Genomic DNA, 57,671 nt, shown 5'->3' with positions numbered 1-57,671 from the left:
GAAGAGACTCGAGGGTTGGCCGAGGCGCTCACGGCGAAGCATCCCGATCTCGGACTCATCGTCGTTCGCGAGCAGCGCTCAGACCTCGAAGACTGGGTCGATGAGCTCGAGCTCCACGCGGTACTGAGCCCCGATGCGAGCGACGATACGACTGTGGCCTTGCTCGATCGACTCGCGTCGTGGATGATCGCGAATGGTCGGGCGTCCCTACACGACTTCGATGCACCACTCGCGCTCGAGATCGACGATCTTCCGTTCGTCGACCTGACCGGATCGACCGTCGACGAACCTGAAGCTGCAGAGGTCGAGCCTTCCGCGCCCGATTGGGAGTTCCCTCCGATCGAAGCGGGCATGCCGACCGAGGCGATCGCCGTTGTCGCCCCGAAGGGCGGTCAGGGCAAGACCACCCTCGCCGTCAACCTTGCCGCCGGGCTCGCGGAGATCGCTCCGAACTCCGTTGTGCTGATCGACGCGGACCTCCAATTCGGCGACGTCACGACGGCACTCGCGCTCGAACCGGAGCGGACGATTGTCGATGCTGTCGCGGACGCGGCGGCGGACGAGATCGTGCTGAAGACCGCGCTCACGCATCACTCGGGCAGCTTCTTCGTGGTGGCGGGCGCGCCGTCGCCTGAACTCGGTGACAGCATTCCGACAGATGCGCTCGGCCGTCTGATCGAGCGGCTTCGCGCATCATTCCGTTACGTCGTCGTCGACACGACCCCCGGCCTTGGAGAGCATGCGCTGGCGGTTCTCGAACACATCACGGACGCGGTCTTCGTTACGAGCATGAGCGTGCCGAGCCTCCGAGCGATGCGCACCGAGTTCGACCTGCTGACCCGCATCGGTCTGATGCCCGGCAATCGGCATGTCGTCTTGAACCAAACCGATCGACTGAGCGGTCTGACCGTCCGAGACGCCGAGAACATCATCGGGGCTCCGATCGACGTGGAGGTCCCTCGGTCGTCAGCGGTCCTGCTCGCGAGCAACCGCGGGGTCCCGCTCATTCACGACGACGCTCGTGATCCGGCGGCGAAGGCGATTCGCTCCCTACTGTCGCGGATCGCACCGGAAGTCGACCAGAAGCGTCGGCGGGCTCAGAGAAGGTGAGAGACCGATGAAGCTCAACGATCGACTGAATGCGGTTCGCGGCCACGATTTCGAACCCGATTCGAATGTCCCCGAGGCTGGACCGTCTAGCGCGATTCCTGACCCCACACCTCGTCCAGCAGCGCCGGCTTCGACGACGCAGGTGTTTCAGAGCTCCGTTACTGCACAATCTCGGCCGACCGTCGACCCACTTGCGGGTGTCAAGGAGAAGGCCGCCGATGAGCTCTTCGCTCGCATCGGTACCCGGCTCAACGACTCATCACTGACGGAGGATCAACTTCATCAGCTCGCGCGGGCTGAGTTGGCGGAGATCGTGGCAGGCGAACAGCTCGCGCTCTCGACGGCGGAGCGCAATCGGCTCATCGACGACATCGGTGCTGATGTGCTCGGATACGGCCCGCTGGAGCCGCTGCTGGAGGACCCCACCGTCAGCGAGATCATGGTCAACCGCTTCGATCAGCTGTACGTCGAGCGCAATGGTCGACTCGCGGAGACGTCGTATCGCTTCACCGGCGAAGCACAGCTTCGACGGGTGATCGAGCGGATCGTCGCCCGCGTAGGCCGACGGATCGACGAATCTTCGCCGCTGGTCGATGCGCGCCTCGAAGACGGGTCGCGCGTCAACGCGATCATTCCGCCGCTCGCGGTCAACGGCTCCTCGCTCACGATTCGCAAGTTCGCGGGAACGCCGTACACCGCCGAGGATCTGGTCAGATTCGGAACGCTCACTCCCGAGATCGCGACCGTACTTGACGCGGCCGTGCGCGCACGCCTGAACATCCTCGTATCGGGCGGCACCGGCACCGGTAAGACGACGCTCCTGAACGTGCTCTCCGCCTTCATCCCCAGCGGCGAACGCATCATCACGATCGAGGATGCCGTTGAGCTTCAGTTGCAGCAGCATCACGTCGTTCGCCTCGAAGCACGCCCGTCGAACATTGAGGGACGTGGTGAAATCACAATCCGCGATCTCGTTCGCAACTCACTCCGCATGCGCCCCGACCGCATCGTCGTCGGTGAGGTGCGCGGTGCGGAGAGCCTCGACATGCTGCAGGCCATGAACACCGGCCACGAGGGTTCGATCTCAACGCTTCACGCCAACTCGCCGAGAGACGCTGTCTCCCGAATGGAGACCATGGTGTTGATGGCGGGGATGGAGCTTCCACTTCGAGCGATCCGCGAGCAGATCTCCTCGGCGATCGACCTCATCGTGCAGATTGCCCGGCACAAGGACGGGGTGCGTCGGGTGACGCACATCACCGAGGTCCATGGCATGGAGGGTGACATCGTGACGCTGCAGGACGCGTTCACGTTCGACCACAAGGCGGGCTTCGATCCCGAAGGGCGAGTGCTCGGTCGTATCGAGCCGACGGGCGTGCGTCCGCGCTTCGCCGAACGCATCGCCGAGCAGGGCATCCCGCTGTCATCGTCATTGTTCGTTCCTGAGTTCCGCGAGATGTTGGGGGAGATCCGGTGAACCCCATAGTCCTCATCGTGGGTTTGGCGATCTGCCTCCTTGCTGCGCTGGTGATCGTCTTCTTCACCGTCGCTCCATCGCCGCCTCGAGTCTCTCGCGAGCGCCGTGTTGCTCCCGGCACCGAACATGTCTCGCTGGTCGCGCGTGTCACCGAGCGGACGACGAACGCGATCGAGTCAGCGGCCTCGAAGCGTCGAGCGCGCCTCTTCGGGGCGGAGGAGCTCGAACTCGCGGGCGTCCAATCGACGCCGTCGCAGTTCGTGGTTCTCGTCGCATCGTCGGCGAGCGTACTGGCGCTCCTCGGTGTCATCCTGGGGCTCTCGAACGGGACGTCTATCTTCTGGGGACTTGCCTTCGCCATTCTGACGCCACTCTTCGCGAAGCTCCTGCTGAGTGTGCGCACGTCGAGGAGGCGCGCGAGGTTCGCCGATCAGATCGACGACACGGTTCAGCTCGTGGCAGGCAGCCTGCGCGCAGGACACGGACTGAGCACCTCGCTGGGTGCCGTGGCTACGGACTCTCCGGCGCCGATGGGTGAGGAACTCGCTCGGGCGGTGAACGAGTCCCGACTCGGTCGGCCGTTGCCGGAGGCCCTGACCACGACGGCGCAACGAATGCAGAGCAAGGATTTCGACTGGGTCGCCCAAGCGATCGGAATCAACGCCGAGACCGGCGGCAACCTCGCCGAGGTTCTCGATCAGGTGGGCAAAACCATCCGAGAACGCAACCAGGTCCGGCGCCAGGTGGCCGCATTGAGTGCCGAAGGCCGGCTCTCGGGGCTCATCCTGGTCGTCCTGCCGATCGCTCTGTTCCTCTTCTTCGCAGCGATCAGACCTGACTACATCTCGGTGTTCTTCTCGAACATCATCGGGATCGCAGCGCTCGTGCTGGCGGCATTGCTGCTGATCGGTGGATCGGTCTGGATCGCCTTCACCGTGAGAGTGAAGTTCTGACATGGATGCGGGATCGATCATCGCGTACATATCGGCGATCGTCGTCGCCGCTGCGCTCGGCGTTCTTGTGTTCCTCTTGTTTCCCGCTCGCAAGGTCGAGACGGAACCAGCGAACGTTGATGAAGCGCCAGCGGTCGATGTCTCGCGAGAGCGCACCTCGTTCGCCGAATCGCTGGCTGCTGCCGCTCCGAAGGGTTACGTCGGATGGCTCGAGCGCCAAATCGTCTTCGCTGGGCGACCCGCCGGTTGGTCCGCGAGGGGCTTGCTGACCTGGAAGCTGATCCTCGGGATCGGCGCAGTCGTCTTCGGATTTCTCTTCGTTTATAGCGGCGGGCCTCAGCCGTTCAAGGTGCTGCTCGCTATCGCGGCGATCATCCTGCTGTTCTTCGCGCCCGATATCCTCGCTAACAGCCGAGCCCACGACCGACAGCAGGCCATCGTCTACGCCCTGCCTGACACGCTCGATCAAATGACGATCGCGGTAGAGGCTGGGCTGGGATTCGACTCCGCCATGGCGAAAGCAGCTCGTGGTGGCGATGGTCCGCTCGCCGAGGAACTGATCCGCGTACTGCAGGACATGAGCATTGGGCGGACTAGGCGCGAGGCTTTCGAAGAACTCGGCCGACGCACCAACTCCGACGATCTCCGGCGATTCATCCGCGCGATCGTGCAGGCCGATGCTTACGGTCTTGCGATCGGCGAGGTCCTGCGGGTTCAAGCAGGCGAGATGCGAACGAAGCGGCGACAGCGAGCGGAGGAACAGGCGCAGAAGGTGACCGTGAAGATCATCTTCCCCCTAATCTTCTGCCTATTGCCTGCGATGTTCATCGTCATCCTGACGCCCGCCGTACTCGGGATCATGAACCAGTTCGCTCGCTGAATCGCCGCTGTCGGCCGCACGGCCAGAACCGCGAGTACTCACCATTTCCACGCCAGGGCGGAAGAGGAAAAGCGGGTAAAGCGTGATGCAGGAGATCGCGAACGCGATGAGCGGCAGCGTCTCGCCGGTCATGAGCACGATGATCGAGAGATGCAGACCGAGACCGAATAGCACGGCCACACGACGACTGGCCCGGAACCAGAGACCGATCCCGATGATGAGCTCGACGACGATCGTCAGAATCGATGCCACGAAGAAGAGCTGCCACGGTGCGTCGAACCAGACCCAGCCCGAGAGCGGGACACCGGAGAGGAAGACGAGATTCATCTTGCTCAGTGCGGAGAACACGTAGAGCACTGACAGTTGGCTCATCATGAGCAACTGCGGCCACCAGCGCACGGTGCTGCGATGCCCGAAGGGCTTCACGGACCACGCCGTGCCCGCCTGCGCGAATACCAGATACGCAAGCAACAGCGTCCCGAACCAGCGATGGTTGCTGTAGAGCTGCTGATCCCAAAGCAGCATCGTTGCGCTGAGGAGCACGGACACAACAGCCGCCGGCGCGGTCATCCAGCCAATCGTGACGGCGATTCCGGCGATGACTGCGACGATGAGCCCCACCACTAGCAGCGGAGCTGACGGAAGTGGCGCTCCCGCGATCCAAGGCACCGCGAGCCGGCCGTCTGAGATCCGCTGGAGAATCTCGAACCCCTCGAAGGCGTTGAAGACGGTCGCGACACCGATGCCCATCCGAGCGACCGCGACCGGTCGCGGGTCCGTGCGAATCTCGGTCAGCCGCATTCGATGCTCCGAACCCGACCTGACTGTTCGACCGTCACACTCGCAGCGTCCGGCACGGCAGCGCAGATCGCCTCGGGTAGACGCGGCAGCCAGTCGGTGTCCGGTCGATACTTCCCAACCAGATCATCGATACCTTCGAACGAATGCTCGTGCCCATCCGAACCCGTCACTGTCGCGGTTACGGCACCGAGGCCCGAGTACATCTGGAACCCGAACTTCTGCGGCGGCGGCTGCAGCAGTGCGACGAGCGGAATCGCCACCTGCAGGAAGATCACGGCAATGACCGCAATAGTCCCGATCGTGGCATGCCGTCGGCGACCGGGCGGCAGCGTCGATCCGCCGACGACAAGGTCGTCAGGAGAGGGGTCGTCATTCGGGTCGCCCACACTCACACGCTAGGGCGTCGCCGCGTGCTCGCCAACGCCCGCGTTGGTGGGCCACCTCGATAGGCTGACCCCGACACCGCCCAGGGGAGGGGGAGCCGTGGCCGAGCCGACATCCGCCGACACGACGCTCGCCGCGACGCCGGCCACCGAGCCCGCCTGGCGCCCCGACATCCTCGGCCCCGGCTTCGAACAATTGACCCTCCCGCTCGGCGACGACGCCGAAGGCGAGGTGGTCGCGACCCTGGTCAGGCACCGGCCGGCATGGCGGTGGCGGTGGCGCCGGGCCGCGGCATCCGGTATCGACGTGCTCTACGTGCACGGCTGGAGCGACTACTTCTTCAACCCCGAGCTCGCCGCGTACTGGGCCGGGCTCGGCGCGCGCTTCTTCGCGCTCGACCTGCGCAAGTACGGGCGCAGCCTGCGCCCCGGCCAGACGCCCGGACTCATCACGAGCCTCTCCGACTACGACGCCGACATCGCGGCCGCGCTCGCGGCCATGGGGCACGGCGGGGATGCCTCCGGCCGGCGCCTGCTCGTCATGGGGCACTCGACCGGGGGATTGACGCTGTCGCTGTGGGCCGCGCGGCACCCGGGCGTCGCGTCGGCGATCGTGCTCAACAGCCCGTGGCTCGAGTTCCAGCTGTCGCGCATCGGGCGCGAGGCGATCGCACCCATGATGCAGTTCGGTGCCCGGGTGCATCCGCTCGCGCCGCTGCCGAACGTCGACCTCGGGTTCTACACGCGCGCCGTCGCCCGCGAGCAGGGCGGCGAGTGGGAGTACGACCACGACTGGCGCCCCGACCGCGGGTTCGCGACGAACTCGGTGTGGCTCTCGGCCGTGCTCACCGGGCACGCGACCGTCGCCGCCGGCATCGACGTCGGCGCGCCCGTGCTCACCTTGCTGTCGGCACGATCGACCATCCTCACCCGGTGGGACGAGGCGATGCGGTCGACCGACAGCGTGCTCGTCGTCGACGAGATCGCCGAGCGGGCGACGAAGCTCGGGCCCACCGTCGCGATCGAGCGCATCGACGGCGCGCTGCACGACGTCATGCTCTCGGCCGAGCCCGCCCGGGCGGCCGCGTACGCCGCGATCACCCGGTGGCTCGGCGGCTACGCGCGGGCGTGAAGCGGGTTCGGCGCGCTGAGCGGTGCTCGAAACATGCTCAGCGGGTCGAACCCGACTCAGGTGAGCGGCGACTCGTCCTGCACAGGGGGAGCGCGGCGGCTGGTGTCAACGTGGCGGCGGGATGCGGCATCCGTGGGCCACGGGTCGGCGGAAGCTGGGGCGATGGATCTTCCCCGACTGCCCTCCGGGCTCATCAGGTTCGCCGACGTGCGCGATGCCGGGCTGCAACGGCGCCTCGCGGCCGAGGTGTCGGCCGGCCGCCTCGAACGGGTGCGACGCGGGTTCTACGCCGAAGCGCCCGCCGCGACGACGCCCGCCTGGCGGCGCGACGAGCTGCGCCACCTGCACCTCGTGCACGGCGCCGCCGAGGCGATGCATGCTCCGGTGTTCACCGGGCTCTCGGCACTCGCGCTGTTCGGGCTCCCGACCTACGGTCGCTGGCCGCACGAGGTCTCGGTGCTCTCGCCGGGTCCGACCGGATTCCGCCGTGGCGGGGTCGTCGGCGTGGGGGTGAGCCGGGCGCCGTCACTCGTTCGGGTCGGCGACCGGGTCGTCACCTCGGTCGAGTACACGCTGATCCAGGTGTGCCGCGTCGCGACGGTCGCGGCTGCGCTCGCCGCGGTGGATGCCGCGCTGTGGGTGCCGCGTCGGTCGTCGGGCGGTCCGCGCACGACCCTCGAGCGACTGCGGGCCGAGCATGAGCGCCTGCTGCCGTATCCGGGCAGCCGTCGCACCGAGGCCGTGCTCGAACGCGCGACCGCACGGGCCGAGACGGTCTTCGAGACGGCCAGCCGTCTCGTCATCGAGGAGTTCGGCTTCGAACCGCCCGTGCTGCAGCAGCGGTTCTGGCTCGGCGAACTCGGCACGACGGCCGACGTCGACTTCTGGTGGCCGTCGGTGCGCGCGATCGGCGAGGCCGACGGACGCGGCAAGTACCTGACCGTCGACGATCGGCGGGAGTCGGTCGGCCCCGGCGCCGCTGCCCAGCGCGTCATCCGGGAGAAGGACCGCGAGAACGCCCTGCGCCGACGGGCCGACGCCTTCGAACGGTGGGACTGGGGCGAGATGGTGCGCAAGCGCCCGCTCGAACAACGGCTGGCGGCGATGGGCGTGCCGCGGACGCGGCGCCGTCGTGCGCTGATCGGTCGCCCCGACGAGCCGGCCCTGCGCTCCACGCGCAGCCGCGCCCGCTGAGTCGGGTTCGGCACGCGGAACGAGGTTCGAACCCGACTCAGCGCGCCGAACCCGACTCAGCGCGGCGCGGGCACCCGACTCAGCGGAAGTTGGTGAACTGCAGCGCGACGTCGAGGTCCTTGCCCTTGAGCAGCGCCATCGTCGCCTGCAGGTCGTCGCGGCTCTTCGACGAGACGCGCAGCTCGTCGCCCTGGATCTGGCTCTTCACGCTCTTCGGCGCCTCGTCGCGGATGATCTTCGAGATCTTCTTCGCGTTCTCGCTGTCGATGCCGTTCTTGAGCGCGATCTCGATGCGGAACTCCTTGCCCGACGGGTAGGGCTCGCCCGTGTCGAGCGCACGCAGGGTGATGCCGCGCTTGATGAACTTCGACTCGACGACCTCGAGCACGGCCTTGACGCGCTCTTCGGTCTGGGCCTTCAGCAGCACCTTCTCGCCGCTCCACTCGACCGAGGCGCCGACGTTCTTGAAGTCGTAGCGCTGCTCGACCTCTTTTCGCGCCTGGTTGACGGCGTTCTCGGCCTCCATCTTGTCGACCTTGCTCACGATGTCGAACGTTGCATCTGCCATGCGCGCCAGTTTACCGAGGGGGCGGGCGGATGCCACGGGGTCGCCGCCGACGCTGACCCCCGAAAGCGGGGCCCGCCGACGGCTGTGGAAGCTGAGGAACTCCCATATTCTGGCGCTACCGATGTGGACCGGCGACGCCGCCTCCTCCGACCCGAACGAATGACCGACGCACAGGTTGCCACGACGGCGAAGGCCGGGGTGCGCCGACGTGCCCCGAGCGGTGGACGGCTTCGGGGGGAGCGTCGTGGCATCGAGGGCGTGCGCCGATGGATCGCGCGGCGGATGACGACGCGGTCTTCGCCAGATCGCTCCTCGATCTGTACGCCGACGCGCTGATCGAAGCCGGCGGCGGCGCCGATCCGCGCCCGCGACTGGCGGCGCGCATCGGCGTCGCGTTCGACGCCCGCGCGGTCGGGCACGTCCGCGTGCGCTACGCCCGCGACGGCGGCCGGGCGGTCGAGCCCGACCGCTCGGAGCTCTGCCTCTGGCGGCGCGAGACGTCGAAGCTCGCGTCGACGATCGAGATCGCCTTCCCCGAGCGGTTCCGCGGCGCCCGCATCGACGACGCCTGGTACGCCTCGACCGCGCGCCGCTTCATGCTCGACTGGCTCGCCACCCCGCACCTCGCCGAGCTGCCCGTGCTCGCCGATGCCGAGGGATTCGTCGTGGTGGTCGTCGCGACCGCGGGGCGACCCGACGAGCGCGAGGCGACCCGGCTCGGCGAACTGCGCCGCCACCTCGAGGTGTTCGAACGCACGTCGGCCGCGCTCGCCGTGGCGTCCGGCCACGGGCTCGGCGCCGCCGGGTCGTCGCCGGGGCCGCAGCCGCCGCGGCCCGCCGTCGACCCCATCGACCCCGTCGACCCTGTCGAAACGGGCGCCCGCCGGCTGACCGCCCGCGAGCTCGAGGTGCTGCAGATGCTCGGCGACGGGCTGCTCGCCCGCACGATCGCGGCGCGCATGGGCGTCTCCGAGCGCACCGTGCACAAGCACCTCGGCAACGTCTACGAGAAGCTCGGCGTGCACGACCGGCTGCTGGCCGTGCGGCGAGCCGAGTCGCTCGGACTGCTCGGAGCGGGCGCCGTCGGGCGCGCGCCCATCGCGGGGGCGGAAGGGCGACGGCCCGCGCTACCACCGCCGGCCGCATCGGCATAGTGTCACAACTGCGTATTGTCGGGCGGTCGGCGCCGTCGTTCAATCGTGAACGTGAGGCATCACCTGATCCTGAAGATGCGCGAGCGGCTGCCCGAGCCGCCCGTCATTCCCGACTGGATCACGTTCATCGGCGACAAGACGCACGTCGTCACCTCGGTCGTCGCCGAGGTCGACGCCGTCCTCCACGAGGTGCGCCGCGAGTACTGGGTGACGCACGAGTACGTGCCCGCGATGGATGTCTGGACTCCCGCCGAGACGATGCACGGGCTCGATCGCACGTACCGGATCATCTTCGACGACCTCGCCCCGCTGTCGGCCGACGTGCTCGCGCGCCTCTCCGCGCTGCGCTCGGTCGAACGCTGCAGCCAGCTCGTCGTCGCCGGCACCGACCTTCCGGTGCCCCAGCCCGCGACCGCGCTCGGCACGACCTCGTCGGCGGGCGATCAGATCGGCGTGCCGTTCGCCAACGCGATCACCCGCGGGCGACCCGACGTGCTCGTCGCGGTGCTCGACACCGGCGTCGACCTCGACCACCCCGAACTGCGCGGCACGATCGTCGCCGCAGCCGACTTCGTGAACCTCGAGGGGCTCGACACGAGCGGATTCGTCGGCGACGTGCTCGACGCCGACGCCGACCCCGAAGACGAGGTGGGCCACGGCACCCACGTCGCGGGCATCATCGCCGGGGCCGGTCGGGCGATGGAGCCCGGCGTCGCCCCCGACTGCCGGCTCATGGCCGTGCGAGTGCTCGCGACCATGCGCACCGCGACGGGGTTCCAGGGCGCCGGGATCGTCGACAACATCAACCCGGCGCTCAAGTGGTGCGTCGACCGGGGCGCCGACGTCGTCAACATGAGCGTCGGCATCCGGCACACCGGTGGCGGCCTCCCGCACGCCGACGTCGTGCGCTACGCGCAGAGCCGCGGGGTGACCGTCGTCGCAGCGAGCGGCAACGACGGGGCTCCGACCAAGTACTACCCGGGAGCGCTGCCGGGCGTGATCGCCGTCGCCGCGTGCGACGACGCGGGGGCGGTCGCCGGCTTCAGCTCCTACGGCGCCGACATCACCGTCACGGCCCCGGGCGTGCGGATCCTCAGCTCGTTCGCGAGCGGCCGCTACGCCGTCGCCTCCGGCACCTCGCAGGCCGCACCTCACGTGGCCGGCGCCGTCGCGCTCATGAAGTCGTATGCGCGCGACCACGGGTTCGACCTCGACGCCGACACCGTGCTGCGCGTGCTCCGCGAGACATCCGACCGCATCGACGCCCGCCCGCGCAACCCGCACGCGGGCTACGGGCGCATCAACCTGACCGACGCATTCAAGTGGCTGGGGCGCGCCCGGCGGTGAACGCCGCCCGCGCCAGGTCGCACGCACCGAGGAGACCGCAATGCCGTACACGCTCAGCTCCCTGAACGCCGACGGGAAGTCCGCGCCGAGCGGGTTCCGCATCAAGCGCACGCTCGCGACCGTGCAGGGGTACCAGGCCGCAGTCGACCAGAAGGTCGCCGCGCAGCTCGCCGAACTCGACGGGTTCCTCCAGAAGGCGATCGTCGAACCCGGCGACGAGGCGCTCGACACGGTGCGCGAGTGGGTCGAGCGCCCGCTCACCCCGCGCCGGTCGGCGGCGATCGGCGTCGGCCGGTGGGCCGAGGACAGCCTCGTCAGCGCACTGCGGGCGAACAAGCCGGGCGCGGGCGAACGCACGATCGGCGAGGTGCTCGACGGCGAGACCGACCTCACCGACCTGCGCTACGAGCTCGACGACGAGCTCGACGCCCGGTGGTCGACGCTCGACTTCGACGTGCGCACCGTGCTCGCGTACGAGGGGATCCGCGACCTGGTCTTCGCCCGCGCCTACCTCGTCTACGGCATCCGGCAGCGCACGAGCCTCATCAACTTCGTCGTCTCGCACCGCGACGGCGCGCGCGACGTCGTCGCGTACGCCACCGTCGGAGCCGCGCGCGACCTCGTGCAGGAAGCTCAGCTTCGCGTGCCGAAGCTCGACGACGACGACAGCACGGTCGTCACCGCCATCCTGGCGCGGGCGCCGAAGCTCTCGGTCGACTCGTTCAAGGCCATCGTGCTCGACGTGGTCGGCGACCACCTCGAGCACGACAAGTACGCGGGGCTCATCGCCGCCTCGGGCGTGAAGGACGTGCCGCCCGAGCTCGTGCCGACGCTCGTCGAGTACCTCAAGACCTCGCACATCGCGGTGACGAAGGAGAACGCGCCGTACATGGTGCCCATGTACCTCGCGAAGGCGGCGACGAGCGGCGCGATGCCGAGTGCCGGCCCCGACGACCCGTTCGCCGTGACGTTCTACGGCGACGACGCCGCAGCCCGGTCGGTGAACTCGGCGGCCGTGCGCTGCGCGGCGCAGCTCTTCTACGTCATGACGCTCGGTGACGAGCTCGGCGTGTTCGACGCGGTGCGGTACTTCACCTCGACGTACCTCTTCCACGACGGGTTCGCCGTCGAGGACCCGGTGCTCCGCAAGGACCTCGAGGACTACGTCTTCTCGAACCGGTTCCCGGTGCTCGACCCGCGCAGCGGCACGACCGACAAGGTCGACGCGACCCGCGAGCCGATGCGGCGGGCGTACTACCGCCAGGTCTTCGACCTCGGCAAGGCGCCGACGCCGGCCGACGCCCCCGCGAACGAGGAGTTCGGCCGGCTCTGGAAGATCCTCATCCTCGAGTCGGCCCGCTACCTCGAGCGCGCCCAGGTGAGCCCGCACCCCGACAACTTCGTGTCGAGGCAGAACGTCATGCAGGCCGTCGAGGACCTGCAGTACAACCTCTCGACGAGCTGCGTCGGCCTCGCGACGGTGATGACCCCGATGATGAACGCCGAGCTCGACTTCGTCATCACCCGCATCCTGGGCCACGAGGAGATCCGCTCGCACCTCGTGCCGGCCGGAGGCTCCTGGCTCAAGGTCATCGAGAAGCTCGCGGCGACCCGCGGCCAGCGGGCGCGGGCCAGCGTGCTCAACAACAAAGCGCGGCTGGGGCACGCACTGCTCACCTCGATCGCCGAGTACACGCCGTCGGCCTTCGAGCAGGACGAGGCGTTCTCGCGATTCATCTCGAACGTCGACGCGTTCATCACGACGCAGAGCATCCTGCAAGAGGATGCCTCGGAGCACGGCGACGACGAGGCCGAGGCCGGCGGCGGGTCGGGCCCGCTGCCCGGGATGCCGTCGATTCCCGACCTTCCCGGCATGCCGGACCTCGGCGGAATGCCCGGCATGCCGTCGTTCGGTTCGCCGCCGACCGGCGCACCGGGCACCGGGGCGGGCGCACCGGCCTCCGGCGACGACTGGGACTTCTGAGCTCCGGGTGAGCCGGCACGGAAACGGAGCAGAGCATGAACGAGAGCACGCGGCCCTCCGATGCGGAGATCCTGCAGCTGGCCCGAGCCACCGCCGTCGAGGTGCTCGCGCCGAGCGGGCCCTTCCAGGCGATGTCGCTGGCCGACCAGCAGAGCGTCTACCTCTCCCTCGTCGAGGAGGAGATCGATCGCGAACGCGCCCGCCGGGGTCTCGCCCCGCGCGACGTCGCCAAGGCGATGGCGACCGACTCGGGCGAGGAGATGGGCTTCGAGGGGTACCGCCCGGGATTCGAGGGCTCGACCGAGGCGTTCAACGAACTCGTCGACAGCGTCGACTTCCCGCAGTTCGTCGCCGACCTGATGAAGGCGGTGTTCAACGCGAACCTGAAGGTCATGAAGGAGCAGACCGACTCGTACATCAAGCTCATGAAGGAGGCGACGAAGTCGACCGCCGACTTCATCACCAAGATCAAGGACGACGAGTCGTTCCTGAAACTCGCCGAGACGCGGGGGGCGCAGTACGGCGTCACGACCGAGCGCGCCGCCGACGGCTCGCAGAAGATGGCGCTCACCACGCCCGAGGGCGACAAGGTCGACCCCGAGGACTCCGAGGTGAAGCGGCACATCCTCGAGGCGAAGATCAACATGGCCAAGGAGCACCGCGCCGCACTGCGCGAGGTGCTGCTCATGGGCGTCACCCGGCTCGTGGTCGAGAAGGGCGTCATCGAGGCGGGCGTGGAGTTCATGATCACCGCGAACCGCAAGTCGCAGGCGTCGCACCAGGACCAGAACGTCAACGTCGTCAACGTCGAGGCGTCGTACGACCCGCCCCTCGGCGGCCTCTTCGGCGGCCCGAGCGGCAGCATGAGCATGACGAACACGAACATCCAGGTGAACACCTCGCAGAAGGAGGCGACCGACACGCTGTCGGCCAAGCTCACCGGCAAGGTGAACATCCAGTTCAAGACCGACTACTTCAAGCTCGACAACTTCGCGACCATGTACGCCGACGGCGGCGTCGCGGCGCTGCCGCCCGGGCAGGGCGCCGCCCCCGGCGCCGCACCGGGAGGGGCGGCCCCCGCCCGCCGATAGGGGCGACCGCTCATGGCGCTTGCACTGCTTCGGGAGGAGGACGGTGATGGGCAGGCACGGGTCTTCGAGATCGACACGGGCACGAGCCCGTACTTCCGGGTGCTGCTCGGCACCCAGGTGCGCACCGTCGACGGGGTCGTCGTGCTCGACGGCCCGTACTGGCGCAGCGAATGGCGTCGCAATCCCCGCGCCGGGCGTCATCTCGACACCCGCACCCGGTACCTTCTCGAGGAGTCGGCGGTCACCGAGCCGCGCAGCCTCGTGCAGGTGCAGAGCGCCGCGGCGCCCGACGGTCGCGCACCCGCATTCTCGCGGCCGGTGCGGCTGGGCGCCTTCGTGGACGCGCCGGGCGACGACGACCGCGTCGACGCTTGGGGCAGCGCTCCCGAATCGGGGTTCGCGATGAGCGCGTCGTCGAGCGAGCCGGCGCCGGTCGGCGCACCGGGCGCGGCGCCGATGCCGCGCAGCGCCCGCACCGCGGTCGCGACCTGCAGCGCACGCGAGACGTACAGCCGGCCCGCGTCGATGGACGACCTGCTCGGCACGCTGGTGCGCGTCGCGGGGCCCGTGCTGCAGCAGCTGCTCGGCCCGGGCGGCGCCGGCGGTGCGTCGGGCACCGGCGGCGACGCATCCGCCCTCTCGCCCGACACGCTCGCGCAACTGCTGCGCAGCGTGCTCGGGGCCGTCGCGTCGCCCGCGACAGGGGCGGCGGCTGCGGCGCCGGTCTCGCCGGTGCCGGCTCCGTCGGCGACGGCACCGGCGACGGCGGATGCCTCGGCGGCCCACGCCGCGCCCGCGCCCGCGGCGCCGGGCGCCGACCTCTTCGCGACGCCGCACGACCCGGTTCCGGCCGGCGGCGACCTGTTCGCCACGCCCGAGTCGATGCGCATCGACTGGGGCGTCGCACCGGCGCGCGCCATGATCGCCGGCATCGACGACGCGATCCTCGCGGGGCTCGCGGGCTCGGTGCTCAGCGCACTCCCGCAGCTCGTGAACGCGGCTGCGGCGCAACGCGCCCAACGTCGTACCGACCACCTGCGGCTCGTGACCGAGGTGCTCGGCTCGGCCGATCGCATGCGGCTGCTGCAGTTGCTCGCAGCGGCGGCGCCGGGCGGTGGGGGAGCGACCGGCGCCGCGCCGGGCGGCGACGGCGCCGCGACCGGCGCCGCGGGGAGCCCGGGCGGCGAGTCGGTCGACGCGATCGAAGAGCTCCGCCGCCTGCTCGGTGCCGCCCCGGCGGTCGCCGCGCCGAGCGGCACCCCGGCGGCCGCGGCCGCACCCGCCGCAAGCGCCGCCGCGCCCCCCGCGGCTTCAACGGGTCCCGCGCCGGGCGCGGTGAGCGGCACCTCGAGCCTCGACGGCACGCGCACGACCACGGCGGCGACCACCGCCACCGCGAGCCGGGCCGTGCTCGCGCCGGTGCTCGCCCCGCCGCTGCCGCGGCTCGGCGGCCCGCGCCCCGTGTTCGCCGCCGGGCAGGCGGTCACGCTGCGGTTCCGGCTCGACGTCGGCACCGACGGCCCGACGACGCCGCTGCCGCGAGCCGTGCTCGACGTCGCGATCGGCGAGCCGGGCGGGAGTACGAGGCTCGTCGAGCGGACGCAGCGGCTCACCGGCCTCGCGCCGGGCACGCCGATCAGCGTGGCACTGACCCCTGCCGAGCTCGCCGCGTTGCCGCACGAGGTCGACCTCGAGGTCACCGCGTCGCTCCGCTGGCCGGGCCGGAGCAGCGTCTACCAGGCGTCGAGCGCGACGCGCATCGTGCTCGGGGCCGTGCGCAGCGTGCGGGCGCGCGGCGGCGTCGCGGGCGAGCCGAGGGAGCTCACCGACATGGCCAGGTTCCGGTCGTTCTGGAACCGCGTGTGGGCGAGCACCGACGCCGACGACCGCGAGCTGCCCCTGTGGGGGTTCGACGCCGCGACCCGGTACTCCGTCGTCCTCACCGCCGCCGACCGGGGCAACGGGCTCATGCAGACCCGCTCCGAGCTGAGGCCGCAGGGCGAGGGGGTTCGCCGGCTCACCGCCGGGCGGTTCAAGGCCGGCCTCGAGGTCAGCGTGCACGAGCTCAACGCGCTGCTCCCGCTCTGGGACGGCGGGCAACCGCTCGCCCCAGAGGTCGTGGCGGCGTTCGCCGCGCCGGCCTGGCTCGCGGCGCAGGGCGGCGACGCGGTCGCGAACGTGCGGTTCGAGGGCCGCCGCAACACCCGCGGCGTGCTGTGGGCCGTGCCGGTGCTCGGGCTGCGGAGCTTCACCCTCGCCTCGGCGACCGAGGTCGACCCCTACGGGCAGGTGCTCGCGACCGCCGACGAGGAGGTGCGGTTCCCGGTGATCGAGGCCGTCCGGCTGCTCGGCCTCGCCGCGTCGGTCGACGAGGAATCGGCCGAGCCCACCGCGTCGGGCTACGCCTTCGACGGGTACGAGGTCGTGTTCGAGACGAAGGCCGGGCTCGAGCCCGCGTCGGCCGTGATCGACGGGAGCGCATGATGGACGAGGCGTTCGTGCCGCTGCACGAGATGCTGCCCGGGCTGCTGCCGCTCGCGCCGCCGATCGACGACCGCGAGGCGGGAGTGCGCACGACCATCGTCGGCTGCGAGGTCGAGACGCCGATCGAGCTCGACCTCACGGTGCGCGGCTCCTCGATCGAGATCGGCATGGTGCCCCCGCTTTACCACGTCGCGACCGCCGACCTCCCGGTGTTCCACGCCATCCGCATCGTCGTCGAGCAGGAGCCGGACGATGGCTGAGAACTCGCCGTGGCGCCTCGAGGACTTCGTGGACTCGCTCGTCGTCGAGCTCGACAAGACCCGCGAGACGCTCGCCGTGAAGGCGATCAACAAGCCCCTGAGCTACTCGGTGAAGGAGGTGGCGCTCGACGTGAACGCCTTCCCGAGCTACGCCGACGGCTCCGTACGGTTCGTCACCGCGCAGCCCGGCGAGGAGGGCGCGTCGAAGCTCACGATCCAGCTGAACTCGATCACCGACCAGCAGGTGCGGGCCAGCACGAAGGCGCGCGGCACCGCGCCGGTCGACGCGATCGACCCGCTCGAGGTCGACGAGCAGACGCGCACCAAGCTGCGCCGCATCGGCGTCAACTCGCTCGACGACCTCAAGGAGCTCGAGGCGCGCAAGGTCGACCTGGGCGCGGTCACCGACTCCGAGATCGACTACAGCCAGATCGCGCGCAAGATCCAGCAGTCTCGGCGCAGCAAGTCGGCGCCATCGATCGACGGGGTCAGCCTGTCGCAGTCCGAGGGCGGACCGGTGCTCCTGCTCGAGGGGCGCAACCTGGCCGTCGACGCCTCGTTCGAGCCGGTCGCCGTGCTGAACGGCGAGCTCGTCGAGGTGCTGTCGCGGGGGCCGGCGCACCTGAGCCTGCTCCTCGACGAGGAGCATCCGCTCACCGCCGACAACGAGGTGGTCGTGACGTTCGACCAGTTCGCCGTCGTCCGAGTCAACGTGAGGGCGTGAGGGTCATGTATTCGAGACCGCAGAGCAGGGACGCCGACTTCGCGCGGCTGTTGCGTTCGAGCTACGCGAGCGGGCGACCGCCGGCACCGGCGCGGCGGAGCCGGGCCGTGACGCTCTCCGTCGACCCCGGCACCGAGGTGATGGAACAGGGCGGGCAGCCCTTCGAGGAGTACGTCGTCGAGCGCGGAGAGCCCGTGCCGGCACCGCTCGCCACGCCACCCTCGGCGCCGGGCGCCCCGGGTGCGGCACCAGCGACCCCGGATGCCTCGGCGTCGACGCCGCCCGCACCCGCCGACACCGTCCGCACCCCCGAGGCGCCGGTCGCACCCGACCCGTACGCCGCGGCGACCGTGCCGACTCCGTCTTCGGCGACGCCGACGTCGCCCTCTGCGCCCGCCGCTCCGCCGTCGGTGGAGACGCCGGCGCCGGGCGGGGCGTCGCCGTCGGTCGCGCCGTCGCCCGCCGCCGCCCCGTCGGCGTCCGCTCCCGCGCCGACGGCCGCCGAGCCGCTCCCGGCACCGCCGGCGCTGCCGGAGACATCCTCACCCGAACCCGCGTTCGCGCCCTCGAAGCCGAGCGTCGCCGAAGACGACCTCGCGGCCGACATGCAGGCCATCCTCACCGGCCGCAAGGTGTTCGACCCGTCGATGGGCGGCATGCGCGACCGCGACGGCTCGCCGCCCCCGCCCCCGCCACCCGTCGACCCGGCCAAGAACGAGCAGGCGATCTTCGACCGCATCGCCGAGAGCATGGCCTACGCGAACAGCTTCGACCTCGGCAGCGTCGAGCTGCAGCGCCGGTTCGACCGCTTCGACGAGGAGGCGTCGCGACGTGGTGCGCCCGCGCCCGGCACCGCCGCCGCACGACGCGCGCAGGCCGCGGCCGGGCCCGTGCATGCCGGACAGCGCGAGTTCATCGAGGACCTCTCCGCGATCGACGACACGCGCGCGGCCGCTCCCGCAGCGCCGGCGCAGGCGACCCCGGTGTGGGGCGCGCTCGGCGCGGCCACCGATCGCGGCGCGTCGGTGCGGCTCGGCGACGTCGGCCGCCTCGTCGGCCCCGACCTCAGCCGGCCGTTCTTCGACACGGGGGAGCACGTGCGCTCCGGCGACGACGTCGGCACGGTGCCGCTGCGCATCGCGAACGTCGACTTCACGTACGGCGACCTCGTCGCGATGCCCGACTTCTTCGAGAACCCCGCCGACCTGCTCGGCGCCTCCGAGCGCGAGCTCACCGCGCTGCGCGGCCACATCCGACGCAGCGCGGCGCACTACCGCACGAGCACCGGGAACGACCCAGTGACCGAGACCGACTGGTCGACGGCGACGGGCGGGCGCTACCTGCGCCTCGCGGCGACGAACTACACGCACTTCGCGCCGCCCTCGGTCATCGAGGTGAGCTTCCCGCAGGCGCACGGCGACAACCGGGCGCGCTACGCCGAACTGCACCAGCAGGCCCTGCGTGAGTCGCAGCGGCTGCATCTCGCGAACCCGAGCGGTACGCCGACCCTCGAGAGCGCCCTCATCGTCAACGCGTTCGCCGACCACTTCCTGACCGACGCGTTCGCATCGGGTCACCTCGTCAACAAGGAGGTCGTGATCGACGCGTTCCGGCGCGAGTTCTACCACGGCAGCAGCCTCAACGCCGCCGGGCAGGCGTTCTTCACCCGCGTCGCGAACCGCGCATTCACCGGCGAGGTCGCCCGCCGGTTCAGCGAGCTCGAGCAGGCCGACCCGACCATCGGCATCGGCGGTGTCGGCTGGCACGCCAACATCAACAGCGCGTCGCGGTTCGCGACGCTGCTGCAGCGCGCCGCCGAGCAGGAACCGGAGAAGATCGCCAACGTCGCGGTCAAGGCACTGCACGACCATCTCAACAGCACCGGTGTGATGGTCGGCAACAACGCCGGGGCGGTCCCGTGGCGCCTGCACGGCGACGAGGCGCTCGAGTCGTCGACGCTCGCGGTGATGAAGCAGGCCGTCGCGCAGTCGGTCGCCGACCTGCGCGATCCCGCGATCCTCGCCTCCGGAGCCGACCTCGGCGCGCTCGTCGACCGGGTCTGGCGCTTCACGCCCGAACCGACCTCGGCCGGGCTCACCGTCCTGCGCACGGCGTTGCAGACGTACACGACGCCGGGCTCGACCGTGCTCAGCAACGCGGCCGCCGACCTCATCACCGCGCAACTCGACCAGCTCATCGCCGAACTCGTCGGCGGCGGCCACCTGCGCCGAGCCTGACGCAGCCGGAAGGAACGATCATGCCAACCGCATTCGCCGCTGCACCGGGACGGCGTCCCGGTGTCGGCTGGGCGCGCGCCCAGAGCGCCGCCGACCGCCAGCTCGTCGTGCTCATCGAGAACGGCGGCATCGACCTCGGCATCCCCGACCTGGTCGACCGCGTGATCCGCGCCGTGCCCGGCGCCGACACCGTGCTCTCCGATGCGATGCGGGCCCGGCTCGTCGCCGCCGTCGAAGACGGCCTGCGCCGCGCCACCGACACCCTGATCGAGTCGGCCGAACTCGCTGTGCAGCAGTTCGGCGCGGCCAAGCCCGACGTCTACGGCGAGGTCACGGTGCTGCGCGACTCCACGGCGACGTTCGCCGAGCTCCGATCGACGCTCTTCGACGCCACGCGAGCGGGCCGCGTCGTCGACCTGCTGATCCTGACGCACGGCAACGAGGGCCGCTACATCGATGCGGAGGGCCGCGTCGACGCCGATCGGGTCCGCTCGCTGCGCACCGAGTTCGGCGGACCGCTCAACCTGCGCAGCGTCTACATGATGAACTGCGTCGGCTCGAGCCTCAACGGCGCCTGGCTGCACGTCGGCGCCCGCACGAGCGTCGGCACGCACGCGAACAACTACCTGCCCGAGCCGACGACGCACTTCTTCTGGACGGCGTGGAAGGGCGGCGCCACCTTCGAGGCCGCCGCGACCGGCGCCTATCGCAGCGCGATCGCCAGCATGAACGGCATCGTGCGCGGCCTGATCGCCGCCCTGCCGTTCCCGGCGTCGCTGCTGGCCGGCCAGGTCGACTTCGCCGAGTGGGACTTCGTTCGCGACAGCCGACCCGAGGTCGTCGGCGCCGGCGCGCTGACCGTCTCGACCGACACGCTTCCCGCGCCGACGGCTTCGGCTCAGTCGATGCTCATGACCACGGTGCTGCCGGCACCGACCGGCGACCGCCGCCGGCCCGCCGCCCGAGCCGGGAGCCGATGGTCGGGGTCGCTGTCGGTCGCCCGCGCGGTGTCGCCGGCCGGCCGGGCGTTCGTCACCCGCTGGGAGCGCCCGTTGCTGCCGCCCGGCGACGCAGGCGATGCGGAACTGGCCCGGCGGATCGCCTCGGCCGAGGACTTCATCTCGCTGAAGATCGCGCACCCTCTCGCACAGCACCAGGTCGACGCCATCGTGAGCTTCGCGTGCGGCATCGGCTCGCACGCCTTCAGCCGTTCGGCGGTGCTGCGCCTGCTGGAGGACGGGCGTCTCGACGAGGTGCCCGTCGAGATCGCCAAGTGGGTGCGGGTGCGCAGCCCCCAGGGCGTCGTCGACAGCGCGGCGCTCGCCGAGCGCCGGCGCGCCGAGTCCGAGCTGTTCACGGGGGCGGTCGCCCTCGCGGTGCCGGCCTCGCGCGAGGTGCGCGAGTACGCCTACCAGCAGAACCCGGCCGCGCTGCTGACCGCCGCCGAGGCGATCCAGGTGGGCCTCGCCGCGGCGTCGATCGTGCAGACCCAGGTCAACGCGTTCCCCGGCGGCACGCTCTCGGTGAGCTACGACAAGCAGCAGCGGCTGCTGACCCCCGAGGCGCGGCTGCAGATGCCGGGCGCGATGCGACCGAAGCACGCGTTCACGCGCGAGCTGTTCCGGTTCCCGCAGATCAGGGTCGGCACCGCCCACGCCACGCTCACCGTCTCGTGGGAGGGCAACGACTACGGCGAGATGTCGACGCCGATCGTCTCGCGCGACCTGTCGGAGACGAGCGACTGGTCGCACTCCTCGGCGAGCATGGTCATCACGGCCGTGAACCGGATCCCGACCGGCACCGACCCTCGATCGTGGCCGCTGAGCTACCACTACGAGGGGGCGTTCGACCCGGTCGGCAACGGCGACTGGGAGTTCGTCGGCGACTTCGAGCTCAACGCGTTCGGCGGTATCCGCTTCACGCGCCATGAGGTCGTCTCGCGCTCGCTCATCGACTCGGCGCTCAGCGTCAACCCGTCGGCGTGGCGCGGCTCCGACGTGACGGTCCCGGTTCCCACGATCCCCGACGACCAGGCCGCCTACCTCCGTGCGCACGTGCCGTCATGAGCGGGGGCGACGCGGTCGAGTGACCGAGGCCCGGCGGAACGCTACTCGGGCGGCCGCGCCGTCGACGAGCGCACGCGCAGCTCGTACGGCAGCGGCGTCGCCGCCGGTGCGGGGGCGTCGCCGGTCGCGGGCTCGAGCTCGTCCATGAGGATCTCGGCGGCCTGCTCGCCCTGCAGCCGGGGGAACTGCGCGACCGTCGTCAGCCCGAAGAAGTCGGCGAGGTCGTGGTCGTCGATGCCGACGACCGACACGTCGCGCGGCACGACGAGGCCGAGGTCGCGCGCGGCGAGGATCGAGCCGATCGCCATCTCGTCGGAGGCCGCGAAGATCGCGGTCGGCCGGTCGTGCGGGGCGCCGAGCAACTGCTTCGTCGCGTGGTACCCGCCGCGAATGGTGAAGTCGGCCGGCGCGAACAGGCGCCCGTCGGGCTCGACGCCCGCGTCGCGCAGCGCCCCCTCGTAGCCGAGGCGCCGGTTCGTCGGCAGGTGGAAGTCGACGTCGAACTCGAGGTCGCCGCCGATGTGCGCGATGCGCCGGTGGCCGAGGCCGATGAGGTGCTCGGTCGCGAGGCGGGCGACCGCGACGTCGTCGATCGTGAGCGTGCGCACGCCGGGGATCGGCCCGCCGACGCCGACGAGCGGCTTGCCGAGCTCGTGCAGCCGGGCCACTTCGGGCTCGGTGAGCTCGAGCGACACCGCGATGACCGCGTCGACCCGCTGTCGCAGCAGGAAGTGCTCGAACACGCTCGCGCGCTCCTGCCCGTCGCCCGAGAGGTTGTAGAGCGTGAGGTCGTAGCCGTGCCGCAGCAGCGCCTGCTGCGCGCCCTCGAGCACCGACGAGAAGAACCAGCGGTTCAAGAACGGGATGACGACGCCGATGTTGCGCGTCCGGCCCGACGCGAGCGACGAGGCGTTCGACGACACGACGTAGCCGAGCCGCGCGGCGGCGTCGAGCACCTTCGCCTTCGACGCGGCCGACACGTGGCCGCGGCCGCTGAGCGCGCGCGACACGGTCGCGGTCGACACTCCCGCGAGCTTCGCGACCTCTTCGATGCCGGCCATGGCCCCTCATTCTCCGGCCCCGCCGAGCCCGTCGTCATGAGAAATCCTATCGGGCGAGGGAGGTCGGCGACCGGCCCCGACCCGGGCGCCGTGCGGCGCGCCGCCCCCGGCCCGAGGCATCCATGCGGTAAGAATGCCGGGTCAGGGCTGGCTCGTGGGGTGGCGGCATGCCATCGCACGAACATGAAGGGAAACGCAGAAACCATGAAGTTGGTCAAGCGCATACTCCTCGGCCTCGTCGTGGTCTTCGCCGCGTTCTACCTGATCACGCGCCCCGAGGACGCGGCCACCGCGGTGCAGGGCGCCGTCGACGCCGTGTTCAACGCCGTCGGCTCGATCGGCACGTTCTTCATGTCGCTCGTCTCCTAGCACGGAGCGCGCATGGGCTTCTTCGATCCGCACGTCGAGCGGCACCTCATCGCCGATGAGGGCGAGGTGATCGTCGACGAGGTCACCAAGCACTGGGCGGCGAACGTCGCGGCCGCGCTCGAGGTGGCGGCGGCGATCCCCGTGCTGCTGCTGCTCACGGTGCTGCCCTCACCGGCGTACTTCATCCCGATCTTCGGAGCGCTCTTCCTCGTGCTCGACGGCGGCCGGCGCATCCTCGGCCGCCGCATGGACCGCTTCGTGGTGACGAACATGCGCGTGTTCCGGGTGCACGGCATCCTCTCGCAGCGCATCGCGACGATGCCGCTCACCCGAATCCTCGACATCTCGGTGCACAAGCCGATCATCGGTCGCGTGCTCAACTACGGCCACTTCATCTTCGAGTCGGCCGCGCAGGACCAGGGGCTGCGCGAGATCCGCTTCGTCGGATCGCCGGACCAGCGCGGGCTCACGATCCAGCGCGTCATCCAGCGGGCCGGCCTCCGGGGCGGTGGGCGCGGCGGCGCGGCGTCGGCGCTCATGACCGGGATGCCGCAGCAGGGCGATTCCGGCGAGCAGGGCCGCGTCGACGAACGCGAACCGCGCCCGTTCGACGACGGCGAGGCGCGCACACAGCCCGTGCCCGTCGTGAACGGCGAGCACCGGGGCTGGTTGTCGACCGCGCCGAGCGGTGGCGGCGACGCGAGCGGCACGGCGCCCATCCGCGCCGACGGCACCCGCCGCGACCAGGGCGACACGGCAGAGGCGCCGTGGTGGCGGCCCTCGAACTGAGCGGCATCGGGGCGCGGCGGGGCGTCGGCCACGAGGCATCCACCGTCTGAACGATGCCGGCGCAGGCCGCGATGCGCTGGCGTCGCCCGCGCGCGTGTGCGAGCATGGCGGGCATGGCGAATCGGGGGACATCGCTCGCAGGGGCGGTCGGGGTCATCGCACTGACATTGGCGGGCGTTGCGGCGGGCGCGGCTGCGCCGGCTGCGGCGGTCGACCCGGCGACCGAGATCGGTGCCTACGCCGACTGGACCGTAGGCGGCTCGGCCAACGCCTTCACGGCGACGGGCGCGCTGCCCGCATCGACGGGGTTCGGCGGGCCGATCACGCTCACGAGCGACAGCATCTCGCTGGCCGAGGCGTCGGGGGCGAGCGCGTTCCTCAACGCGTCGACCGACTTCGGCACCGAGTACGGGTCGAGCCGGCTGCAGCCCTACCTCACGATCCGTCCGAAGTCGGGGGCGCTCGCGCCCACCCCGCCGTCGGTCGGCAACCCGCCGCCGTCGCGCACCGTCGTCGACCTCGGCGCCGAGCGCGGCGACGACTGGGGCTTCGTGCTCGGAGACGTCGACGCCGACTGGGTGTTCGTGACCGCATTCGACGACACCGGAGCGCCGCTGCCGGTCTCGGCGCTCGGCGCGATGACGCCCGGCAACTACTGCGCCGCCGGGTCGCCGAAGCCGAGCACCTGCGCCGGGCCCGGCCCGTTCACCGACATTCCCCGTTGGGACGAGTCGGCGAACATCGACGACTACGGCATCGCCTTCGTGCCCGGGACGGTCGTCGGCAACTTCGACGACACGTCGGGCGCGTACCTCGGCTTCCGTCCAGACTCGTCGGTGCGTCGCGTCGAGCTGCTCTACGGCGCGGTCAACGGCTCGCCCTCGTACCAGCTCTGGATCGCCGCCGCCGCGGCGAAGACGACCATCACCGGCACCGTCGAGCTCGAGGACGGCGCACCGCCGCCCGCCGGCACCATCGTCGAGATCGAGGATGCCTCCGGCGAACCCGTGCTCGACGTCACCGGTGAAGAGCTGCAGGTGCCCGTCGAGGACGACGGCACGTACACGGTCGACCTGCCGCAGGACGACAGCTACACCATCATCGTCGTGCCGCCGGCGGGGTTCACCCCGCCCGCGCCGGTGACCGTCGACGGCACCGAGGCCGAGGTGGTCGCGCCGCCGATCGTCGTCGAGCCGGTCGTCGTCACCCCGCCGTCGACCCCGCCGGCCTCGCCGCCCGCCTCGCCGCCGGCGTCGCCGCCCGCCTCGCCGTCGCCGGCCGCCTCGCCCGCCGCGGTCGCGGGCGAGCTCGCCGAGTCGGGGGCGAACGTCGCACCGTTCATCGCGATCGCCGCGGCCGTGATCGCCGCGGGCGCCATCGCGCTGCTCATCTCCCGCCGTCGCCGCACGGCGCCGGCGAAGCCCTCCGGCGACGCCCCGGCGAACGGTGAGGCCGACACGAAGTAGGCCCAGCCGAGCCGTGCTGCACGGTCGTGCGCCGGCCGGCTTCCGGCGGTCTTCGGGCCGGTCGGGCTTCGATTTCCGCGAGCGGGCCCTGACGGGTATCCTTGTCAGGCCCCCGGTTGTGTGCAGAACGTGGTCGGGTGCGATGGCGAGTTACCCAAGCGGCCAAAGGGATCTGACTGTAAATCAGACTGCATTGCATTCGGGGGTTCGAATCCCTCACTCGCCACCAGCAAGAACCCCGGTTTCCACCGGGGTTTTCGCGTATCCGGGCACGCGAAGGGGGCGGGCCGGGGCCGCGTCAGCCGAGCGATTCGGCGAGCGAGACGATGACGCCTGCCGGGCCGCGCAGGTAGCAGAGGCGGTAGTACCGCTCGTACTCGGCGATCTCGCCGACGAGCTCGCCGCCGTGCGCGCGCAGGCGCTCGACGGTGTCATCGATGTCGTCGACCTCGAACATGACGCTGCGCAGTCCGAGCAGGTTCGGCGTCGCGTTCGACGGCTCGGGCATGAGCACCTCGGGGGAGCGGAACCGGGTGAGTTCGAGCCGGCCGCCGTCGGGCGCGACCATCATCACGATGTCGACGCGCACGTCGTCGATGCCGTTGACCCGGTCGACCCAGTCGCCCTCGACGGCTGCGCCGCCCTCGCGCTCGAGGCCGAGCTCGCCGAAGAACGCCGTCGCGGCCTCGAGGTCGTCGACGATGACACTGACGTGGTCCATTCGCTGCACCGCCATGACCCGAGCCTACGCGCGGCAATAGGATCGCGAACGTGCGCACGCTGGATCCCGTCGAACCGCATCCCCTCACCGAAGCCCATGCCGGTGAGCTCCTCACGCTGCAGCGCGCAGCCTACGTGTCGGAGGCGCAGCTGTACCTCGACGCGTTCCTGCCCGCGCTGACGCAGACGCTCGACGAGGTGCGGCGCGAGCTGCGGCATCCCGCGCTGGGGGTCACCCTCGACCGACGGCTCGTCGCGGCCGTGCGCTGGACGGTCGAGGGGCCGACCGCGCACATCGGGCGGCTCGTCGTCGCGCCAGACCAGCAGGGGCGCGGTCTCGGCACGACGCTGCTGCGCGCGGCCGAGGCGGCGAGCGGCGCCGAGTCGTTCGAACTGTTCACGGGGCACCTGAGCGCGGCGAACATCCGGCTGTACGAGCGCGAGGGGTACCGCGAGTTCCGGCGCGAAGCACTGCGTCCCGGGGTGGAGCTCGTCCACCTGCGAAAGGCGGGGGCGGCGGGCTGAACTCGGTCGCACCCACCCGGCTGCTCCGTCGGCCGCCGCGCGGCCGCGGCCGCTGTGCTCGGTGGCGGGCGGGGCTAGCGTGGGAGGCATGACCGAGCGCGAGGCATCCGTCGACCCGACCGAACTGCCGGCGCTGCTCGCGCTCGTGCGCGAAATCGCCGTACAGGCCGCGGAGTTCGCGGCCGCCGCCCGGCGCACCGGCGTCGAGGTCGCCGCGACGAAGTCGACGCCGACCGACGTGGTGACGGCGACCGACCGCGAGACCGAGGCGCTCATCCGGTCTCGTATCGCGGCGGCGCGGCCCGACGACGGCGTCCTCGGCGAAGAAGACAGCATGCTCATCGGCGCGAGCGGGCTCACCTGGGTCGTCGACCCGATCGACGGCACCGTCAACTTCCTCTACGGCCTGCCCGGGTGGGCGGTGAGCGTCGCGGTCGTGGCCGGCCCGCCCGAGCCGTCGAGCTGGCGCGCGCTCGCCGGCGTCGTCGTCAACCCGTCGACCGGCGAGGTGTTCGAGGCGTTCGCCGGCGGGGGAGCGCGGCTCGGCGACCGCGCGCTGCACGTCAACGAAGGGGTACCGCTCGGGCGGGCCCTCGTGGGCACCGGGTTCGGGTACTCGGCCGAGCGGCGTCGCGAGCAGGCCGAGGTGCTGCTCGGCGTGCTGCCGCAGGTGCGCGACATCCGGCGGGCGGGGTCGGCCGCGGTCGACCTCTGCGCGCTCGCCGCGGGCCGCCTCGACGCGTTCTACGAGCGCGGGCTCAACCCCTGGGACCATGCGGCCGGCGCCCTCATCGCGCGCGAGGCGGGGGCGCTCGTCGGAGGTCCGCGGGGCGGAAGCGAGAGCGACGAACTCGTCGTCGCCGCCGCGCCCGGGCTGTTCGAGGAGCTGTCGGCCGCGATCGCGGCAGCGGGCGAGCGCGGGTGAGGGTGCGCCCGGCCTTGCGGGCTCCGGGTTCGTCGCCGGCGGCGGTCGGCTGAAACGACCGTTCAGCGGAGGCGCCTACAACGAATACCGAACGTTCGCATGGTGTTCACGATCGATAACGGGTACCCTTTATCGAGTTGTTATCTCGGCGCTCGCGTCGCGATGAGTACCTCCCCTGCAAACCGCTCGTCCCCGACGCCGAAAGCCCCCACAACGTGCTCGAGTCCCCCCTCGTGCCCGACGGATCTTCGCCAGGCACCCAGGCTGCTGTGCGGCCCGAGCGACCCCTGACCCGTCGTGAGCTGCGCGAGCGCGAGGCGGCTGCGGCGCATCGGTACGAGGCCCCGGCCGGCGGATCGGTTTCGCAGCACGGTGCCGGGGCTCCCGCCGGCCGGGCTTCGATGGCGCCGCAGGGCGGGGCGTACGCGGCTCCCGCTCCGGCCGCGTTCCCCGCGGCTGCTGCTGCTGCTGCGCCCGCGTTCCCGGCTGCGCCTGCGCCTGCGTTCCCGGCTGCGCCTGGTGCGACGGCCGCCTCGGCCCCTGTTGCGCCGGCCCCTGTTGCGCCGGCGTCGGCCCCGGCCGCGCCGAAGGCGGATGCCTCGCTGTCCGTTCCCGCCGCGGCACGGCGTCGTCCGGCCTTCGACGACCTCTTCGCCGACTTGTCGAGCCCCGAGCCCCAAGCCCACTCGCGTTCGGCCGAGAGCGCCGCTCCGGCTGTCGCTCCGGCACCAGCCGCGCCCGCAGCGCAGCCGACTCGGGTCATCCCCGCTCGCCCCGTCGTCTCCGCCGAAGCCCCGATGCGACCAGCGGCGCCTGCGGCGACTCCCGTAGCAGTGTCTGCCATGTCCGCTCCCGTAGCAGCGCCCGCCGCGCCGACTCCCGCGGCAGCGCCTGCCGCGTCGACGCCCGCCGCCGTGCCGGCCGTGTCGACCCCGGTCGCCGCACCCATCCCGGCCACCGCGGTGCCCGCTCCGGCTGCCGCTCGCGGCGACTCGGCCGTCGACGACCTCGCCGCGCTCATCGCCGGGGCAGACCTTCTGCCCGCCGACTCGCACGCCGCGACCGAGCTCGCGGCGTCGACGTCGGGCGCCACGGCCTCCCGTCGCCGGGATCGCTCGGGCGCGGTTCCCGAGGGCGTCCACCCCGCGGCATCCGCCCGTCGTTCGAAGCGTGCGCCGCAGCGCGGTGCCGCGAGCGGCGCCGGCCCCGCGGCATCCACGCCCGGTGAACGCAACGCGCCGACGCGACCTGCCGCGACGCGCGCACCGCGCCGTGTCGGCCGTCGTCTCGCACCGGTCGTCGCGATGGGCTTCGCGGCGGCGCTCGCGGTGACCACCTCGGTTCCGGCGATGTCGCTCATGACGCCTGCCGAGGTGCAGGCGATGGCGCTCGAGAGCACCAACTCGACGACGATCGACGGACAGCGCGTCGAGATCGCCGACGGCGTGGTCGCCGAGGGCGTCGACAGCGAGGGCTACAAGACGCAGACGATCGAGGAGTACGCCGAGGCTGCCGGCATCCGCCCCGAGGCGACCTTCACGAACAACCCGGCGGGCACGATCCAGTGGCCCTTCGCGATCGGCGTGCACATCGGCGACCGCTTCGGCTACCGCGACTGCGCCGGCTGCTCGAGCGACCACCACGGGCAGGACTTCAACCCCGGCTACGGCGCCGAGATCCAGTCGATCGCCGACGGCGTCGTCGTCAACTCGACCGACGAGGGCGGATCGCTCGGCACGGTCGTCATGATCGACCACCAGATCGACGGGCAGACCGTCACGAGCGTCTACGCGCACATGATCTCGGGCTCGCGCCTCGTCGAAGAGGGCGACACCGTCGAGGTCGGCCAGGTCATCGGGCAGACCGGCAACACCGGCATGTCGACCGGTCCGCACCTGCACTTCGAGATCCGCATCGGCGGCATGGACGGCGAGTGGGTCGACCCGCTCGAGTGGCTGTACGCGAACACGAACTGAGTCGCGGCGAGGCTCGGCCGGCTTGGGGCCGGCCGCGTGAGCGCAGTTGCAGGACGAGCCGGTCGGTTGAGGCTGTGCACGCGGTGCCGGCCGCGATGTCCTGCAACTTGGTGGACAGGGCGCTGCCAGCCGGTAGCCGTTGCAGGATGAGCCGGTCGGCAGCGACTCTGCAGACGGGGCCGGCCGCATCGTCCTGCAACTTCGATCGGCCCGGGTTGTCCACAGTTTCGGATGCACCCGCTCGAGCCCGTCATCGTGCCCGCAGACTCGACGGATGCGGAACGATTCTCGAACGGTGGCCGGCTGGATACGGCGGAGCGGTGGCGCAGTCCCGGTGCGAGAGCTCGATGCAGCCGGCATCCGGCGTGACCAGCTGAGCGACGCGGTCGCCGACGGGGCAGTGTTCCGCGTCAGGCAGCGATGGTATGCAGTGCCGGATGCCCCGACCGATGTCGTCCGGGCGGTTCGCGTCGGCGGCGCGGCGACCGCCGCGTCCGTCGCGAAGATCCATGGGCTCTGGGAGGTCGGCACCGACGAGGTGCTGCACGTGCGCGTGCATCGTTCGGCCTCACGGCTGAAGTCGCCGACGTCGGCCACCGGCGCGCCGCACGACCCTGCGGCGAACGCCACGGCACGAGCGAATCCTCCCGCTCCGCTCGACGCGGCTCGTGACGACGTCTGTGTGCACTACCGCTCCGATCCTCCCATCCGAAGCGGGCGTGATCCGCTGGCAGTGGCGCTGGCCGAGATGCTGCATTGCACACCGACGGCATCGGTGATCGCCACGGTCGACTCGGCGCTCGCGCGAGGCGAGGTGGCGCTCGCAGAGATCCGTGCGGTGGCGGGCCCGTCTCGTCGTCGCATCCTCGATCGCTGTTCCGACGGCTCGGAGTCGGGCACCGAGACGAAGGTGCGACTGTTGCTGCGGGCGCGCAACATCGCGCATCGCACGCAGGTGTCGATTGCGCGCGTCGGGCGAGTCGACCTCCTCGTCGGCGATCGGCTCGTCATCGAGGTCGACGGGTCGCGGCATCACTCCGGCCGCGAGGAGTTCGAGAACGATCGGCGACGTGACTTCGAGCTGGCGATGCGCGGGTACGTCGTGCTTCGGTTGAGCTACAGCATGGTCGTCGACGAATGGGAGGTCACGAGCCGCGGCATCCTCGCCCTCATCGCACGCGGCGAGCACCGCTGGGGCGTGCGGAGCGCGCCGTCCGTCGGTCTCGACGTTGCGCTGCGCCGGCTGGACCGGTACGACGACGCCCCGCCCGCCGCGCAGTTCGCAGGTCGCTGAAGTTCGAAGTTGCAGGACTCTCCCGTCGGCAGCCCGGCATGCGGGTGTGCCGGTCGGCTGATCCTGCAACTCGGCCGGGATGCCTCGCCCAGTGCCCTCACTCGAAGGCGAGTCTTGGGCCGGTTACAGGATGAGCCGGCCAGGAGGCCCGTATTCGGGTGTGCCGGTCGGCTGATCCTGCAACTGTGCCGCGAACGCCCGCCCGGCGCGGCCCGCTACGCGCGCAGCCAGACCGTCGTGTCGGGCGGCAACAGGCGGGATGCCTCGTCGACGGGTCCGCTCGCGACGAGCACGTCGCCCGCGGGCAGCGTCACGGGCGACGTGCCCGTGTTCGCGACCACGACGACGTCGCCGTTGCGGAACGAGAGCACACCGGCACCGGCACCGGCACCGGCACCGGCACCAGCACCGCCCTCGGCCGAGACCCACTCGAGCGACCCGGCCGCGAGCCCGTGCTCCCGACGCAGCGCGAGCAGCGAACGGTAGAGCGAGAGCGTCGAGTCGGGGTCGCCCTGCTGCACGTCGCGCGCGAGCGCGGCCCATTGGGCGGGCTGCGGCAGCCACGAGGCATCCGTCGGCCCGAAGCCGTACGACGGTGCCGAAGACGACCACGGCAGGGGAACGCGGCATCCGTCGCGGCCGTACCGCTCGTGGTCGGTGCGGAACCACGTCGGGTCCTGCCGGGCGTCGTCGGGCAGGTCGATGACCTCGGGCAGGCCGAGCTCCTCGCCCTGGTAGAGGTAGGCCGAGCCGGGCAGCGCGAGCATGAGCGCGGTCGCGGCGCGGGCGCGGCGCAGGCCGTCGGCGTAGGCGGGGATGCCGCGCGAGCGCGGCCCGAGGCCGTGGCCCTGCGGGTTCGGCTCGGTGACCGAGAGGCGCGTCGCGTGGCGCACGACGTCGTGGTTCGAGAGCACCCACGTCGAGGGGGCGCCGACGCTGCCGAACGCGGCGAGCGAGTCGTCGATCACGCGGCGCAGCGCATCGGCCTGCCACGGCGTCTCGAGGTAGGCGAAGTTGAACGACTGGTGCATCTCGTCGGGCCGCACCCAGTTCGCGAGCTTCGCGAGCGGGTCGACCCACGCCTCGGCCGCGAGGATGCGCTCGCCCGGGTACTCGTCGAGCAGCGTGCGCCAGTCGCGGAAGATCTCGTGCACGCCCTCCTGCGCCCAGTACGGGGCGAGGTCGTCGGCTTCGGTCGAGATCTCGGGCTCGAGGGGCACGCCGACGGATGCCTCGGCGCCGGCGCCGTGCGCCGTGCCGACGTCGTGCAGCCCCGCCGCGCCCGCACCGGCCGCCGCCATGGCGACCGCGCCCGCAGGGGCGTCGGCCGCGACGCCACCCGCGCCGCCCATGCTGCCGCCGTCGGCGGGCGGGGTGTAGTCGGGCAGGCCGTCGGCCTTGACCATGCCGTGGGCGACGTCGACCCGGAAGCCGTCGACGCCCCGGTCGAGCCAGAACCGCAGGATGCGCCGGAACTCCTCGCGCACCTCTTCGTTGGTCCAGTCGAAGTCGGGCTGCGACGAGTCGAAGATGTGCAGGTACCACTGGCCGGGGGTGCCGTCGGCCTCGCTGACGCGGGTCCACGCGGGGCCGCCGAAGACCGACTCCCAGTTGTTCGGCGGCTCGTCGCCACCGGGGCCGCGGCCGTCGCGGAACAGGTAGCGCGCACGCTCGGCGCTGCCGGCCGGTGCGGCGAGGGCGGCCTGGAACCACTCGTGGCGGTCGCTCGAGTGGTTCGGCACGAGGTCGACGATGACGCGGATGCCTCGCGCGTGCGCCGCTTCGACCATGGCGTCGAAGTCGGCGAGGGTGCCGAAGCGCGGGTCGACGTCGCAGTAGTCGGCGACGTCGTAGCCGGCGTCCTTCTGGGGCGAGGTGTAGAAGGGCGAGAGCCAGATGGCGTCGATGCCGAGCTCTTCGAGCGCGCCCAGGCGCGAGGTGATGCCGGCCAGGTCGCCCATGCCGTCGCCGTTCGCGTCGGCGAAGGAGCGTGGGTAGATCTGGTAGATCGCGGCAGTGCGCCACCATTCGGAAGTCATGTCCGAAACTGTACGACATCTCCATACCGGATGGAAACGCTTGCAGTTCACACGAGTCGCACAACCATCACGAACTGGTATCGATCGCGGCATCCCGGTTTTGCAATGCGCGCAACGCAAGGTATATCTGTAATCGCTTGCAATCGCGAGCGTCAATTGCAGAACGGCCTTTCGGGCGCGGTCGGCATCAGAGCCACCGGCGAAGGCGCCGATCTCACGCACACTGAGAAGGACACACCAATGAGGGTGAACAGGAAGAGCCTGCTTGCGGCCGGTGCGATCGCAGCCGTCGCCGCTCTCGGACTCGCCGGTTGCGCGGGCAGCGGCAGCGGTTCGGACGACAAGTCGAGCGCGAGCGGTTCGCTCACGGTCTGGGTCGACGCCGAGCGCGTGGACGCGCTGAAGGGCGCGGCCGAGGCGTACCAGGACAAGACCGGCATCGAGGTCAAGCTCGTCGGCAAGGACAACGCCGACATCAAGAGCGACTTCATCCAGCAGGTTCCGACCGGCAAGGGCCCCGACGTCGTCATGGGCGCACACGACTGGCTCGGCGAGCTCTCGACGAACGGCGTCGTGGCGCCGCTCGAGCTCGGCGACTCGGCAGCCGACTACCTCCAGGTGGCGATCGACGCCTCGACCTACGAGGGCACCGTCTACATGCTGCCCTACGCCGTCGAGAACCTCGCGATGCTGCGCAACGCCGACCTCGTGCCCGAGCCCGCCTCGAGCTTCGACGACATGCTCGCGAAGGGCAAGGCCGCCGGCCTCACCCAGCCGTTCGTCGTCGAGCAGGGCGCCGAGGGCAACCCGTACCACCTCTACCCCTTCCAGACCGCGTTCGGCGCCCCCGTGTTCGGCAGCGACGCCGAGGGCTACAACCCCGACGACCTGCAGCTCGGCAACTCGGGCGGCGAGCAGTTCGCCACCTGGCTCGGCTCGCAGGGCAAGAACGGCACCGGCGCGTTCAACACCGACATCGACGGCGACATCGCGAAGGACGCGTTCACGACCGGCAAGGCGGCCTTCTGGCTGACCGGCCCGTGGAACGTCGGCGCGGCCGTCGACGCCGGCATCAACGTCGCGATCGACCCGATCCCCAGCCCGACCAGCGAGGTCGCCCAGCCGTTCGCCGGCGTCAAGGGCTTCTTCGTCTCGGCCGAGTCGAAGAACAAGGTCGCCGCGAACGACTTCCTCGTGAACTACATCGGCACCGAGGACGTGCAGCTCGAGCTGTTCAAGGCCGGCAACGTCCTGCCCGCGCTCACCGCCGCCGCCGAGACCGCCTCGAGCGACCCGATCGTCGCGGGCTTCGCGACCGTCGGCGCCGACGCCGTGCCGATGCCGGCCATCCCGGCCATGGGCCAGGTGTGGCAGTACTGGGGCATCGCCGAGGCCGCCATCATCAACGGGGCCGACCCGGTCGCGACGTGGCAGAAGCTCGCCTCCGACGTGCAGGCGGCGATCGACGCCGGCTGATCGGTGACTCCGTCGGTCGAGTAGCGACGAAGGAGCGCATCGAGACCACCTCACGTGGTCTCGATGCGCGTCCTCCTTCGTCGGGTGCTACTCGACCGGCGGTTCCGTTCATCCCAGACGCGACACGAAAGACCAGGCAATCATGAGCACCGCGACCGACGACGTCCGCGAAGACGCCCCACCGAAGCCAACGAAGCAGCAGCGTCGTGCGGCGAACATCGCCGACGAGGCATCCGGCGGCATCAAGGTGCTGCTCGTGAAGCTCGTCGGGCTCGGCATCGTCGACGCGCTCGCGCTCTACGCCGTGTTCGTGCTCGCCATGCACGAGCAGTGGCTCGTGCTCGGCCTCGTCGCCGTGGTCACCGTGATCGTCAACTGGATCTACTTCTCGCGCAAGAAGCTGCCGGCGAAGTACCTGACGCCCGGGGTCATCTTCCTCGTGGTGTTCCAGGTCTTCGTGCTCGGCTACACGGCGTACATCGCCTTCACCAACTACGGCACCGGCCACAACGGCTCGAAGGAGCAGGCGGTCTCGTCGCTCATGGCCTCGTCGCTCGAGCGGGTGCCCGACTCGCCCACGTACGGCGTCACGGTCGTCGAACGGGCCGGCGAGCTCGGCCTGCTCGTCACCGACCCCGAGGGCGAAGCCCTGGTGGGCACCAACGAGGAGCCGCTGCACGAGGCATCCGGCGCCGAATTCGACGGCGACCTCGCCGTCTCGGCCGAGGGCTGGACCTCGTTGAAGTTCGCCGACGTGCTGGCCCGCACCGACGAGGTGACGGCCCTCGCGGTGCCGTACTCGGAGGACCCGAACGACGGGGCGATCCGCACGCCCGACGGCTCGAAGGGATACCTCTACACGTCGACCCTCGAGTACGACGCCGAGGCCGGCACCATGACCGACCTCGAGACCGGCACCGTCTACAGCGACACCGGGGTCGGCGCGTTCACCGCCGAGAACGGCGACGAGCTGCTGCCCGGCTGGCAGATCACGATCGGCTTCGACAACTTCGTGCGAGCCGTCACCGACACCCGCCTCGCGGGTCCGCTCGTCTACGTCACCCTGTGGACCTTCGCGTTCGCGCTCATCTCGGTCGCGTCGACGTTCTTCCTCGGGCTGTTCCTCGCGATCACGTTCAACGACATGCGCATGCGGGGGCGCAAGGGCTACCGCGTGCTCATGATCCTGCCGTACGCGATCCCGTCGTTCCTCTCGGCGCTCGTCTGGGCGGGCATGATGAACAAGAGCTTCGGCTTCATCAACCAGGTGCTGCTCGGCGGCGCAGAGGTGCCGTGGCTGACCGACCCGACGCTCGCGAAGGTGTCGATCATCATCGTGAACCTGTGGCTCGGGTTCCCGTACATGTTCCTCGTCTGCACGGGCGCGCTGCAGTCGATCCCCGAGGAACTGCAGGAGGCCGCGACGGTCGACGGTGCGAAGCCGTGGGCGATCTTCCGGCTCATCAAGCTGCCGCTGCTGCTCGTGTCGGTCGCGCCGCTGCTGATCGCGTCGTTCGCGTTCAACTTCAACAACTTCAACACCATCTACATGTTGACCGACGGCGGGCCGCGCGACGCGAACGCGCCGATACCCGTCGGCTTCACCGACATCCTGATCACGATGGTCTACAAGGTCGCGTTCACGGGCGAGAACCGCGACTACGGTCTCGCGAGCGCCTACTCGATCATCATCTTCATCGTCGTCGCGGTGATCTCGATCATCGCCTTCCGCCGCACCAAGAGCCTCGAGGAGCTGAACTGATGGCCGCTCGCAAGGTCAAGCCCGGGTCGGTTCCCGGCCCCGGCGTCGTCGCACCCACGGGCGTCGGGCTCGCCGTCGCCGAGATGGAGGAGATGGATGCCTCGACCCGCGCCCACGCGTCGGTCGGCGGCCCCGGCGGCGGTTCGCCCGTCGAGCTGCCCAAGCGGCCGTTCAACTTCAGCCGCTGGTTCTGGGCGACCGGCTGGCGGCACGTCGTCGGCGTCATCATGGTCGTGTTCGCGCTGTTCCCGATCATGTTCGTGGTGTCGTCGTCGCTCAACCCGCACGGCACGCTGACCGGCTCGAACGCGCTGTTCTCGCAGATCGGGCTCGACAGCTACGTGCGGATCCTCACCGACCCGCAGGTGCCGTTCACGACCTGGTTCGGCAACACGCTCATCATCGCGGGCATCACGGCCGTGTGCACCGTGTTCCTCGGGGCGCTCGCCGCGTACTCGTTCTCGCGCATGCGATTCACCGGACGCCGGTTCGGGCTCATCTCGATCGTCGTGGTGCAGATGTTCCCGCAGCTGCTCGCGGTCGTCGCGATCTTCCTGCTGATGTCGTCGATCGGCGACCTGTTCCCGGCGATCGGCCTGAACACGCACGTGGGCCTCATCATGGTCTACCTCGGCGGCGCGCTCGGCGTGAACACCTACCTCATGTACGGCTTCTTCAACACGGTGCCGGCGTCGATCGACGAGGCCGCGAAGCTCGACGGCGCGGGCCATGCGCGCATCTTCTTCACGATCATCCTGCGGCTCGTCGCGCCCATCCTCGCGGTCGTCGCGCTGCTGTCGTTCATCGCCTCGGTGAACGAGTTCGTCGTGGCATCCGTGCTGCTCGTCGACACCGAGAAGCAGACGCTCGCCGTGGGCCTCACGAAGCTCGTGTCGAACCCGCGCTACGCCGACTGGAGCGCGTTCTCGGCCGGCGCAGTGATGGCGGCGCTGCCGGTCGTGGCACTCTTCCTCTTCCTGCAGAAGTACATCGTCGGCGGGCTGACCGCGGGCGCGGTGAAGTAGGGACTGAGGACGACTTACAGGATGAGCCGGTCGGTACCCGCGCATACGGCGGTGTCGGCCGGCTCATCCTGTCGAATCATCGTGGATGCCTCGGCGCCGGCCGACCCCCGCCGGAGTCGCGCTCCGCGGCTCTGACAGTGGCCTACGAGAGGATGCCTCCATGCTGACGCCCCACCACGACGGATCGCCGCTGCACGTCTCGACGCAGAGCCCCGCGCTCGGCGAGACCGTGCGCGTCAGGCTGCGCGTGCCCGAGGGCGCGGTCGCCGCCGACGGCACGCCGATCGGCGGGCTCGCGTGGGTCGGCACGCGCTCCAACCCGAACCGCGAGCCGCGGTTCGACGAGGCGCGGCTCGTGTCCGAGGCATCCGCCGTCGACGGCTGGTCGTGGTGGGAGGCCGAGGTCGAGGTCGAGAACCCGGTGCACGGCTACCGGTGGCTCCTCGTCGGCGACGACGGGCGGCAGCACTGGCTGAACCAGGTCGGGCTGTCGGGCGTCGAGACGCGCGACCGCGACGACTTCAAGCTCGTCGCGCATGCCGCCGCGCCCGACTGGGTCGCCGAGAGCGTGCTGTACCAGGTGTTCCCCGACCGGTTCGCGAAGTCGCAGCGGGCGCCCTTCGACGAGCTCAGCGAGCGGGGCGAGCTGCCCGAGTGGGCGATCGCCGCCGAATGGGGCGACGCGCTCGACCCGGTTCCGCCGGGGCGGTCGAAGCAGGTGTTCGGCGGCGACCTCGACGGGGTGCGCGAGAAGCTCGACCACCTCGCCGGGCTCGGCGTGAACCTCCTGTACCTGACGCCGGTCTTCCCGGCTCGGTCGAACCACCGCTACGACGCGTCGACGTTCGACCGCGTCGACGACCTGCTCGGCGGCGACGACGCGCTCGTGCGGCTCGTCGAGGCGGCGCATGCCCGAGGCATCCGCGTCATCGGCGACCTCACGTCGAACCACTCCGGCGATGCGCACGAGTGGTTCCGCGAGGCGCAGGCCGACCACGGGTCGGCCGAGCGCGAGTTCTACTACTTCCGCGACGACCGGGCCGAGGGCGGTCACGGCTACGAATCGTGGCTCGGGGTGCCGAGCCTGCCGAAGTTCGACTGGTCGTCGGGCGAGCTGCGTCGCCGCTTCGTCGAGGGCCCCGACTCCGTCGTCGCGAAGTACCTGAAGGCGCCGTACTCGCTCGACGGCTGGCGCATCGACGTCGCGAACATGACCGGGCGCCTCGGCGACGTCGACCTCAATGCCGAGGTGCGCGCGGCGATCCGGCGCACGATGCTCGAGGTCGATCCCGACACGATGCTCATCGGCGAGTCGACGAACGACGGCGCCGACGACTTCCAGGGCGACGCATGGCACGGGGCGATGACGTACGCGCCGTTCACCCGCCCCCTCTGGAGCTGGCTGCAGGAGCCGGGCAGCCCGGCCGGCGGCGGCATCGGCTTCGCGCTCGGCCGAGTGCCGACGTTCACCGGGGGCCAATTCGTCGAGGCGCACCTGCGCTTCGCCGCCGGCTATCCGTGGCGCACCCGCCTCGGCACCATGAACGCCCTCGACACGCACGACACCCCGCGCTTCGCGACGCACGCGCGGCCCGCCACCGCGCCGGTGGCGTTCGGGCTCGCGGTGACGATGCCGGGCGTGCCCGTGGTCTGGGCGGGCGACGAGTTCGGCCTCACCGGCGTCGACGGAGAGGCCTCGCGCACGCCGATGCCGTGGGGGAGCGAAGGCGACCCCGAGGTCGCGCCGGTGCTCGCGGCCTATCGCGAGCTCATCGCACTGCGTCGCGAGCATCCGGTGCTCGCGACGGGCGGCATCCGCTGGCTCGCGGTCGGCGACGACGCGGTGGCGTTCGTGCGCGAATCGGCCGAGGCATCCGTGCTCGTCTTCGCCTCGCGCGCGGCGGCGACGCTGTCGTTCGCGGCCGGCGCGGTGACCGGTGCGGATGCCGCAGCTCGCCTGTACGGAATGGCGGGGCTCGAGACATCCGAGGGCGGGGTCGTGCTCTCGGCCGACGGTCCGTCGTTCGCCGTGTGGGCGCTGCCGGGAGTGGTGGCGCCGGGCTCGTGAGCCGCGGCGCGGACGGCGGTCGGGCACCGCGCGCGAGCCTCGGCGACGATGCCCGGCGTCATGTCGCCCGGTGGTACGAAGCACCCCTCGAGAGGTGATATCCTCGTCTGGTTGTCGATTCTCGGCACACGCCCCGATAGCTCAGTGGTAGAGCACTTCCATGGTAAGGAAGGGGTCGTCAGTTCAATCCTGACTCGGGGCTCTGGTTCTCGGTTCGAGCGTTCGCGTTTCGGCCGGAAGCCTCGCGGCGGGGTAGCTCAGGTGGTTAGAGCACACGGCTCATAATCGTGGTGTCGCGGGTTCGAGTCCCGCCCTCGCTACCAGAAATCTGGGGTTGATCTGGGGTTTCTTGTCCTATCGAAGGGCAAGGACTCGACGAGTTCAACGTGTATTCAACGCTTTTCCGTCGACGGCCGCGTTCAGCGGGCCTCAATGGGGAAGGTGTTCGAGCCGTCCCGAATCGCTTGGGACGGCTTGGTGCACCTATGGTCATGGACACCGAACGACTCTCCGGACTCGGCCTCGAGCCGGTCCCCACGACCAGCGAACTCGTCGTGCACGTACAGGCGATCTACGACCTGCGCGCTGCAGGCAGGGGACCTGCCGGCATCCTTGTCGGGCGCGAGATCAGGTATCGGGCCTCCGAGGTGCTCAGCTGGATGGACACGTTGCACGACCCCGTGCCATCCGATCGCGGGCGGTGAGTGCTGATGGTCGGGCGGACGCGTCTGCCGATCGGAACCTTCGGCGACGTCAAGACGAACCAGGTCGGGCCCGGACGGTTCCGCGCGTACGCACGCTTCCGCGACTGGGACGGCGAGACCCGGCAGGTCTTGGCGACCGCGGCGAGCCGGGGAGCTGCGAAGTCCGCGCTCAAGGTGCAACTCGCGACGCGGATGCGACTCGGCGACGGCGACACGCTCACCGCCGACTCGCCGTTCACGAAGCTCGCCGACGCGTGGATCGAAGACGTCCGCCGCGACGTCGATCGCTCCGACGCACGAAGGAGACCTACGCTCGCGAACTCCGGACGCTCATCGTTCCGTACTTCGAGCACTTCACCGTGCGAGAGGTCACGGTCAGCCGCGTCGATCGGTTTCTCAAGGATCAGCGAGACAAGTCCTTCGCACGAGCGAAGCATTCCCGCACCCTCCTCGGCATGATCATGGCGTTCGCGGTGCGGCAGGAGGTCATCCCGCGCAACCCGGTCAAGGAGGCCTCGCGGATGAAGGCGCCGAAGCACACTCCGAAGGCCCTCACTCCCGAGCAGATCGCGGCGATCCGTATCGCCGCATGTGACTGGCGGACTGGCGAAGACGTCAAGGGCCGAAGCCCGACGGCCAGGTGCGCGACCTCATCGAGGTCATGCTCGGCACGGCCACTCGAATCGGCGAGACACTGGCGTTGCGCAAGTGCGACGTCGACATGACCGCCGATCCGCTGCGGGTGAGCATCACCGGCACCATCGTGGTCCGCGCAGGAATGGGCGCGTTCCGGCAGGAGCACCCGAAGACGCACGAATCGGTTCGCACGGTTGCGGTGCCGGCGTTCGCCGCCGAGGTAATCCGGCGGCGGCTCGCCCTCATCGCAGGCGAGGGCGCAGAGCACCCGCTCTTCTTCACGAAGCACGGAACTCCGCTCGCACCGCACAACGCACGGCGCACGTTCCGCGAAATCCTCAAGGAGGCCGGACTTGAGGGGTTGAATTTCTCGCGGCACGCGTTCCGGCGTACCGGAGCGACCCTATTGGCGAATGCGCTCGACCTGCCGGCTGCAGTCGACATGCTCGGGCACGCCTCGACGTCGACGACGAAGAAGCACTATGCGGAGCCCGACAGGTCGGTGAAGCCGCTGTCCGCAGTGGTGCTGCAGAGGCTCGCTCCCACTCCTGATTGAGGTACGGCCGGAGCCGTCCCGTCAGGTTAGGAGAAGCGCGAAATTGCGCGGTGTGGGCTGCAGCTCGCCTTCGAGCTCGCGAGTTCTCCGCAAGACTGGGCTGCGACGACCGACGTGCCCGCCGCACCGAGCCTCACCGATTTCACGCTCGTGCAGACCGAGTTCGAGTACTCGATTCTGCGCACCGCGGTCGTACTCGTCGCAGTATTCGCAGCGATCGTGCTCGTGGTCGCGGTGCTCGTCGTGCTGCGGCGTCGACGGCGACGGAACCGGACACAGCCGGCCCCGTCGACCCGGCGATAGCTGCTGATCGTTCCGCGCACCGCGCCAGCGCCGGCGCATCTCCGCCGGCATACCGGTCTCACTATTGCGATGCGACAGAAAGTTCGTAGAACCGCTCACCCGTGCGTGCCTTGACGGCGGCGCGCGAGTCTGCATCATCCCCTACAATTCGCAGAACCCTCATGGCCCAGTCGCTGAAGCCACGGCTCCCTGCTCGACCGCTGCTTACCGGCCAATCGCTGCCGAGCATCGCCCGCTCCGCGCCGAACACTTGGAGCGCATGCTCAAGGAAGGCATCGGCGTTCTGGTCGTACGTCCGGGTCTCGCACACCTCAGGTGCAAGACCCGAAAGTTTCACGCACGCATTCGGCAATTCGGCGATGGCGCGGAGCTCCTCGGCCCAGGCCCGACCGGCGCTGCTGTCGATGCCGGCAGCGAGCGGCGGATTGCCGAGGTGGTCGATGACGACGGAGAGTGTGGGCGGCACTGAGGCGAGAAGCCCACGCAGTGCGGGAAGCTGGGCATGTCGCACGCATGCGTCGAATGTCAGCCCACGAGCGGCGAGCTCACAGAGGCCCGCGCGCAACCGGGCATCCGCGAACCCTTCAACCGGCTCGCCCTGCAGGACATGTCGGATTCCTACGACCCGACCGACCTCATCGAGTGCATCGAGGTGGAACCCCAAGGCATCGCCCGACCTCAAGTCAGCCCCTGCGACGATGCCGACGAGCTCAGGCCACTTGGAGGATGCAACCCAGCGTGCCTCCTCGAGTGCCTGCTCGTTCCGGCAGTCGGCCTGCACGAACACCATACGATCGACGCGCCCACCGTCGCGATCGATGTCGTGCGGTAGGAACGACTGGTTCAACGTGGGCGCCTCCGCAAGCCACGGATATTCGAACCGCGCAGGATCCCACACGTGAACATGCGTATCGAGGAACGTCACCGTTGCGCCTCGCCTCTTTCGTTCACAGCATCACCCGTGGAGACGCCGATTCACTCGAGGCGCGGCCGCGCGGGCGATGCGGAGATCATCTTCGCCGTCCACCCGCCGCTGATCCGCGAGACTCCAGACGACCTCCAGCGGCGCGAAGGCGGGGGTTCCCTCCGGCCCGAAGAACTCATCGACGAACCGGCCGATATCTGATTGCCACTGGTCGTTCGCCGGATCGCCGTTGATCGCGGCGATCGCCTGCTCGAAGTCGTCGCAGTTGATCAGATGGAACAGGCGAATGCCGGATCGCCAGATGACCCAGTCGTGGATGCCCACCCGGTCGAACAGTTCGCGCAATTCGGCGGGAACGCGTGCGTGATGCTCGCAGTACTCATCGATCGCGCCAACGCTGATGGTCGAATGCAATCCAACCCGCATGGTCCCTCCATATCTGCGATCCGCCCCCTGCTTCGATGGTTGCCTGACCGCTCATGTCGGGCGCACGACCTCGGACTCGGAACATATTCAGCTGATGATTCAGCGCCTTAAGGTAATTGAACGGCGCAATCCTTGCACACTCTCCCACAATTGGTATAACGTTTCGAGCGATTTCCGCGATCTCTGGAGGAGCACGAATGCGCACCCGACAGCTCGCCAACGGTCTGGCCTTGACGGAGATCGGTTTGGGAGCAGCCCAGTTCGGCAACCTCTTCCGCGAATCAACAGACGAGGCATCCGACGATGCCGTTGACGCGGCATGGTCGGCAGGCATCCGCTACTTCGACACCGCCCCCCACTACGGTCTCGGCCTCTCGGAGCGGCGCCTGGGCTCCGCGCTGAAGGAGTACCCGCGGGACGAGTACGTCGTCTCGACGAAGGTCGGCCGCCTACTGGTACATGACCCGTCAGGCGCTGGCCGGCTCGACGAGGGATTCGTGGTGCCGGCGACGACGCGGCGGGAGTGGGACTTCTCCCGAGATGGGATCCTCCGGTCGCTCGAGTCGAGCCTCGATCGGCTGGGTCTCGCACACGTGGACATCGTCTATCTCCACGACCCCGACCAGCACGAGGATCAGGCTTCGCGGGAGGCGTTCCCAGCCCTGATCGAACTGCGCGAACAGGGCGTCGTACGGGCTATCGGCGCCGGGATGAACCAGTCGGCGATGCTCGACCGCTTCGTCGTCCGACACGACATCGACGTGGTCATGCTCGCCGGGCGGTACACGCTGCTCGAGCAGCCGGCGCTCGACGACCTCCTGCCACGCGCCGTAGAGCGCGGTGTCTCGGTGGTCGCGGCCGGCGTCTACAACTCCGGGCTGCTCGCGTCGCCGCGGCCTCAGGCCGATGCGAAGTACGACTACCAGGCGGCACCGGCGGAGCTCGTGCGACGAGCCAATGCGATCGCCGACGTCTGCGATGAGTTCGGCATCACGCTGCCCGACGCCGCCGTGGCGTTTCCGCTGCGGCATCCGGCCGTCGCATCCGTCGTCGTCGGTACGCGCACGGCGGATCACGTCTCCAGCTCGGTCGAACGCTACAGCAAGCCGATTCCCGATGAATTCTGGGGCGAACTCATCGAGCGCGGCCTGCTTCGCCCGGACGTGCTCGGGTGAGTTCAGGAGTGCTGTTCGCCTGGCGTCGCCGGATGCTCGGCGATGAAGTCCTCCACACCCAACACATGCACGAGCATCCGCAGGCGAGCCCGCTCAGGGTCGCGCGATCGCAATGCCTCCAGCACCGCGCGATGCTCCTCCTGGGTTCGGTGGAGGGCGCCCTGGTCGTGGATGGCTCGCCAGAGCCGGGCGCGTGCGGTGCGGCCGATCAGCGCCTCGATGATCGCCGCGAAGGCGGGGTTTCCGCTCGCCCGCGCGATGATGCGGTGGAACTGGGTGTCGACGTCGATCGTCGCCTCCAGATCGACGTCAGAGCCCGAGAGCAGGGCGTCACCGCGGTCGAGCACCTCGGTTGCGACGGCAAGGTCCTCGTCGCTGACGAGAAGGGCCGCCTTCGCCGCGGCTTCGGGTTCGAGCACCCGTCGCACGGCGAGCAAGTGCACGCTCGACTCGGGACTCTGCAGATCGGCGAGAAAACTCAGGGGGCCGAAGAGCGTGGTCGCGTCGAGGCTCGTCACGTAGGTGCCGTCACCCTGCCGGGTCTCGAGTACCCCGAGAATCACCAGCGCGCGGATGCCCTCGCGGAGGGGACCTCGCGACACGCCGAACTGCGAGCACAGGTCGCGCTCGACCGGCAGCCGAGACCCCGGCTCGAGCACTCCCTCGGTGATCATGTCCCGGATGCGGTCGATGACCACTGCCGACTGCGAGCGTGGGGTCGCGTCGGGAGTCAGCATGGCCACATCATAGATCGCCCGCCACGCACGCGTCGGGCATTCGTCTGACCACCGTCCGACCACCGGGCAAACCCGGTCCAAACCCCGAAGAGATCGGAGAGTGCATGAAACTGGCCAGACACGGCGATGCCGGGAACGAGATCCCGGTCATCCTGCACGCCGATTTGGCGTATGACCTGCGGCCGATCACGAAAGACATCGACGGCGACTTCCTTGCGCGCGGCGGCCTCGATCAAGCGCGTGCCGCGTTTGTCGAAGGACGGCTCGCCTCCCTCTCGACCGTCGGGTTGCGCAGAGGTGCTCCAATCGCCCAGCCGGGCAAAGTCGTGTGCATCGGGCTGAACTATCGCGACCACGCGGAAGAGACCGGCGCCGCGATCCCGCGCGAGCCGGTGGTCTTCATGAAGGACCCGTCCACCGTGGTCGGACCTTTCGACGACGTGTACATCCCTCGAGCCTCAACCAAGACGGACTGGGAGGTCGAACTCGGCGTGGTGATCGGCCGAGAGGCCCGCTACCTCGGATCTCCCGAAGACGCGCTCGCCGTCGTCGCGGGCTACGCGGTCTCGCATGACGTCTCGGAACGGGAGTTCCAACTCGAACGCGGCGGCCAATGGGACAAGGGCAAGAGCTGCGAGACGTTCAACCCGCTCGGACCGGTGCTCGTCACCGCGGACGAGGTGCCCGATCCACAGGACCTCGGGCTCCGTCTGAGCGTCAACGGCCAGGTCCGCCAGGACGGCTCGACCGCGAACATGATCTTCCCTGTCGCTCACGTGATCTGGTACCTCAGCCAGTTCATGGTGCTGCGCCCCGGCGACCTCGTGAACACGGGAACACCGGCCGGCGTCGCACTGGGGCTCCCGGGCACGCCGTACCTTCGCGCGGGCGACGTGGTCGAACTGTCGATCGATGGATTGGGTACGGCGCGACAGGAGGTGCGGCAGGCATGAACGCGAACGAGTTCGACGGTCTAGTCGCCATCGTGACAGGCGGTGCGAGCGGAATCGGGCTGGCGACCGCCCACGAGTTCGCCGACCGCGGCGCGCGGGTCGCCGTCCTCGATCCGGTGATCGAGGGTCTCCCTGAAGGGCTGCTCGGCGTCCCGTGCGATGTCACCGACCGCGCATCGGTCGACGCCGCGATCGGTCGTGTGCGGGCGGAGCTCGGCGGTATCGACATCGTCGTGAACAACGCCGGCATCAGTGCTGTCGGCACGGTCGAGGAGAATTCCGACGATGACTGGGCGCGAGTGCTCGACGTCAACGTGATCGGCATGGCGCGCGTGTCCGCGGCGGCGCTGCCGTCGCTGCGCGAGTCCAGCGCTGCGGCGATCGTCAACGTCAGCTCGATCGCCGCCCTGAACGGACTCCCGCAGCGCGCCCTGTACAGCGCCTCCAAGGGTGCGGCCCTCGCGCTGACGTTCGCGATGGCGACCGACCACGTGCGCGAGGGCATCCGCGTCAACTGCGTGTGCCCCGGCACGGTCTCCACTCCATTCGTCGAGCGGATGCTGCTGCGGTTCGCAGACCCCGTCGCAGAGCGCGCCGCCCTCGATGCGCGGCAGGCCACTGGGCGGATGGTCACTCCCGAAGAGGTCGCGCTCTCGATCGTGTTCCTCGCTTCGCCTCGATCGGCATCGACGACCGGGACCGCGCTCGATGTGGACGGCGGGGTCACTCACCTCCGCGTACGCCCGCAGACGGACGGCGGCTGACTCGCGGCAGAGCGACAGCATCGGCCCGGCGCCCCAGATATGGGACGCCGGGCCGATCCGCGCAACGGCGGATGCTATTTCACCGTCTCGGTCGCTCCTCCCTCTACGTCGGTTGCTCCAACGCGTCGGTCGTCGCCGAGTTTCGGCTGGACCGAATTGCTCGCCCGGCCGGTCACTCGTACGCGCCCTGGATCTGCACCTCGAGCAGGTCGAGCGATGTACCGGCCGACCCCTCGGGGAAGGCGACCCGAACGTGTTGCGCGGTTCCGGTCACCGGGTAGGAGTTGACGTTGCCCCAGAAGACCGCACCGCTCGGGCCAGTCGCGGAGTGCGCGTCCGTCCAGTTCTCGCCGTCGATGCTGGTCTGAATGACGAGCTTGCGCGGAGTGTTCACATAGCGCTGTCCCACCTCGTTGAACGCCAGGCCGACGCTGGAGAGCTCGGTCGGCGCGGCGAGATCGAACTGCACCCACGAGGCGCCGTCAGCGGCCGTGCTCCAACCAGACCCACCCAGGTGGGTGGCGTCGATGAGGATGCCGTCGGTGAGGTTGCCCGCGTCATCCGACGCGTCACTGGTCGTGACCGTGGCGGCTGTTGCGACGTCGCGGGTGGGCAGCAGATCGAGGAAGACCCGGTTGCTCGTGACGGTCTTGCCGTCCAGCACAACTTCGGCCCAGACTGCGGCCTTCGTCGGCTCGGCGACCCGCGGTGTGGTCATCCTGCCCTTCGCGAACCCGAACGTGTCCACCTCGGTGATCGCGACCGGCTCGGTCTTGGTGCCGCCGTTGACGTCCACAATGCCGGCGTGCCAGGTGACCTTCGCGGCATCCAGCCGTACCGACTGTCCGTGCCCGGCACGCCCCTCGAGGGAGTACATCGGCTGTGCGCCGGTCGGGAACGTGCCGAATGTCTCCTTGCCACCGATCCGCAGCACCGCCGACGACAGGTCGTCGCCGATGTATGCCACGCCGTCCTTGACGGTCACCTCGACCTGAGCCTTCTTGGTCACCTGACCGGAGGTCACGGCGAGCTCGACCTTCACCGATCCGTTCTCCCGCGGGATGACCACACCGTTCGCGTTGACCTTCGCCACAGGGGTGTCTGGGGCGCTGAAGACCACCTTGTCGAGCTTGGCTGGCAGTGCCGGGTAGGTCATGTACCCGCCTGCGATGAGCTTCAGCCGGCCCGCACCGAGCGGTTCGGCGTCGATCGTGGCCTCAGTCAGGGTGTATTTGCGGGCGGTGCTGTCAGTCTCGAGCTTGATGATCGTGTCGATGGGGTCTGCAGACACAGTGGACAGTTCGAGGGAGACGGTGTCTCCGTCCTGCGAGAACGAGATCGCCTTTCCGGTGTTCAGGTGCGTGACCGCGGTGACGTCGTGCTCGAGGCCGCCGATGGTCAGCTTCCCGTCCTGGATCGCCCCGAAGCCCTTCTTGCCGTCGGGCCCGCTGAGGATGTGCAGGTACATGTTGTTGTCACGTGCTGTCGCATAGCCCCATTGCGGGCCGGTCGTTGCGTTCGGGTGCGCGAACTTCTCGTAGTTGCCCACCCCATCGTCTTCGTAGCCGTAACCGGGGAGGAAGAACGGTGTCGTACCGGTGACCGACTCCAGAAGGTTGATGCCCGGCTTCGGAGCGAACCAAGCGCCCATCTGCTCGCGGACGTCGATGAACTCCTGCGCACCCTTGGGATAGCGGGTGACGATCTCCTCCGGCGAGTGCCAATTCGGACCTCGTCCGTCCACGATCGTCTGGTCGTTGTTGTCGACGTAACCGCGGCCGGCGTTCATGATCGTTTCCTGCGCCACCAGACGGAAATCGTCGCGCTGCGGATAGTAGGGCGAGTCCTGGTTCCTCGTACCGAGGATCTTCCACGGCTCCATCGGCGTGCGCTTGACCAAGTGGTTGGCGCTTGCGTTGGAGAAGATGTGGGAGGCCTCATTCGTGCGGAGGTCGGGGTCGCCGTATTCTTCGCCCCAGGCATTGGAGTCGATGACCACGTCGGCGCTGTGGTTGCGCACGGCGCTGTACATCACGTCGTAGTTGGCGTTCGGCATCGACTGCGGACCGTCGAAGTAGAGGTAGCGCGGATCGTAGCGCTCGAGCAGGTCCTCGACGTTCTGAACGAGCACGTCGGTGGAGAAGTGCTGCAGGCCGCCGCCCTCGGTGGCGTAGTAGATGCCGACGTCCATGCCGTAGCGGCGGATGGCGTCGACCATCGGCTTCAAGCCGTCGACGACGTTGCCGTCCTCACCCTTGGGGAGGTACTTCTGCCGCTCGCCTGCGGGGTCGGAGAACTTCGAAGGCCAGTGGTAGTTCTGCTGCAACGCCTCGACCGACACCATCGACAGACCCTGAGCCTTGGCGCGTGCGGCCCACTGGTCGAACGAGTAGCCCGGGTCGACGAAGTAGCTGTACATCGGCGCTGCGTGGGTGAGGGCGCTGACCCGGCCTTCTTCGAACCTGCGATTCGGCCGATCCTTCACCGTCAGCGTGAACTCCTTCGTCGCCACCGTGCCCTCGCGGTCGGTCACTTGGAGAGTGAAGTCGTAGTCGCCGGTCTTCGCGTCGGGGCTGATGATGCCCTTGCGACTTGCCAGGTCGGCCTTCCCGTTGACGAGCCCGTCGGCGATCGTCCCGTCCGCGTTCAGCTCGAGGCCCTCGGGCAGGTTGCCGTCAATGAGCTTCCAGGTGTATCCCGGCTCCCCGCCGCTCGCGAGGAACTGGAACGCCGAGGCCGAGACCCCGTACTTCTTGTTCGTGACCGACTTGTTCCAGACGTATGGCCACTCGAGGTAGCCGGTGGGCAGTTGCTGGGCTGGAAGGCCCTTCCCGCCCTTGCCCGCGGACTTCAGACCGGTGGTGTCGATCTTCAGCTCCTCGGACGGCCCGTTCACGGAGCTTACGATGCCGTCGATGCGGTTGCCGTCCTGGTCGCCGACCCTCCCGTAGAAGCCGAGGAACGCGACGTTCTGGTCCTTGCCCACGGGGACGCCGTTGGCATTGACATCCTCGGTGTAGGTGTGCTGGATCTGGAGGAGGACCTTGTTCCACCCCTTCTTGAGGCCGACCTCCCGGCGCGTGAGGTCCTTCTGCACCTCCACGGGCGTGCTGGGAGCGGTGATGCAGTCGTCGTTCACATACAGCCGGTACGAGCCGCTGGCGCCCACGTTCACGAACGCCTTGCGGGCCTCGGGGCTGTACACGTAGGTGTGCGCATAGAGGAACTTGTTGCGCGTATCCTCCCCCTGCTTCACCTCGAAATACCCGTACAGGTCCTGGTAGTCGTCGTAGTTGCGGTTGTAGACCCGGTCGTCGAAGTACTCCCAGTCGTTCGACTCCGCGTCGTCGCCGAACGCGGCGCCGAGCGCGGGGTTGATCGGTTTGTCGCCGGGCGACGGCTCGCCACGCTGGTACACCTCGACCTCGGAGAGCCCGGTGATCGTCGGGTAGGGCGTGAGGCCTCGATCGATCGCGATTGTCATCGACGACACGTCGGCGAGTGTCTCCGGGTGGGTGTAGACCGTGGGAGCGGACGGTGAACTCGACGTGCTGTTCACCCGGGGCGAGGTCACCGTGGACCCGTCCGCCAGCGTGAAGGTCAGGTCGTAGTACTTGTTGACGTGTCGGCCGTCGCCCCACTGCGCCAGCCGGACCTCGTTGAGCGAGATCGGGGTCGCCCATGTCAGCGTGACCGTCGGCGCAAGGTCGTTCTCAGCAACCCACTGCTTACGGATGTCGCCGTCGTTGACCTGTGCCGCCGGGTTCGCAGAGAGGGACGAGGACGCTGTGGCCTTCGCCGTCCTGGCGAGATTGGTCTCCTCCGCAGCCGTGCATCCGTAGATCTCGTCGGCGACCGCGGTGTCGAATGGTCCCGATACGAGCCACGAATTGATGAACGGCGCCGTACCGGTCGCCTGTTGCGCCTGCGCGGCGCCTGCGCCTGCGCCGAGCGCCATGATCGTGGTGATCAGCGCGGTCACGCCGATCATCGCCATCGGTTTCCTTGGATCGTGTTTCATGATGCTCCTTGGGGAATCCGGTTCGTCGATGAACCGGCTGTCGGTATCGCCTGGCGGGGGTTTTGCCCGTGCCTGCTTCCAGCTCGACATGTGCTTAGACGATTAAGCACATGTTGGCGAGGGCCGGTGTTTGTGTCAAGACCTGTTTCCGGTCAGTGCTGCGCGCGGGTCGAGTCCCGTGAGAACAGCACCGGATCGAGGTCGAGCACCCGGCTCTGCGGTGTTGCGGCATCGAGCGCGCGCTCCAGCACGAAGTCGACAACGCGCTCTCGCATGTCCATGGCGCCGACTGAACTCATCCCCGACCGCTGGGCCAGCCCGGAGTCGCCGATGCCGATCACAGCGACATCCTCGGGCACGCGCAGGCCGAGTTCGCGAGCTGTCTGCACGGTCGCGAACGCCGCGAAGTCGGCCTCGGCGAAGACCGCTGTGGGAGGATCCTGCCGGCTCAGCAGTGCCCGTGCCGCCCGGTATGTGTCCAGCACGTCCTTCTCGAACTCCATGAGGAATCCAGCCTCGATCGGGAGGCCGGCGTCCGTCATCGCCTCGATGTACGCCCGGCGACGCACGCCTCCGTCCGGTTCGTCGGCGGCACTTGCACCCACCAGGCAGGCGACCCGCCGATGGCGCTCGATGAGGTGGTCGACGGCCAGCCGCGCAGCCCGGCGCTCATCGAACCGGATCACGTCGAAGCCGTCGGGCTCCAGCGTCGGTGAGTACACCGCGACCTTGCGCGCCAACGCGCCGAGCGCTTCGCGCCACTGAGCGGGCTCCGACACGCCGGCTGCCGCGACGAATGCCGCGTCGAACTCGCTGCGCGCGAGCGCTGCCGCGAAATCGGAGTCCAATGCGATCAGGGTCGTAAGTCCATGCTCGGGCGCCCGCGCGGTGAAGGTCTCCGCGATGTCCTGGGTCCAGGGGTCGCCGAGCATGTGCAGGACGAGCTGGATGACACCGGTGCGGCCGGTCCGGACCGACCGCGCCATTCGATTGGGCAGGTATCGAAGTTCGGCGGCAGAACGCCGGATCCGCTCCGCTGTCTCGTCGGAGAACCGCGCGCCGGGCTTCTGGGTGCCGGAGAGCACATACGACGCAGTGGCGACCGAGACGCCGGCGTGCTCCGCGATCTCGCGCAGCGTGACCCGCGTGCGCGCCTCTCCTGAATCGCTGCCCATAACGTCAGAAGCCTAGTGCGCGGTCGGAGGGGCGGCCTGTCAACGAGTCGAGCCGCTCGGCGCCAGCGCGAATGAATCAGGTTGATCAGGCGCATTCTTGCGATGTGTCTTGCGGATCGTGCAATGTATCTGGTCTACTCGGCGGGAACGTTCGCTTGAATCTGATACATCTGCCCCTCGATGAAGAGAAGGACATCACCATGACCAGATCCCGCAGAATCCGGAAGCGAACGGGGGGCGCGCTCATCGCCGCTGCCGCGGTCGCCGGGTGCTTGCTGCCACTACAGCCCGCATTGGCCATGCAGACGACCGGCACCGCACCGTATCTCAATCAGTGGCTCGTCTCCGGGCCGTTCACGGTTCCCGTGATCCAGGGGACGGACGCCCCCACGGCCGTTCTCGGCCATGAGGTCGTCGCCCCGGGCGGTGCGGAGAAGTCGCGCTGGCAGTACTTCGACGACCGGATCTTCAACCGCAATTACGACGACTACAACGACCTGATGGGCTACTTCGACGTCAAACAGGGGCAGCCCACCGTCGACAAGTGGGTGCTCGCCGCAACGCACGTCTACAGCCCGACGGCACAGACCGTGCAATGGCAGCTCGGCGGCTCCGGTGTCTACTCCGTGTTCGCCAACGACGAGAAGGTGGGAGCGCAGACTTCCGTCCCTGGCCGGGTGAGCAAATCCGGCACGCGCTACGCCGTGCAGCTGAAAGCTGGCTGGAACGAACTGGTCATCCAGATTCAGCACAAGAACCCCGGGGCCAGCAAGAACTTCCTCGGGTTCTACTCGCGCATCTCGGATGCGAACGGCAACACCGTCCCCGGACTGACGTACTCGGCATCCTCCAGCGCGACGGATGAGCTCGAGATCGTCACGCGTGGACTCGACGTGGACAAGGACGCATTCACGCAGCGCAACGCGAACGTTCCTGCGAACGACTACCCGGCCAACGTCCTGCCCTACGGGTACGACGAGAACCCCTACGTCGCCATGACCGCGACACTGGATGGAAAACGGAACACCTCCGGCATCGCGCCGCAGGCCTCCGCCTTCACCTTTCAGGCGGCCGGTGGCGCACCGGGATATGAGTGGAAGGTCACGGACGGAGAGCTTCCGCCCGGGCTGACGCTCGCCGCTGACGGCAGCATCACCGGCACCGTGAAGGACGGCGCCCAGGGCAAGAACGGCAAGGACTACGCCTTCACCGTGAAAGTCACCGATGCCGACGGCGCCACGGCGACAAGGAAGTACACGATCACCGTCAAGGAGAACCCGGTCGACTGGTTCATCGACGGCAAGATGTCGGCGCTCTCGCACACCACGGGCACGATGCCCAACCTGTACGACCCGAACTACAACTACGACGAGTGGGCGCGCACGGCGAAGGAGATGGGCATGACCATGCTCTCCACCGAGAGCCTGCAGAACACCGTCTACTACTGGCCGTCACCGAACGCCAACCTCACGCCGAACGACGGCAACAAGCTGTTCAAGTACGGTGCGCTGGAGCAGTCAACCGACGGCGCCTGGCAGGTGAAAGACCGTGTGCAGCAGGCCAAAGACGCCGCGGAACGGTACGGGATGAAGTTCGGGGTCTATGTCTCCTCGCTCTACGAAGGACGCGAGATCCTCGAGAGCGACATCCAGAACCTCGTCGCCCGTTACGACCCGTGGTACCTGTTCGCCGACGGCGGCCCCGAGTCGTACTCCAACACGGATATCGCCTGGAGCTCGGCTCGCAACTACAACGACCGGGTGCTCATCGACGCGAACCCGAACGCGCAGACCGGCGACCAGGACATCACCCTGCACGAGCGGCCCTTCTGGAACGCCGAGCCCTACAACGAGGGCGGCTGGGTCAACGGCATCCTGAAGCAGGGTCGCAAGGTCGCGCACGAGGAGTGGAACGACCCCTACACCACCGCGCTCGACGTCTGGACCCAGTACGCGAAGGGCAACGAGCGCGACGACTGGCGCGAGGCGACCAAGGAGCTCATCAACCAGTACGGCCACGGCTACGTGATGAACTACGACTCGTCGATCACGGTGACCCGCGGCATGGACAACCTGAGCAGCAACCTCGACAACACGAACATCTTCTCGATGGTCCCGATCTCGTCGCAGCAGCTCTCGGACATGCGACAGGGCATCATCACCTGGATGGACAACCGCGGAGGCCCCGACCTGCGTGAGTCGCTCTACGGCACCACGCCCTACACGCTCGACTATGAGCGCAAGCCCGGCTGGTTCGAGGACCCGCAGAAGGCGATCGCCTTCGGCCAAGGACCCGACTGGGGCTACGCGATGGCCCGCGATCAGTACGTGTACCTGCACCTGATCGAGAACCAGATCAAGGGCACCGCGAAGTCCGGGCTCGACGGCGCTGAAACTCTGCAGAGGGTTGGACCTTTCACCCACGACATCGCCAAGGTCGAGTGGTTGAACAAGGGTAGGGCACTTCCGTTCACCACGGCGAAGACGGACGCCGGCTACTACGTGGACATCGACACCTCCTCGGTGCGGACGGACCCGATCGACACGGTCATCAAGGTCACCACGAAGGACAACACCCGCGAGTACCGGCTGTCGAGCGTCAAGGTCTTCAGCAGCCAGCAGGAACCTCAGCTGCTCAAGCTTCGGGCGGAGAGCTACATGAACGGCTACACGAACGTGCTCGCCCCGGCGAAGCTCACCTTCACGACAGACAACCCGAGCGTGGCGAGTCCGAGTGGGAAGAGCGGCGTCATCCATGCCGGTGCCGACGGCACCGCCACGATCACCGTCACAGCGACCTACGACGACGGAGTGAACGCGCCGCAGGTGAAGAAGGACACCTACCCGGTGATCGTCCGCGACGGCGCGATCTCGCCGAACCTGCCGCTCACCGGCATCGAGATGTCGACCGGGGGAGCGCGATTCTGGAAGGAGCTCGACGCGCGCGAGCGGGTGGAGGTCGGCTTCACGGGGTACACCGAGAAGGGCGGCGGCGTCGACGTCGTCTCGTCGTCGAAGGTGACCTACCACTACGCGACCGTCGATGGCCGCCGGGACGTCCCCGGCGGAAAGATCGACATCCGTGAGGTTCCGGCCAGCACTGTGCCGTTCTCGGTGGCCGACGGCGAGCTTCGAGCCACTGGAACCGTGGACAAGCCCACGATGTACGCATACTGGGCAGACATCACGGTGAACGGGAAGACTTTCACGGCATCCCGGAACTTCGTCACGGTGCAGCCGGATGCCAACGCCGCGGCCGGCCTGGTACCAGAGGTGACAACCGACGCGGTAGACGCGAAGGACCTCTCCGACGGCGTCATCAACGACGCCTCCGGGGCGAACACGTCCCGGTGGCGGATCCCCGGCGGGGAGGCCGGCAGCATCACCTACGACCTGAAGTCGCTGCAGGAGCTTTCACGGGTGAACGTGTTCTTCGATCACCACATGCCGAACGCCGACAACGTCACTTACACGAACGCGCCGCAGAAGCTCAAGATCGAGTACAGCAAGGACGGGACCGAGTGGACCACGGGCACGCAGACGACTGAATTGTCTGGAGGAGGCCTGCCCACGTCGCGGAACACCAAGGCCGTGCCGAAGAACGACACCACCTTGTACGGATGGGAGCAGGAGGGCAATTACTACGACTACCCCGTCGATCCCGCACACGACAGCGTGCAGGCGCGCTACGTACGGGTGTCGTTCCCGGAGGGCGGCCAGAACGGCAGCCCGGTGGACGTACTCGAGGTGCGGATCGGTTCGCTGCGAGACCTGACGGCGCTCGGCAGCATCCGCCTCGATGCAGCAGTCGCCGACGACGCGAAGACCGCGCAGGTCGAGGTCGAGGGACGCTCATTCCAGGACGCGGGGATCAGCCTTGACCCGTCCGAGCTGTCGTTCGAGAGCGAGAACCCGGATGTCGCCACGATCGACGCCACCGGCAGGGTCACGGCCGTCGCCGCAGGGCGGTCGAAGATCACCGCGACCGCCGATCACGAGGGGTACCGCGCGAGCAGTTACCTGTACGTGAACGTCGACGCCCAGGGGCGGATCTCGCTGCCGACGTTCCTCACCGAGGTGAGCCTGAAGCTCTCCGCGGACGAAATCCGCGTCGGTGCTCCCGTCGTCGCGTCGCTCGAGGGGACGCTCAACACCGGCGACATGGCGAACCTGTCGAAGGCAGACATCTCTTACGAGTTCGGCGACAGCCGGCTGAAGCAGGTGCCTGGCAGCGACACGATCGTGCTCGGTGAACCGATCACCGGTACGTTCACGTCGACGGTCGAAGCCGTCGTCGAACTCGACGGCGTGACCATCCGCTCGGGCGCAGCGAAGCTGAAGGCCGCGGGAGACAACCTCGCCGGCCTGGCGGACGTGACCGTCTCGTCCGTGCGCGACCGAACCGGTGACTCCAACGGGAACAATCAGGACCCGCGCTACGTCGGCACCATGGCGATCGACGACAACCGAGCAACGACGTGGGCCGCGAAGAAGGCGGACGCCAAGCCCTCGATCACGCTGCGTTTCCCGTCGCCGATCGAGATCGATCGGGTCAACCTCGTCGATCGCGGCGCGCTCGTCGATCACGCCGGCGAGGGCCTCATTGAGTGGGAAGGCGGCAGCAAGCTGGTGAAGGACATCCGGTGGGACGGGCAGCCCGACAACCTTGTGAAGCTGGACAGCCCGGTCACGACCTCTTGGATGAAGTTCACCATCGATCCGAACCAGACGTATGACAACGTCGCAGTCGGCGGGGAGAGTGGCTTGGTCGAGTTCCAGGTGTACGGCCCGCAGAAAGCCAGCACGGTCGTGGACACCGTCTCGCTCCCTGTCGACACCACGGTCGGAAGTATCCCCATGCTGCCCGCGCAGGTTGACGCCGTGTACTCGGACGGCAGTACGAAGGCCGTCGCGGTCGAGTGGGAGCCCATCTCCGAGGATGACGTCGCGAAGGAGGGCTGGTTCACAGTGACGGGCACGATCGCCGGCTCCCAGGTAGAGGCTGAAGCCGTAATCACCGTGGCGCGAGGCTGACGCCGCGTGACCGACCCCAGACGCGCCCGGTGCCGCTCCACGAGCGGCGCCGGGCGCCCTGCCGTTGCTGTAATAGGCTCGGACGCAGCGACCCCCAGGGAGGGTGAACGTGGCATCTGAGGCAGGGGCCGAACTCGACGCGCCGGCGCCGGCATCCGGTTACCGTCCCGGCTACGAGATCGCCGCAGAGCGCATCCTCGAGTACATCGTCGAGCAGGAACTGCCGCCCGGGACGCGCCTGCCCACCGAGAGCGCACTCGCCGAAATCGTCGGGATGTCGCGGACCATCGTCCGGGAGGCGGTGAAGATCCTCTCGGCGCTTGGACGGCTTTCCGTCCAGCGCGGCCGGGGCATCTATGTGGCCCGGCCGCCGGAGGCGCCTTGGGGCGCCTCGATTTCCGGGTTCCTGCCCGCCGACCCCGACCAGGTGGGTGAGATATTCGAGTTCCGTCGCTTCGTCGAGCTCAGTACCACCGATCTCGCCTCCCGCAGGGCGACCCCGGCGCAGGTGAGGGCGATCCGGGAGGCAGCCGAGCACACCCGGGAACTCGCCGCCGGCGACCTCGAGGATTTCAACCGGGCGGATGCCGTGTTCCACCGCTCAATCGGCGAGGCTGCGGCGAACACCTTCATGCTGGGATGCCTCGATGCCGTGCAGCGCCTCCAGCAACAGATCAGCGTCATCGCGCTGGCCAGCACCGCCGGTGGATCCGTCAGCGCCGCAGCGGATCAGCACGTCGCGATCGCGGCGGCGATCGCGGACGGCGACACGGCGCTCGCCGTCCGCCTCATGACCGAACACGTCGACCTCACCGCGCAGCAGTTCAAGAGCGCCATCCTCGGACGCGTGTTCACCGCGCCCCAGGGGCCCTCGCAGGACTGACGCGGATCGCTACGACAGTGCCCGGATCCGCGCCACGATC

At 69.3% G+C, this 57,671-nt stretch carries 47 protein-coding genes and 3 tRNA genes (2 of these 50 running past the window's edge); 37 read left to right on the top strand and 13 right to left on the bottom strand.

Annotated features, from left to right (window positions below; all coding sequences use genetic code 11):
- The 4 genes in view from LR269_RS18940 to LR269_RS00720 are tightly spaced (at most 17 nt apart) and all read left to right on the top strand, a layout consistent with a single transcriptional unit that may run on beyond the window.
- Nucleotides 1-1,110 carry the 3' portion of an AAA family ATPase gene (locus tag LR269_RS18940; RefSeq protein WP_231428802.1) on the top strand. Its footprint begins 177 nt before the window's first position, so the window shows 1,110 of its 1,287 coding nt (coding positions 178-1,287); its start codon lies off the left edge, out of view; the stop codon is at nucleotides 1,108-1,110.
- Between the two features lie 7 nt (nucleotides 1,111-1,117).
- A complete protein-coding gene (locus LR269_RS00730; RefSeq protein ID WP_231428801.1) occupies nucleotides 1,118-2,587 on the top strand; it encodes a CpaF family protein in 1,470 nt (489 codons plus the stop codon).
- A 17-nt stretch (nucleotides 2,588-2,604) separates the two neighbouring features.
- Nucleotides 2,605-3,540: a type II secretion system F family protein gene (locus LR269_RS00725; protein ID WP_231428800.1), complete on the top strand. Its 936-nt coding sequence runs from the start codon at nucleotides 2,605-2,607 to the stop codon at nucleotides 3,538-3,540.
- A gap of 1 nt (nucleotide 3,541) precedes the next feature.
- Nucleotides 3,542-4,420: a type II secretion system F family protein gene (locus tag LR269_RS00720; protein ID WP_231428799.1), complete on the top strand. Its 879-nt coding sequence runs from the start codon at nucleotides 3,542-3,544 to the stop codon at nucleotides 4,418-4,420.
- Here LR269_RS00720 and LR269_RS00715 read toward each other — a convergent pair.
- Both LR269_RS00715 and LR269_RS00710 read right to left on the bottom strand, forming a co-directional pair.
- The gene (locus LR269_RS00715) at nucleotides 4,349-5,221 is read right to left on the bottom strand and encodes an HTTM domain-containing protein (protein ID WP_231428798.1); all 873 of its coding nucleotides are present in this window, start codon (nucleotides 5,219-5,221) and stop codon (nucleotides 4,349-4,351) included. The two genes, LR269_RS00720 and LR269_RS00715, sit on opposite strands and share 72 nt — an antisense overlap.
- A complete protein-coding gene (locus LR269_RS00710) occupies nucleotides 5,212-5,607 on the bottom strand; it encodes a hypothetical protein (RefSeq protein WP_231428797.1) in 396 nt (131 codons plus the stop codon). The genes LR269_RS00715 and LR269_RS00710 overlap by 10 nt, the downstream gene beginning before the upstream one ends.
- A 97-nt stretch (nucleotides 5,608-5,704) precedes the next feature.
- On the opposite strand from LR269_RS00710, the gene LR269_RS00705 reads away from it, so the two are divergent.
- Both LR269_RS00705 and LR269_RS00700 read left to right on the top strand, forming a co-directional pair.
- Nucleotides 5,705-6,736, top strand: a complete 1,032-nt coding sequence (locus LR269_RS00705; protein ID WP_231428796.1) for an alpha/beta hydrolase — start codon at nucleotides 5,705-5,707, stop codon at nucleotides 6,734-6,736.
- Nucleotides 6,737-6,898: 162 nt separating this feature from the next.
- Nucleotides 6,899-7,930, top strand: coding sequence for a hypothetical protein (locus tag LR269_RS00700; RefSeq protein WP_231428795.1), 1,032 nt, complete (start codon nucleotides 6,899-6,901; stop codon nucleotides 7,928-7,930).
- Between the two features lie 79 nt (nucleotides 7,931-8,009).
- On the opposite strand, the gene LR269_RS00695 is transcribed toward LR269_RS00700, so the two are convergent.
- Nucleotides 8,010-8,498, bottom strand: coding sequence for a YajQ family cyclic di-GMP-binding protein (locus tag LR269_RS00695; RefSeq protein ID WP_231428794.1), 489 nt, complete (start codon nucleotides 8,496-8,498; stop codon nucleotides 8,010-8,012).
- Between the two features lie 266 nt (nucleotides 8,499-8,764).
- Here LR269_RS00695 and LR269_RS00690 point away from each other — a divergent pair, with 266 nt between their 5' ends.
- From LR269_RS00690 to LR269_RS00660, 7 genes are read left to right on the top strand one after another with little or no spacing between them, the layout of a single operon-like run.
- On the top strand, nucleotides 8,765-9,652 hold the full coding sequence (locus LR269_RS00690; protein ID WP_231428793.1) for a helix-turn-helix transcriptional regulator: 888 nt from the start codon (nucleotides 8,765-8,767) through the stop codon (nucleotides 9,650-9,652).
- 51 nt (nucleotides 9,653-9,703) lie between these two features.
- On the top strand, nucleotides 9,704-10,999 hold the full coding sequence (locus LR269_RS00685; RefSeq protein ID WP_231428792.1) for a S8 family serine peptidase: 1,296 nt from the start codon (nucleotides 9,704-9,706) through the stop codon (nucleotides 10,997-10,999).
- A gap of 40 nt (nucleotides 11,000-11,039) precedes the next feature.
- On the top strand, nucleotides 11,040-12,983 hold the full coding sequence (locus tag LR269_RS00680; RefSeq protein WP_231428791.1) for a hypothetical protein: 1,944 nt from the start codon (nucleotides 11,040-11,042) through the stop codon (nucleotides 12,981-12,983).
- A 35-nt stretch (nucleotides 12,984-13,018) separates the two neighbouring features.
- Nucleotides 13,019-14,074: a hypothetical protein gene (locus LR269_RS00675; RefSeq protein WP_231428790.1), complete on the top strand. Its 1,056-nt coding sequence runs from the start codon at nucleotides 13,019-13,021 to the stop codon at nucleotides 14,072-14,074.
- 12 nt (nucleotides 14,075-14,086) lie between these two features.
- Nucleotides 14,087-16,558: a hypothetical protein gene (locus LR269_RS00670; RefSeq protein WP_231428789.1), complete on the top strand. Its 2,472-nt coding sequence runs from the start codon at nucleotides 14,087-14,089 to the stop codon at nucleotides 16,556-16,558.
- A complete protein-coding gene (locus LR269_RS00665; RefSeq protein ID WP_231428788.1) occupies nucleotides 16,558-16,818 on the top strand; it encodes a hypothetical protein in 261 nt (86 codons plus the stop codon). Before LR269_RS00670 ends, LR269_RS00665 begins: the two co-directional genes overlap by 1 nt.
- The gene (locus LR269_RS00660; protein WP_231428787.1) at nucleotides 16,811-17,542 is read left to right on the top strand and encodes a hypothetical protein; all 732 of its coding nucleotides are present in this window, start codon (nucleotides 16,811-16,813) and stop codon (nucleotides 17,540-17,542) included. The genes LR269_RS00665 and LR269_RS00660 overlap by 8 nt, the downstream gene beginning before the upstream one ends.
- A gap of 61 nt (nucleotides 17,543-17,603) precedes the next feature.
- Here LR269_RS00660 and LR269_RS00655 read toward each other — a convergent pair whose 3' ends face one another.
- Nucleotides 17,604-18,149, bottom strand: a complete 546-nt coding sequence (locus LR269_RS00655) for a hypothetical protein (protein ID WP_231428786.1) — start codon at nucleotides 18,147-18,149, stop codon at nucleotides 17,604-17,606.
- Between LR269_RS00655 and LR269_RS00650 the strand changes: the two genes are divergently transcribed.
- Nucleotides 18,148-19,779 carry a hypothetical protein gene (locus LR269_RS00650; protein ID WP_231428785.1) on the top strand — a complete coding sequence of 544 codons (1,632 nt, stop codon included), beginning with the start codon at nucleotides 18,148-18,150 and terminating at the stop codon, nucleotides 19,777-19,779. The genes LR269_RS00655 and LR269_RS00650 overlap by 2 nt on opposite strands.
- 20 nt (nucleotides 19,780-19,799) lie before the next feature.
- Nucleotides 19,800-21,845, top strand: a complete 2,046-nt coding sequence (locus LR269_RS00645; RefSeq protein WP_231428784.1) for a glycoside hydrolase family protein — start codon at nucleotides 19,800-19,802, stop codon at nucleotides 21,843-21,845.
- Between the two features lie 41 nt (nucleotides 21,846-21,886).
- Here the strand turns inward: LR269_RS00645 and LR269_RS00640 are convergent, their stop codons facing one another.
- Nucleotides 21,887-22,906: a LacI family DNA-binding transcriptional regulator gene (locus LR269_RS00640; protein ID WP_231428783.1), complete on the bottom strand. Its 1,020-nt coding sequence runs from the start codon at nucleotides 22,904-22,906 to the stop codon at nucleotides 21,887-21,889.
- Between the two features lie 204 nt (nucleotides 22,907-23,110).
- On the opposite strand from LR269_RS00640, the gene LR269_RS00635 reads away from it, so the two are divergent.
- From LR269_RS00635 to LR269_RS00620, 4 genes are all read left to right on the top strand, one after another.
- Nucleotides 23,111-23,275, top strand: coding sequence for a hypothetical protein (locus tag LR269_RS00635; protein WP_231428782.1), 165 nt, complete (start codon nucleotides 23,111-23,113; stop codon nucleotides 23,273-23,275).
- A gap of 12 nt (nucleotides 23,276-23,287) precedes the next feature.
- Complete coding sequence (locus LR269_RS00630) at nucleotides 23,288-24,064, top strand: PH domain-containing protein (RefSeq protein WP_231428781.1); 777 nt, start codon at nucleotides 23,288-23,290, stop codon at nucleotides 24,062-24,064.
- A gap of 113 nt (nucleotides 24,065-24,177) precedes the next feature.
- Entirely contained in the window at nucleotides 24,178-25,530 is a 1,353-nt protein-coding gene (locus LR269_RS00625; RefSeq protein WP_231428780.1) for a hypothetical protein, read from the top strand.
- Between the two features lie 144 nt (nucleotides 25,531-25,674).
- Nucleotides 25,675-25,759, top strand: a tRNA-Tyr gene (locus tag LR269_RS00620).
- A gap of 69 nt (nucleotides 25,760-25,828) precedes the next feature.
- On the opposite strand, the gene LR269_RS00615 is transcribed toward LR269_RS00620, so the two are convergent.
- Nucleotides 25,829-26,266 carry a VOC family protein gene (locus LR269_RS00615; protein WP_231428779.1) on the bottom strand — a complete coding sequence of 146 codons (438 nt, stop codon included), beginning with the start codon at nucleotides 26,264-26,266 and terminating at the stop codon, nucleotides 25,829-25,831.
- Nucleotides 26,267-26,301: 35 nt separating this feature from the next.
- On the opposite strand from LR269_RS00615, the gene LR269_RS00610 reads away from it, so the two are divergent.
- From LR269_RS00610 to LR269_RS18935, 4 genes are all read left to right on the top strand, one after another.
- Nucleotides 26,302-26,775, top strand: a complete 474-nt coding sequence (locus LR269_RS00610) for a GNAT family N-acetyltransferase (protein ID WP_231428778.1) — start codon at nucleotides 26,302-26,304, stop codon at nucleotides 26,773-26,775.
- Between the two features lie 88 nt (nucleotides 26,776-26,863).
- On the top strand, nucleotides 26,864-27,700 hold the full coding sequence (locus LR269_RS00605; RefSeq protein ID WP_231428777.1) for an inositol monophosphatase family protein: 837 nt from the start codon (nucleotides 26,864-26,866) through the stop codon (nucleotides 27,698-27,700).
- A gap of 842 nt (nucleotides 27,701-28,542) precedes the next feature.
- Entirely contained in the window at nucleotides 28,543-29,676 is a 1,134-nt protein-coding gene (locus LR269_RS18895) for a M23 family metallopeptidase (protein WP_304504444.1), read from the top strand.
- A 430-nt stretch (nucleotides 29,677-30,106) separates the two neighbouring features.
- On the top strand, nucleotides 30,107-30,970 hold the full coding sequence (locus tag LR269_RS18935) for an endonuclease domain-containing protein (RefSeq protein ID WP_231428776.1): 864 nt from the start codon (nucleotides 30,107-30,109) through the stop codon (nucleotides 30,968-30,970).
- A gap of 215 nt (nucleotides 30,971-31,185) precedes the next feature.
- On the opposite strand, the gene LR269_RS00590 is transcribed toward LR269_RS18935, so the two are convergent.
- A complete protein-coding gene (locus tag LR269_RS00590; RefSeq protein WP_231428775.1) occupies nucleotides 31,186-33,009 on the bottom strand; it encodes a glycoside hydrolase family 13 protein in 1,824 nt (607 codons plus the stop codon).
- Between the two features lie 240 nt (nucleotides 33,010-33,249).
- On the opposite strand from LR269_RS00590, the gene LR269_RS00585 reads away from it, so the two are divergent.
- The 9 genes from LR269_RS00585 to LR269_RS00545 all read left to right on the top strand — a co-directional run bounded on the left by LR269_RS00585 (nucleotide 33,250) and on the right by LR269_RS00545 (nucleotide 41,539).
- A complete protein-coding gene (locus LR269_RS00585; RefSeq protein WP_231428774.1) occupies nucleotides 33,250-34,485 on the top strand; it encodes a maltose ABC transporter substrate-binding protein in 1,236 nt (411 codons plus the stop codon).
- A gap of 142 nt (nucleotides 34,486-34,627) precedes the next feature.
- Entirely contained in the window at nucleotides 34,628-36,247 is a 1,620-nt protein-coding gene (locus tag LR269_RS00580) for an ABC transporter permease subunit (protein WP_231428773.1), read from the top strand.
- Nucleotides 36,248-36,339: 92 nt separating this feature from the next.
- Nucleotides 36,340-37,272, top strand: a complete 933-nt coding sequence (locus LR269_RS00575; RefSeq protein ID WP_374201154.1) for a sugar ABC transporter permease — start codon at nucleotides 36,340-36,342, stop codon at nucleotides 37,270-37,272.
- Nucleotides 37,273-37,432: 160 nt separating this feature from the next.
- Nucleotides 37,433-39,340 carry an alpha-amylase family glycosyl hydrolase gene (locus tag LR269_RS00570; protein ID WP_231428771.1) on the top strand — a complete coding sequence of 636 codons (1,908 nt, stop codon included), beginning with the start codon at nucleotides 37,433-37,435 and terminating at the stop codon, nucleotides 39,338-39,340.
- Between the two features lie 130 nt (nucleotides 39,341-39,470).
- A tRNA-Thr gene (locus LR269_RS00565) sits at nucleotides 39,471-39,542 on the top strand.
- A 44-nt stretch (nucleotides 39,543-39,586) separates the two neighbouring features.
- Nucleotides 39,587-39,663 (top strand) — tRNA-Met (locus LR269_RS00560).
- Nucleotides 39,664-39,831: 168 nt separating this feature from the next.
- Nucleotides 39,832-40,044, top strand: coding sequence for an AlpA family transcriptional regulator (locus tag LR269_RS00555; RefSeq protein ID WP_231428770.1), 213 nt, complete (start codon nucleotides 39,832-39,834; stop codon nucleotides 40,042-40,044).
- A 640-nt stretch (nucleotides 40,045-40,684) separates the two neighbouring features.
- Nucleotides 40,685-41,236 carry a site-specific integrase gene (locus tag LR269_RS00550; protein ID WP_231428769.1) on the top strand — a complete coding sequence of 184 codons (552 nt, stop codon included), beginning with the start codon at nucleotides 40,685-40,687 and terminating at the stop codon, nucleotides 41,234-41,236.
- A gap of 114 nt (nucleotides 41,237-41,350) precedes the next feature.
- Complete coding sequence (locus LR269_RS00545) at nucleotides 41,351-41,539, top strand: hypothetical protein (RefSeq protein WP_231428768.1); 189 nt, start codon at nucleotides 41,351-41,353, stop codon at nucleotides 41,537-41,539.
- Nucleotides 41,540-41,600: 61 nt separating this feature from the next.
- Here the strand turns inward: LR269_RS00545 and LR269_RS00540 are convergent, their stop codons facing one another.
- Together LR269_RS00540 and LR269_RS00535 are read right to left on the bottom strand one after the other, a co-directional pair.
- Complete coding sequence (locus LR269_RS00540; RefSeq protein ID WP_231428767.1) at nucleotides 41,601-42,464, bottom strand: amidohydrolase; 864 nt, start codon at nucleotides 42,462-42,464, stop codon at nucleotides 41,601-41,603.
- Between the two features lie 30 nt (nucleotides 42,465-42,494).
- Nucleotides 42,495-42,878 carry an L-rhamnose mutarotase gene (locus LR269_RS00535; protein WP_231428766.1) on the bottom strand — a complete coding sequence of 128 codons (384 nt, stop codon included), beginning with the start codon at nucleotides 42,876-42,878 and terminating at the stop codon, nucleotides 42,495-42,497.
- Between the two features lie 209 nt (nucleotides 42,879-43,087).
- Between LR269_RS00535 and LR269_RS00530 the strand changes: the two genes are divergently transcribed.
- Complete coding sequence (locus tag LR269_RS00530) at nucleotides 43,088-44,065, top strand: aldo/keto reductase (protein ID WP_231428765.1); 978 nt, start codon at nucleotides 43,088-43,090, stop codon at nucleotides 44,063-44,065.
- A gap of 2 nt (nucleotides 44,066-44,067) precedes the next feature.
- Here the strand turns inward: LR269_RS00530 and LR269_RS00525 are convergent, their stop codons facing one another.
- Nucleotides 44,068-44,865 carry a FadR/GntR family transcriptional regulator gene (locus LR269_RS00525; RefSeq protein WP_231428764.1) on the bottom strand — a complete coding sequence of 266 codons (798 nt, stop codon included), beginning with the start codon at nucleotides 44,863-44,865 and terminating at the stop codon, nucleotides 44,068-44,070.
- Between the two features lie 41 nt (nucleotides 44,866-44,906).
- Here LR269_RS00525 and LR269_RS00520 point away from each other — a divergent pair, with 41 nt between their 5' ends.
- Both LR269_RS00520 and LR269_RS00515 read left to right on the top strand, forming a co-directional pair.
- Nucleotides 44,907-45,755 carry a fumarylacetoacetate hydrolase family protein gene (locus LR269_RS00520; RefSeq protein WP_231428763.1) on the top strand — a complete coding sequence of 283 codons (849 nt, stop codon included), beginning with the start codon at nucleotides 44,907-44,909 and terminating at the stop codon, nucleotides 45,753-45,755.
- Nucleotides 45,752-46,519, top strand: a complete 768-nt coding sequence (locus LR269_RS00515; RefSeq protein ID WP_231428762.1) for an SDR family NAD(P)-dependent oxidoreductase — start codon at nucleotides 45,752-45,754, stop codon at nucleotides 46,517-46,519. Before LR269_RS00520 ends, LR269_RS00515 begins: the two co-directional genes overlap by 4 nt.
- Before the next feature lie 172 nt (nucleotides 46,520-46,691).
- Here LR269_RS00515 and LR269_RS00510 read toward each other — a convergent pair whose 3' ends face one another.
- Both LR269_RS00510 and LR269_RS00505 read right to left on the bottom strand, forming a co-directional pair.
- The gene (locus LR269_RS00510) at nucleotides 46,692-50,630 is read right to left on the bottom strand and encodes a discoidin domain-containing protein (protein WP_231428761.1); all 3,939 of its coding nucleotides are present in this window, start codon (nucleotides 50,628-50,630) and stop codon (nucleotides 46,692-46,694) included.
- Between the two features lie 62 nt (nucleotides 50,631-50,692).
- The gene (locus LR269_RS00505) at nucleotides 50,693-51,715 is read right to left on the bottom strand and encodes a LacI family DNA-binding transcriptional regulator (protein WP_231428760.1); all 1,023 of its coding nucleotides are present in this window, start codon (nucleotides 51,713-51,715) and stop codon (nucleotides 50,693-50,695) included.
- 200 nt (nucleotides 51,716-51,915) lie between these two features.
- Between LR269_RS00505 and LR269_RS00500 the strand changes: the two genes are divergently transcribed.
- Together LR269_RS00500 and LR269_RS18930 are read left to right on the top strand one after the other, a co-directional pair.
- The gene (locus LR269_RS00500) at nucleotides 51,916-56,748 is read left to right on the top strand and encodes an Ig-like domain-containing protein (RefSeq protein ID WP_231428759.1); all 4,833 of its coding nucleotides are present in this window, start codon (nucleotides 51,916-51,918) and stop codon (nucleotides 56,746-56,748) included.
- Between the two features lie 109 nt (nucleotides 56,749-56,857).
- Nucleotides 56,858-57,631: a FadR/GntR family transcriptional regulator gene (locus LR269_RS18930; protein ID WP_231428758.1), complete on the top strand. Its 774-nt coding sequence runs from the start codon at nucleotides 56,858-56,860 to the stop codon at nucleotides 57,629-57,631.
- 9 nt (nucleotides 57,632-57,640) lie between these two features.
- On the opposite strand, the gene LR269_RS00490 is transcribed toward LR269_RS18930, so the two are convergent.
- On the bottom strand, nucleotides 57,641-57,671 hold the final stretch of the coding sequence (locus LR269_RS00490) for a glycoside hydrolase family 2 TIM barrel-domain containing protein (RefSeq protein ID WP_231428757.1). Its footprint extends 3,095 nt past the window's final position; 31 of the gene's 3,126 nt are visible here — the last part of the coding sequence; its start codon lies beyond the right edge, outside the window — the gene reads right to left on this strand; the stop codon is at nucleotides 57,641-57,643.

Origin of the sequence: Agromyces sp. S2-1-8 (assembly GCF_021129215.1) — a bacterium.
Classification (GTDB): domain Bacteria; phylum Actinomycetota; class Actinomycetes; order Actinomycetales; family Microbacteriaceae; genus Agromyces; species Agromyces chromiiresistens.
The sequence above is the reverse complement of the archived record's forward strand: the minus strand, read 5'-3'. Positions and strand labels throughout refer to the sequence as shown.

What these genes read in the sequence shown, in the direction of transcription:
- LR269_RS00730 (WP_231428801.1), top strand. Translation starts at nt 1,118, where the DNA reads ATGAAGCTCAACGATCGACTGAATGCGGTTCGCGGCCACGATTTCGAA.
- LR269_RS00720 (WP_231428799.1), top strand. Translation starts at nt 3,542, where the DNA reads ATGGATGCGGGATCGATCATCGCGTACATATCGGCGATCGTCGTCGCC.
- LR269_RS00715 (WP_231428798.1), bottom strand. Translation starts at nt 5,221, where the DNA reads ATGCGGCTGACCGAGATTCGCACGGACCCGCGACCGGTCGCGGTCGCT.
- LR269_RS00700 (WP_231428795.1), top strand. Translation starts at nt 6,899, where the DNA reads ATGGATCTTCCCCGACTGCCCTCCGGGCTCATCAGGTTCGCCGACGTG.
- LR269_RS00695 (WP_231428794.1), bottom strand. Translation starts at nt 8,498, where the DNA reads ATGGCAGATGCAACGTTCGACATCGTGAGCAAGGTCGACAAGATGGAG.
- LR269_RS00690 (WP_231428793.1), top strand. Translation starts at nt 8,765, where the DNA reads ATGGATCGCGCGGCGGATGACGACGCGGTCTTCGCCAGATCGCTCCTC.
- LR269_RS00680 (WP_231428791.1), top strand. Translation starts at nt 11,040, where the DNA reads ATGCCGTACACGCTCAGCTCCCTGAACGCCGACGGGAAGTCCGCGCCG.
- LR269_RS00675 (WP_231428790.1), top strand. Translation starts at nt 13,019, where the DNA reads ATGAACGAGAGCACGCGGCCCTCCGATGCGGAGATCCTGCAGCTGGCC.
- LR269_RS00670 (WP_231428789.1), top strand. Translation starts at nt 14,087, where the DNA reads ATGGCGCTTGCACTGCTTCGGGAGGAGGACGGTGATGGGCAGGCACGG.
- LR269_RS00665 (WP_231428788.1), top strand. Translation starts at nt 16,558, where the DNA reads ATGGACGAGGCGTTCGTGCCGCTGCACGAGATGCTGCCCGGGCTGCTG.
- LR269_RS00660 (WP_231428787.1), top strand. Translation starts at nt 16,811, where the DNA reads ATGGCTGAGAACTCGCCGTGGCGCCTCGAGGACTTCGTGGACTCGCTC.
- LR269_RS00650 (WP_231428785.1), top strand. Translation starts at nt 18,148, where the DNA reads ATGCAGGCCATCCTCACCGGCCGCAAGGTGTTCGACCCGTCGATGGGC.
- LR269_RS00655 (WP_231428786.1), bottom strand. Translation starts at nt 18,149, where the DNA reads ATGTCGGCCGCGAGGTCGTCTTCGGCGACGCTCGGCTTCGAGGGCGCG.
- LR269_RS00645 (WP_231428784.1), top strand. Translation starts at nt 19,800, where the DNA reads ATGCCAACCGCATTCGCCGCTGCACCGGGACGGCGTCCCGGTGTCGGC.
- LR269_RS00640 (WP_231428783.1), bottom strand. Translation starts at nt 22,906, where the DNA reads ATGGCCGGCATCGAAGAGGTCGCGAAGCTCGCGGGAGTGTCGACCGCG.
- LR269_RS00635 (WP_231428782.1), top strand. Translation starts at nt 23,111, where the DNA reads ATGAAGTTGGTCAAGCGCATACTCCTCGGCCTCGTCGTGGTCTTCGCC.
- LR269_RS00630 (WP_231428781.1), top strand. Translation starts at nt 23,288, where the DNA reads ATGGGCTTCTTCGATCCGCACGTCGAGCGGCACCTCATCGCCGATGAG.
- LR269_RS00625 (WP_231428780.1), top strand. Translation starts at nt 24,178, where the DNA reads ATGGCGAATCGGGGGACATCGCTCGCAGGGGCGGTCGGGGTCATCGCA.
- LR269_RS00615 (WP_231428779.1), bottom strand. Translation starts at nt 26,266, where the DNA reads ATGGCGGTGCAGCGAATGGACCACGTCAGTGTCATCGTCGACGACCTC.
- LR269_RS00605 (WP_231428777.1), top strand. Translation starts at nt 26,864, where the DNA reads ATGACCGAGCGCGAGGCATCCGTCGACCCGACCGAACTGCCGGCGCTG.
- LR269_RS18895 (WP_304504444.1), top strand. Translation starts at nt 28,543, where the DNA reads ATGTCCGCTCCCGTAGCAGCGCCCGCCGCGCCGACTCCCGCGGCAGCG.
- LR269_RS00590 (WP_231428775.1), bottom strand. Translation starts at nt 33,009, where the DNA reads ATGACTTCCGAATGGTGGCGCACTGCCGCGATCTACCAGATCTACCCA.
- LR269_RS00585 (WP_231428774.1), top strand. Translation starts at nt 33,250, where the DNA reads ATGAGGGTGAACAGGAAGAGCCTGCTTGCGGCCGGTGCGATCGCAGCC.
- LR269_RS00580 (WP_231428773.1), top strand. Translation starts at nt 34,628, where the DNA reads ATGAGCACCGCGACCGACGACGTCCGCGAAGACGCCCCACCGAAGCCA.
- LR269_RS00575 (WP_374201154.1), top strand. Translation starts at nt 36,340, where the DNA reads ATGGATGCCTCGACCCGCGCCCACGCGTCGGTCGGCGGCCCCGGCGGC.
- LR269_RS00570 (WP_231428771.1), top strand. Translation starts at nt 37,433, where the DNA reads ATGCTGACGCCCCACCACGACGGATCGCCGCTGCACGTCTCGACGCAG.
- LR269_RS00555 (WP_231428770.1), top strand. Translation starts at nt 39,832, where the DNA reads ATGGACACCGAACGACTCTCCGGACTCGGCCTCGAGCCGGTCCCCACG.
- LR269_RS00530 (WP_231428765.1), top strand. Translation starts at nt 43,088, where the DNA reads ATGCGCACCCGACAGCTCGCCAACGGTCTGGCCTTGACGGAGATCGGT.
- LR269_RS00520 (WP_231428763.1), top strand. Translation starts at nt 44,907, where the DNA reads ATGAAACTGGCCAGACACGGCGATGCCGGGAACGAGATCCCGGTCATC.
- LR269_RS00515 (WP_231428762.1), top strand. Translation starts at nt 45,752, where the DNA reads ATGAACGCGAACGAGTTCGACGGTCTAGTCGCCATCGTGACAGGCGGT.
- LR269_RS00510 (WP_231428761.1), bottom strand. Translation starts at nt 50,630, where the DNA reads ATGTCGAGCTGGAAGCAGGCACGGGCAAAACCCCCGCCAGGCGATACC.
- LR269_RS00505 (WP_231428760.1), bottom strand. Translation starts at nt 51,715, where the DNA reads ATGGGCAGCGATTCAGGAGAGGCGCGCACGCGGGTCACGCTGCGCGAG.
- LR269_RS00500 (WP_231428759.1), top strand. Translation starts at nt 51,916, where the DNA reads ATGACCAGATCCCGCAGAATCCGGAAGCGAACGGGGGGCGCGCTCATC.